Genomic DNA, 57,671 nt, shown 5'->3' on the forward strand with positions numbered 1-57,671 from the left:
ATCTAGCTCACGTTTAAGAGGTCGATGGCACCCCCGCGGACCAGGTAGTATTTTCTTCGTCGCCGGCCGCGAAAGCGGGAAGGCGACGGAGTCTGCGCCGCTAGCTCAGTTGGTTAGAGCAGCTGACTCTTAATCAGCGGGTCCGGGGTTCGAGTCCCTGGCGGCGCACAGAACAGAAGGTCCCCCGTTTCGGCGGGGGGCCTTCTTTCATTCACCCCCGGAGATACGCGAGCACCGCCAGCACCCGCCGATGCGTGTCCTGCGCCGGCGGCAGATCCAGCTTTCCCAGGATGTTGCCGATGTGCTTGCCGACGGCCGCCTCGGTGACGACCAGCGCGCGGGCGATCGCCCCGTTCGACTTCCCCTCGGCGACCAGAGCGAGCACCTCCCGTTCGCGCGGGGTCAGCGCCGCCAGCGGATCACGGCGACGCCGCAGCAGCTGCCGTACGACCTCGGGGTCGACGACCGTGCCGCCGGCCGCGACGCGTTCCACGGCCTCCGCGAACTGTTCGACCTGGCCGATGCGGTCCTTGAGGAGATAGCCGACGCCGGTGCCGTCGCCGGTGTCCAACAGCTCGGCGGCGTAGGCCCGTTGGACGTACTGACTGAGGACGAGGACGGGCAGCGCCGGGTTCGCGGCACGCAGTTCGAGGGCGGCGCGCAGCCCTTCGTCGGTGAGGCCGGGCGGCATGCGGACGTCGGTGACGACGAGAGACGGGCCGCAGGAGGCCACGGCCGCCTTCAGCGACTCCGCGTCCCCGACCGCCGCGACGACCTCGTGCCCGAACCGGGTCAGTACCCCGACGAGGCCTTCCCGCAGCAGCACGCTGTCCTCGGCGAGGACGATCTTCAGCGCTCGGTGCACGGGATCTCCAGGGACAGGACGGTCGGGCCGCCGGCCGGGCTGTGGACGGACAGTGTCCCATCGAGCACGGCGAGCCGGTCGGTGAGCCCGGTCAGGCCCGTGCCGCGCGCGGGGTCGGCGCCGCCCGTCCCGTCGTCCCGCACCTCCACCCGCAGCCGCCCGCCCGTGTACCGCCCGCCGATCCACGCCCGCTCCGCCCCGCTGTGCCGGCCGATGTTGGCGAGCGCCTCCCGGACCGCGAAGTACGCGGCGGACTCCACCGACTCGGCGAACCGGGGAAGGTCCACATCGACCTCCACGGGTACGGCGGACCGGTCGGCCGCGTCGGCGAGGGCGTCCGGGAGGCCGTAGTCGGCGAGCACCTGGGGGTGGATGCCGTGGATCAACTCCCGCAGCTCGCCAAGGACTTGGTCGGCCTCGTGGTGGGCGGCGGCGAGCCGGCCGGCCAGTTCGGGCAGTTCGGGCGGGGCGTCGAGACGGGCCAGGCCCAGGGTCATGCTCAGGGAGACGAGCCGCTGCTGGGCACCGTCGTGCAGATCGCGCTCGATCCGGCGCCGCTCGGCCTCGAAGGCCGCCACCAGCCGGGCCCGCGACCGTGTCACCTCGGCCAGCCGCCGCTCCGCCTCCGCCTCGCTCGGCGCGAGCAGCAGCCGGGCGAGAGCGGCCCGGACACATGTGTACAGGACCAGCGGCCGGAGGAGCACGAGGAGGAGCACGACGCCCGCGGCCGTGCACAGCAGGGCCTGGCCGTAGGAGTCGATCAGCCAGAGCTTGGCGATCCGCGTGTCGCCACTGGCACTGCTCGTCGCCGCGAGCTGTGCCGGCGCCCCGATCATCGCCCCGGGCACACCCAGCGCCCCGAACAGCACCAGCACATCGAGCGGCCACAGCACGAACCCGAGCAGGAGCGTGTACGCCAACTCCCGCCAGGTCGCCGCCTCGGCCAGCCGCAGCCGGGCCCACGCGGCGAGCCCCGGTTCGGCCGGGGTGGCGTGCGGGTCGGGCGGGGCGGGGAGGCCCGGGGCGGCGAGCCGCAACCGCCGGCGTTCCAGCGCGCCGACGGGTCCGCCGGAGAGGACGGCCAGGGCGAGCAGCGGCAGACCCACGAGGATCGGGGTCAGGGCGAGGCCGAGAACGCCCAGCACCAGCAGCGCCACCAGCAGGGGCACGCCCACCAGCACACCGCTCAGCAGATACGCCACCGCGCGCGGCACACCTCGTACGACCGTTCGGATCATGGGGTCACGGTAGGCGGGGGCGGCGGGCGGGGGCCATATGCGTAGGGGGTGTTGTGGGGGTGGGGCCGGCACTACCTACGTGTCGGCCGGTGCCTACCTCGTCAGGAGTTCCTCCCGCCCCCGCGCCCGGTACTCGATCACCAGCCTCGCCAGGTCCACGGCGGAGAACTTCCGGTACGCCCACTTGCCCGGCGGGCGCCACCAGACCGGGTCGGGGCAGCGGAAGCCCTCGCGGCGGAGGGTGGCTCGCTGGATCTTGTTGGTGGCGGTGACGGGCATGGACGGTACGACGCGGATGAAGCGGGGGGCCATCTTGGTGCCCAGGTCGGGCTGGTCCAGCAGGAAGCGGGCGAAGTCGCAGGGGTCGAAGGTGCCGGCGACGGTCGCCATGACCTGGTCGCCGGCGACCGGGTCGGGGACCGCGTAGACGGCGACGGCCTCGGCGCCCTCGTAGCGGGCGAGGATGTTCTCGATGACGGCGGCGGCGAGGTTCTCGCTGTCGACGCGGAGGCTGTCGTCGGTGCGGCCGGCGAAGTAGAGGAAGCCGCCGGTGTCGCGGTAGAAGAGGTCGCCGGTCCAGTACCAGCCGTCGTGGCGGCGGGCCGCGTCCGCCGCCGGGTTGCGCCAGTAGCCCTCGAAGGGGTTGGGCCCTCGGTTGACCAACTCCCCTATCGCCTCGGTGCCGTTGAGCAGGCGGCCGTCCTCGCCGAGCAGGGCCGGCGGGCACTCCTTCCGGGTCTCCGGGTCGACCACCGCGAGGTCGTCGCCGGGTGCCGCCCGCCCGATCGCACCCGGCGGCGCCCCGGGCGTCCGCTGGATCGCCGCCCCGCCCTCGGACGACCCGTACCCCTCCACCAGCCGCACCCCGAACCGCTCCTCGAACGCCGCCGCGTCCACCGCCCCCGCCTCCGTGCCGAAGCCCATGCGCAGCGGGTTGTCGCGGTCGTCGGGGCGAGGCTCGGTGGCGAGGACGTACTGCACGGCCCGGCCGACATAGGTGAAGTACGTGGCCCCGTACGCCCGTACGTCGTCCAGGAAGGCGGAGGCGGAGAAGCGGCGCCGCAGGGCGATGCCGGCGCCGGCGGTCAGCGCGGGGGCCCAGTCGGCGATGACCGCGTTGCCGTGGAACATCGGCATGCAGATGTAGTGGACGTCGTCCGGCCGCACCCCGAAGCGGTCCACCAGTGCCCGCCCGGCCGCCGCGAGCCGCCCCTGGGAGCAGATCGCGGCCTTGGGGGCGCCGGTGGAACCGGAGGTGAAGTAGAGCAGGAGGCGGTCGGCGGGGGTGGCGCGGGCCGGGTCGGGCTCGGCGCCGGCGTACGGGGCGAGGAGGTCGGCGTACGCCTGAGTGCCCGTCACCAGGATGCGGACGCCGGGGAGTTCGAGGCCGTCGAGGAGCGGCAGGTGGGTCTGTTCCGTGATCAGCGACCGGCACTCGGCGTGCAGGATGTCGCGGGCCAGTTCGGGGCCCCGGCGGGTGGGGTTGATCCCGGCGACGGCGGCGCCCGCGAGGGCGGCCGCGCTCAGCCAGAGCGGGAATTCGGGGGTGTTGTCGAGGAGGACGCCGAGGTGGGGTGCGGCGTCCGGTGGCAGCAGGTCGGCCAACAGTGCCGCGCGGGCGGCGGCTCCGGCCGCGACCTCGTGATGGGTCAGGGCCTGTTCCTCGAACCACAGCCCGGGTCGGTGGTCGTCCCACCGGTCGGCGAGGAGCTGTGCGATCGTGCGCCTCGTGGACTCCATACGGGCGCACGGTAGTTGACGTACCGTCAGTTGAGGAGGGTCACGGCGTCGGGAACGTGGGGTCGTTGCTGAACTGGTGGACCATGACCATGAAGCCGACGCAGAACGCGAAGGCCACCCCGAGGAAGGCGAGGATGCCGAGACTGGCCGCCGCCTGCTTGACCTGGCCGGGCTCGTGGGCCGTGGCCACCACGTTCGGGCCGTCGGTGTAGTGGACGGTGACGAAGTCACCCTCGACCGTCGTCATCGGGCCGTCCTCCTCCTCGAAGCGGATGGCGCGGCCGTCGTGCGTGTTGAACTCGTACACGTGGTGGATCGTGGTGCTCACGCGGCTGTGTTCGCCCATGCCCTCGCTCACCGTCGCGAACGTCTTCAGACAGCGCCCCTCGGCCGTCAGCCCGCTGTTCCAGGCGCTCCGCATCCGGAGCCAGCGGCGCAGCACGCCGTAGCCCATGAAGGCGATGACGGTCATCATGACCACGGGAATGGCGTACAAGAAGAAGTCCATCGGTGTTCCCCCGAGTTTCGGCGACCGCCCTGGTCGGCGGGCGTGTGGGGAACCTACCCGCGCGGGAGGCCCGGGCAGCTCAAGGGATGCTCAGAACTCTCGGGGGAACCCGGCGGCGCCGGGCGAATCCGTGTGCGTCACATGTCTCGTGTGACGCACACGGAAGCTGCCCGAGGGCGATCAGCTGGTTCGGAAGGCTCAGAAGGTGACGTCCGAGCAGGCGTAGAACGCGTTCGTGGTGTCGGCGACCGTCCACACCGCGAGGATGAGGTGGTGGCCGCTCAGGCCGGACGGCAGGCGTCCGGTGTGGGAGAGGGTGGCCGGCGGGCGCCGGCCGTTGTAGGGGACGGTGAAGAACGGGGTGAGGTTGAGGTCGGAGCGGGCCAGGGCGTGGTTCTGGTTCCAGCCCGTCTTGGTGACGTAGTACTTGAAGTCGGTGGTGGCGTGCATGGCGGTGAACTGCCAGCGGAACGTGTAGTTCTGACCAGCCGTCACCTTGGTGGTGGGCCAGGCGCCGCCGCCCGGCCTGGTGGACGCGTTGAGCTGGCCGAACCGGCTGTTGCCGCCGGAGCAGAGTTGACCGTCAGCCGGCCCTGAGCCCGGGAAGCCCTTCAGCCCCTCGACGCTCTGCGGCTCCCACTGGATGTCGCCGCAGTTCGTGACGGTGCCGTTCTGACAGAGCTTCTGCCGGCTGACGGGGAGGTCGGTGTAGCCGTGGCCGGTGGCCCCGCCACTGGAGAGCACGAGTGCTCCGGTGGTGGCGAGGCCGACCGCGGCCGCGTACCACTTGGTCTTCTTACGCATGCTGCCGCTCCCTGGAGTACGTGGGGGTGTTTCCAGGTCTAGACCAAGTCCCAGATTATGAGCGGCAGTTGAACATGTCCATACCCATCGCAGACAGTTCAGGAAGAGTGCTCGCGGCGCCCCGTGTAGAACGCCACCGTCAGGTCCTTCACCAGCGCCTTGCGCTCGTAGTCGTCCAGTTCGACCAGGCCCCGCAGGGTCAGCCGGGTCACCGTGTCCTCGACCGAGTCGACGACGGAGGTGAGCACGGTGTCGCGGTGCTGCGCGTCGAGCGCGGCGATCCGGCGGCGCTGCATCACGGCGGCCACCTCGGGCGCGTACTCGATCCGGGTCGGCTGGGCGGAGAACACCTCAAGGCCGACCGGCGCCGCGTCCGCGACCACCAGCCGGGTCAGCGCCTCGCCCACCGCCTCCGTGTTGCGCAGGGTGGCGTCCCTGACCAGGGCATTGGGCGCCACGTCGGCCGGGAACTGCGACAGCACCCGGGAGAGCGCCGCCTCCACGCACTCGCGCAGATACCGCTCGTGGTCCTCGATCCCGAGCACCGCCCGCGCGGTGTCCCTGACCCGCCATGCCACGAGGACGACCACCCGCAGCGCGACCCCGTTCGCGTCCACGGCCGCCATCGACTCGCTCCGCCAGTGCCGCAGCCGTACGTCGACCCGGCGGCGCAGCACGAGCGGGTTCACCCAGAGGAGTCCGGTACGGCGGACGGTTCCCCGGTAGCGCCCGAACAGCCCGAGCACCCAGGCCCGCCCGGTCCGCCCCCGCGCCAATCCGCCGAACCCGAACAGCGACAGCGCCCCGGCCCCCGCGTACGCCGCCCACTGAACCGGCCCGAGTCCGGCACCCGCGTCTACGGCCGGCAGCCCCAGCGCCCGCACCGCGAGGCCCGGCAACGTCCCGGCCCACCAGGAGATGAGTACACATCCGGCCACCCCGCACGCCCCGCCCAGCACACCCACCCCTCCGGGCAGCACCCGTGCCGGCCGCTCGACCAGCTCCGGGTCCACCTCCACGGCCGGCCGCGCCTTCACCGCCCCCGGCCCCCGCCGCACCCGCGGTTGCTCGCCGGTCCCCCGCCGCCGGCCCACGACGGCGGGCGTGACCGGCACGGACACCGGGGCCGGGTCGTCCCGGAACAGCAGATGTACGGGGATCTCTGTCGTCGCCTCGTTCTGGATGAGCCGGATGGGGCGCGCGGCCCCTTCGGGCTCCGGTGTGTGTGAGGTGGTCGTACTCATACGTGCCTCCATGCCTCCGCGCAGGAAGAACCGTGGTGAGGGGTCGATGGTGAGAACGTCGGTCGTGAGGATGTCGATCACGAGGATGTCGATCACGAGGATCGTCAGGAGAACAGGCGCCGCCAGGTCTCCGGTCCCGGATAGCCGTCCGCCGCGCCGCCGCGCCACCCCTGGGCCCGCTGGAACGCCTCCACGTTCCGCCGGTCCGACTCGCCCCAACGCGGCCCCGGACCCGAGGTGTAGTACTTGCCGAACCCCTTCCTGACCAGCTGCTTCCCCAGCTGGGTGACATGGGCGCTGTTCGCGCCCGGCCGGAACATGCCCCGGCCCGGATAGCCGGGGACGCCGTGCGAGGCGGGCGTCCCGGACGTGGCGGGCGTGGTGGGCGTCCCGGACGTGGCGGACGTGGCGGGCATCCTGGACGTGGCGGACGTGGTGGGTTTGTCGGATGCGGACGCCGGCTTCGGCTTCGGACGGGGCTGGGGCTTGACCGCCGCGGGCTTGACCGCCGCGGGGGTGACCGCCGCGGGGGTGACCGCAGGCTTCCCCGCCGGCTTGCCCACCGGCCCCGGATTCCCTGCCGGTGGGATGTCCCGGCCCTTCCCGCTCACCAGATACGACCAGGTCAGCGGCCCCGGCAGCCCGTCCGCGTCCCGGCCGGACCAGCCCTGCGCCCGCTGGAACGCCTGGGTCGCCCTGCGGTCGGCGTCCGACCAGCGTGGCCCCGGCCCGTCGGTGTAGAAGCGGGCCCCACCGCGCTTCACCAGCAGTTGCCCCAGCCGGGTGACGTACTTGTTGTTCGCGCCGGGCCCGAAGGAGGAGGCGCCCGGGTAGCGGTCGGCGCCGGACGGCCCGGCGGACCCCTTCGCACCCAGGGTGTCGGGCGAGGCCTCGGGGGCGTCCGAGTCACCGGCGGAGTCCGTGCCGCCGTCCGGCGAACCCGTGCCGTCGTCGGCCAGCCCCTTGTAGCGGTACGGCACATAACGGATCGAGTTGTTCCAGTACGCGTACGGGGTGGCCTGCCGGCGGGCGTGCGGGCGGGTCGACTCGTAGGCGATGTAGTGGGTCCGCGCGTAGTCCGTCCAGCCGCCGAAAATGACGACGTGCGAGCCTCTTTGTGGGTCCTTCGGATTATGGAAGAGCAGCATGTCACCCGATTGCAGCCCGTCCTTCGAAATGCGCTCGGCGAACTTGTCGAGACTGCCCGTCCATTCGTTGCCGGGCAGGTTCCAGGCCATCGAGACGAACCCCGAGCAGTCCTGCCGATAACCGTCCGACCAGTATTCGGTCATGCTGTACGGCACCTCGGCCGCGATCCATGTCCTGGCCCGGTCGATGATCTCCGCGCGTGTGGTGGGCGGTGTCCTCACCTCGTCCGGCGGCTGCTCCCCGTCCGCCGGCCGACCACCGGGGCCGTGCAGCGGAGCCTTCTTGCCCTGCGGGGTATCTGGCTCCTCACCTGCGGGAACACCGCCGGGTTGGGCCGGTCCATGGGCCGCCGCGACCGCCGGAACGGCATGCCCCGCGCCGAGCGCCGCGCCCGCCGCCGTGGCCACGACGAGCGCGCCCCTGGCCGTCCTGGCCGCCGGGTGACCCGGTTGGGCGTACCGGGCGGAGTACGGCATGACCCGTCGCCAGTGAACGCACCCGGGGCATTCGCAATCACCCCCCGGATCGATCTCCTCGAACAGCGGAGTCTCCAGCGTCTCCATGCGATTCCCCTCGCGGACCGGGCGGCGAATTCCACGCTTCTGCACGGTCGCCAGTTTCTCAACTGTCATCCCATGTCGCATGCTGACGGTCCAAATGATGTACACCGCCCCGCCGCCCGCCGGGTCCCTGAGCCCCCGGACCCCGCGACCCCGAACCTCCCCCGCTCACCCCGCTCACCCCGCCGAGTCGGCTGACGACCTCGGCGAGCCTCCGGGGCCGAGGCCGGACCGTTCCAGTCGGGCCGGCTTCACGGTTACCGGGCGGTTTAGTCAATTCTCCAAAAGTGACTCCTCGGTAGAGTTTCGTTCATTGAGTCCATTCGGGAAACATCCTTGACGCCCACGCCCGCCGACTGGATGATCATCCCTGACCAAAACTGTGAAACCTCAAAGAAGCCACATGGGACTTGACCAGCCCCACACAACTTCTTCACTTTCGGTGTGCATTTGTTCGCGAGATGTGCTGAGCCGCATTGCCTCGCACCCCCCACTCCTCCCCATAACTGAAGCACCTCCAAAGACCCCCCACCCTCTTTGGGAGCCGCTCATTCATCCCGTTCCCCCCCCCAAACCCCCACGTAACGCCTTCACGTAATCATTCCCCTTTCCCGTAACCCCTTTCGTGGCGCCTTCTGTCATCATTTGCGAAGCGCGAAAGGGGTGCTTCGGCATGCCAGAAAGAGAATCCCCTCTGCGCTCCATAAAGTCGCCAAAGGAATCCTCTTTAAGTCTTGACTTCACATCCGGACAGACCCATATTGATCCCGCCGGACGACGCGTTCACCGAACGAGTCGCCCGCCACTCGGGCCCATCACGGGCCCTGAACACTCCATTGAATGACCACCCCCTGAATTCGACCTCGACCGAGGTCCGTTTGTGTGGAGACCAAGGAGAAAAAGTGGCGATCGCACTCCCCTTCAAGCGCAAGGCGGTTCTGGCCGCTCTCGTGATCACGGCCGCGGCGGCCACGACGGTCACGCTGCCCGGAACCGCCGAGGCCCAGTCCGGCTCCCGTATCTGCGGGAACTACTGGGAGGCCAGGGCCAACGGAAAGACGGTCGGCATCATGGCCAAGGTCCTGGAAGTACCCAAGGTGGACTTCGGCATCTGCCTGCGCGTCATCGACAAGACGAACAGCATCAACGGCCGTAGCCTGCCCGGCTACAACGGCACGGTGACGTGGAACCCGCGCCAGCCCATCCGGTCCTGGACCTGTGAGGACGCCGGCGACCTGTTCAACGACAAGTACGGGAACGACCCCTGCCTCAACATGAACCGGGTGGACCTCATCGGCCAGGTGGCCAACCGCACGCCCGTCGAGTGGTCGCAGGTGTACTGAAAACACCCGGAAACCGTCTGTGGCATTGCGCTCCGATGTGGTGCCCTCGTCCACGCCGGACCCCGCCGCCGGTGAGCGGATCGAGGACGGACACCACGGGCTGAGCCGTCGACGGCGGGACCACCACAGGTGGCATCGATTCACCCTCGGAACCGGTCCAGGCGCATTCCCGAAAGGGAACCGTTCCCATTCCCCGCGAATGACTTCAACACCCCTTCACCCACCCCCGGCCAAAATTCCCCCCAGGAAGGGATACGAAAATGGTCACAAAAATCTGGTGGAATCGCGCACTGATGTCCTCTGCCCTACTCCTCGCATCACTGATGAGTACGGTCGGCACAGCGGAGGCCGCGACGCAGTGCTTCTCCCAAAGCTATTCGGACGGCGCGAAGATCGTTCCCGGTACGGGCGGCGGCAATGTGACGCGCTCAATCGCCCGACAGAAGGCGGCGTCGGACTGGTACGACGTGGTGTGGAGGGGCGACCTCTTCCTGTGCCCCGGCGGCACCACCTGCAGCTACGCGTGGCAGAAGTCGAAGACCTCGACCGCCAGCTGGAATCTCGGCGGAAGCACCGACGCAGGCAACGCCAGCTCGCCCAACAAGAAGTGGTACAACATCGTGCTCACACTGGTCGGCGGCTACAACAGCACCACGGAGGTCAACACCACCTTCACCTTCACCGTCAACATGAAGGGCGGAGAGAAGGCAGCGCCCGTCAACGTGGCGGTCCGCCGCTGGACCGAGGGCGACTTCGTCGGCGGTTGGGTCAGGTCGAACCGAGGCTGCAAGGGCGGAACGTCGTACGACTGGGACGGGAACGTCAGGTTCGGCAAATGGAACAGGAACGTATTCCAGCGCTGGATGGCCACGTACGAGATCAACGGCCAGGTCCGGCCCCGCTGAACATCCACGCACTGACCGGTGCCGTGCCCGCGCGCACCGGTGAGGCCGACCAAGCTCAGGGAGCGATGATGAAGGTTCAGCGTGTGAAGCGACGCACGGCGACTCTGGCGGCCGCCGGCATGGCGGCCGGGGCACTGTTCGCGATGGCGGTCCCCGGCACGGCCGAGGCCCAGTCGGGTTCCCGTATCTGCGGGAACTACTGGAAGGGCTACTACAACAACGGCCAGGAAGAAGTCACCTGGTCCCGGGTGATCGAGGTTCCCAAGACCGATGACAGCGCCTGTGCGCGTGCCATCGACCGGACCGACAAGGTCGGGAACCCGCCGAGCGAGATCACGAAGCTCGGCGTGACGTGGGGCGATCGGCAGCGGCTGTCGAAAAAGACCTGCGAGTGGTACTCCCAGGACCTCCTGAACGCCAAGTACGGCGACGACGTCTGCCTGACCATGCAGCGGGCGGACAACGTGTTCCAGGTCAACGGCCGCACGATCAGTCAGTACTGGCTGAAGTAGCCGTTCCGGCGGGGGTGCTCCCCGGTCAGGAGCACCCCCACCCCTCCGCTAGACTTTTCCTCGCGCGCCGCTAGCTCAGTTGGTTAGAGCAGCTGACTCTTAATCAGCGGGTCCGGGGTTCGAGTCCCTGGCGGCGCACCACCGGAGAGGCCCTCGCGAGACCGACATCGCGAGGGCCTCTCCGTGTGCGCGTGCACATGGGCGCGTACATGCGCATGTCACCCGCCGCGCGTGAGCATGCGCATGTCACCTGCCCGCCACACCCGCCACGCCCATCGCGCCCGCCCCGCCGCCCCCTCGCCGCACCCTCACTCCCCTCTCGCTCCCCACAGATCCTCCACCGATGCCCCAATAACCGCGTATGACCGGTAAACACCTCGTTTCGCATCTTGCGATCAAGAGGAGCGGCGTAGAACCCTGGGCCGTAAGAGACTGCGGATACATGGCAGTTGGGGGGCTGTGGGCGGTTTGCGCCCGGGGATGGGGATCGTCGGCCCCCGTTCGACGCACGCGACGCACACGCGCTTTCGAACAGATGCCGAGGGGGGCATCAATGCAACCGGATGGCCGTCGCCCCATGTCTCCATGGTGTAGATCACATGGTGACGATGGCCCATTGATGCGCCCGTAACGGTCGAGGGGGACCGAAGCGGGCGGAAGACCGACTAACACACACGAACATGTGTGCGGGGGGAATGACTCATGACGTCGACGCCGACGGGCGCCCGGCATAACCACGACCCGTCCGAAACGACCCAGCTCAAGGTGCCGTCGCACCGCACCGGAGCCTTTCGGAAGCTCCGCAAGACACTTCCCAGATACGACTACGAGCACTACAGCCGGCTCGCCGGACCACTCACCCAGCCCGATCCGACCAAGCCCTACACGGTGCAGTACCGGTCCCTGATCTCCCAGGAACCGCACCGTCTGAGGGTCGCCCTGATGCTGGCCGCGGCGCCCCTGCTCTCCCTGGTCCTGCTGGGCTGGCTGCTGCAGGAGGAGCACTGGACCAAGCGGGACTACGTCGAGTACGACTTCCTGCCGACCCTCGACCTCGTGATGCTGATCTCGATCGGCCTGATCGAGTTCTTCCGCTGCATGAACGTCCTGTCGAACGCGCACGCCACCCTGGTCGCCCGCGACCCGGTCCCGGTGGTGCCCGAGACCGGCACCAGAGTCGCCTTCCTCACCTCTTTCGTGCCCGGCAAGGAGCCGCTGGAGATGGTGACGAAGACCCTTCAGGCCGCGGTCAAGCTCCGTCACCGCGGGCTTCTGCACGTCTGGCTCCTCGACGAGGGCGACGACGCGGATGTGAAGGCGGTCTGCGCGCGCCTGGGCGTGCACCACTTCTCCCGCAAGGGCATCGAGAAGTGGAACCAGCCCAAGGGCCCGCACCGCGCCAAGACCAAGCACGGCAACTACAACGCCTGGCTGGACGCGCACGGCGACAACTACGACTTCTTCGCCTCGGTCGACACCGACCACGTACCGCTGCCCAACTACCTGGAGCGGATGCTCGGTTTCTTCCGCGACCCGAACATCGGCTTCGTCATCGGCCCGCAGGTGTACGGCAACTACGACAACGTCGTCACCAAGGCGGCCGAGTCCCAGCAGTTCCTGTTCCACGCGCTGATCCAGCGCGCCGGCAACAAGTACGGCTCCCCCATGTTCGTCGGCACCTCCAACGCCGTACGGATCAGGGCGCTCAAGCAGATCGGCGGGCTGTACGACTCGATCACCGAGGACATGGCCACCGGCTTCGAGATCCACCGCCACAAGAACCCGGCGACGGGAAAGCGGTGGCGCTCGGTGTACACCCCGGACGTACTCGCGGTGGGCGAGGGACCCAGCGCCTGGACGGACTTCTTCACCCAGCAGATGCGCTGGTCGCGCGGCACGTACGAGACGATCCTGAAGCAGTACTGGAAGGGCTGGTACTCACTGCCGCCGAGCAAGCTTTTCAACTACACGATGATGATCATCTTCTACCCGATGTCCGCCCTCAACTGGATCCTCGCGGCGATGAGTTGCGCGCTGTTCCTGGGTCTGGGCGCCTCGGGTGTGAACATCGACCCGACCGTGTGGCTGATGCTCTACGGCAACGCCTCGGCGCTCCAGATAGGCCTGTACGTCTGGAACCGCCGGCACAACGTCTCCCCGCACGAGCCGGAGGGTTCCGGCGGTGTGGCCGGCATGGTGATGTCCGCGCTGTCCGCGCCGCTCTACGCGAAGGCCCTGGTCGACTCGGCGCTGCGCCGCAAGAGCAAGTTCGTGGTCACGCCCAAGGGCGACTCGGCGAGCCCGGACAGGTGGTTCGGCACCTTCCGGTACCACTGGTACTTCATCGGCATCTTCGGTGCCTCGATCACCGCCGGTTTCGTCCTCGGCAACGCGCACCCCGCGATGATCATCTGGGCCACGTTCGCCATGACGATCACCGCCCTTCCCATCTTCGCCTGGCGCTACATGCTGCGGCAGGACAGGAAGAAGGCCGCCGCCGCGGCCGAACTGCGAGGGTCCATGGTGGCGCCGCCCGAGGCGGCACCCGCGCCGTTCGCGCCGCCACCCACACCGCACGCCCCACACGCACCCCACTCTCCCCAGCACAAGCCGAGCTGGGCGGCGTCCGGGTCGGGCAGCGGGGGTAGCGACCAGACCGTGCAGATCGCCCTGGGCGGACTTGGGGGACGTAAGGAATGAAGGACCGTGCAGGCCGCCGCCGTGCCCGTCGCCTCGCGATCGGCGCGGCGGTGGTCCTCGCGCTCGCCGGGATGAACGGGCCGTGGGTGTACCGCTTCAGTACCGAGAAGTACCACGACTACAAGATCAACAGACCCGAGTACAAGGCCGACAACGGGCATTGGCAGATCGTGGAGTTCCCGGAGAAATACCGGCAGAACACGATCCACGCCGCGCTCCTGCACACCGGCAAGGTCCTGTTGATCGCGGGCTCCGGCAACGACGCCGACAACTTCGACGCGAAGAAGTTCGACACCCGCATCTGGGACCCCGTCGAGCAGACGATCAAACGCGTGCCGACCCCGGCCGACCTGTTCTGCACGGGGCACACCCAGCTGTCCAACGGCAATCTGCTGATCGCGGGCGGCACCAAGCGCTACGAGAAGCTGAAGGGGGACGTCACCAAGGCCGGCGGCCTGATGATCATCCACAACGAGAACCCCGACAAGGGGATGGAGCTGAAGGCGGGGACCAAGTTCGTCGGCAAGGCGAACGGCAGGACGTTCGTCCTGAAGGACACGGTCACCATCAAGAAGGCCACGAAGACCTTCGACCCGGACACCGGGAAGTTCACCGGCAACAAGCCGGGCATCGCACGCGCCTATGTCGAGGCCGAGCGGCGCGGCAAGAGGTACGAGACGGGCACCGAGGACAACTACCGCATCGCCGGGCTGACGGGCACCGACGCCCGCAACACCTACGGCATCGCGCAGAAGCTCGCCCTCGACAAGAAGGACTTCCAAGGCATCAAGGACGCCTACGAGTTCGACCCGGTCGCCGAGAAGTACATCAAGGTCGACCCGATGAACGAGGCGCGCTGGTACCCGACGCTCACGACGTTGTCGGACGGCACGGTCCTGTCGTTGTCCGGCCTCGACGAGATCGGCCAGCTGGTGCCGGGCAAGAACGAGGTCTACGACCCCGGGACCAAGGCGTGGACGTACACCAAGGGCGTCCAGCAGTTCCCGACGTACCCGGCGATCTCCCTGATGCAGAACGGCAAGCTGTTCTACTCGGGCGCGAACGCCGGGTACGGCCCCGACGACATCGGCCGCGACCCCGGCATCTGGGACCTGAAGACCAACAAGTTCGCCAAGCTCCCCGGTATGAGCGACGGCAAGCTCCTCGAAACCGCCGGCACGGTGCTGTTGCCTCCGGCGCAGGACGAGAAGTACATGGTCATCGGCGGCGGCGGGGTCGGTGAGTCGGAGCGGTCCAGCAAGAAGACCCGGGTCATCGATCTGCTGGCCGACGAGCCGCGGTTCATGGACGGGCCCTCGATGGAGAAGGGCACGCGCTATCCGCAGGCCTCGATCCTGCCCGACGACACCGTCCTCATCTCCGGCGGCTCGCAGGACTACCGGGGGCGCGGCGACTCCAACATCCTCCAGGCCCGGATCTACGACGCGAAGACCGGGCAGCTGCGGCGGGTCGCCGATCCGCTGGTCGGCCGCAACTACCACTCGGGGTCGATCCTGCTGCCGGACGGGCGGGTCGTCTTCTTCGGGTCGGACTCGCTGTACTCCGACAAGGCCAACACCAAGCCGGGGGAGTTCGAGCAGCGCATCGAGATCTATACGCCGCCGTATCTGTACGGGGACGCGCAGCCGTCGCTGTCGGGCGGGCCCAAGACGGTCGCGCGCGGCGGGACGGCGACGTTCGGTACGCGGCACGGCTCGTCGATCAAGTCGGCGCGGCTGATTCGGCCGAGTGCGTCCACGCATGTGACGGATGTGGACCAGAAGTCCATCGAGGTGGACTTCAAGACGTCCGGCGACAAGATCACGGTGACCGTGCCGAAGAACCGGAATCTGGTGCAGTCGGGGTGGTACATGCTGTTCGTCACGGATGACGCGGGGACGCCGAGCAAGGCGCGGTGGGTGAAGGTGCCGTAGCGGCGGCGCGACGGGTCGTGGTCGGGTGCGGGTGCGGGTGCGTGGGGGCTGGTCGCGCAGTTCCCCGCGCCCCTTGAGAGCATGGGGCGCGCCCGGGAGCTTTCAGGGGCGCGGGGAACTGCGCGACCAGCCACGAACCCACCCGCGGCCGCCCGACAAACCCCACGCGCCCCACCCCCCTACGCGCTCAACCGCTCAGCCAGACGCCTTCGCCAGCTTCAACGCGTACTCCGGCCACCACTCCCCCGCCTTCGGCCCCCCCTTGCACTCGCCGTCGGACTCACCGGGTCGCTTGACCCAGAGATACGCGTCGACCAGCGGATCCGCCGTCTTCGTCGTCGGGGTCTCCCCCAACGCCCGCCCCGGCGGATTGCACCACAGCTCGTCCTTGTCGCCCTCGGTCCAGGGCCCGTTGCCATTACGGCTGGTGTCGATCACGAACGGCTTGTCCCCCACCTTCGCGGAGAGCCGCTTGCCGTACTCGACGGAGTCCGCCGTGGTGTAGAAGTTCGAGACGTTGACGGCGAAGCCGTCGGCCTGCTCGACGCCGGCCCACTTGAGCGGGTCGTAGATCTGGTCGGGGTCGCCCCAGCCGGCGTTGCCCGCGTCGAGGTACACCTTGGTGTTCTTCAGCGCGCCGAGCTTCTCGATCGCGCCCTTGAGCAGGTCGTACCGCTCCTCGTGGAACTCGCCCGGTGTGCAGCCGTCCACCACGTGGAGCACCGCGTCGGGCTCCAGGACGACCGTGGCCGGACGGTCCCCGATGCCCTTGGCCACGCCGTCGATCCACGCCCGGTACGCGTCGCCGTCGGCCGCGCCGCCGCCGGAGTACTGGCCGCAGTCGCGGTGCGGGATGTTGTAGAGGACGAGGATGGCGTCCCGGTCGGCCTTCTCGGCGGCCTGGGTGAAGCCCTTGGCCTCCTGCTCCGGGTTCTCCGGGCCGATCCACTCGCCGGTGGGCTGCTCGGCGATCCTGCGGATCAGCTTGGCGTCCTCGTCCTTGCCGGCCTTCTCGTAGGCGGCGACCTGGGCCGCCGCGTTCCCCTTCGGATTGACCCAGAACGGGTCCGTGCCGCTTGGCTGTTGGGTGATGTCGGAACCGGTGGCCCGGTCGTCCTTCCCGTCGCCGCCGTCTCCCCCCTCTCCCCCGAAACAGCCGGCGAGTAACAACGTCACCCCCGCCACCGCCACGGACGCCCGAACCCCGGCCCCCTTGCTGCCGTACATCCAACTCCCCCTTGGGTGCACCGTGTCGTAAGTGTCAATCCTGGCATAAGTCACGCCTTGCCCACGAGGTCGTCGCCGCCTTGTCCGAGAACCTGTTACCTGCCGACCACGCCGACCACGCCGGGTACGCGTCGCGGGGGTGCGGCGGCCGGTCGAGGTCGTTCAGGCTCCCGTTCCGCTGAGATACGCGGAGACGACGACGTTGGCCGTATAGGTGCGGCTCGTCTTGTCGAAGGTGCCGCCGCAGGTGACGAGGCGGAGTTCGGCGCGGCCCGACTGCCGTACGCCGTACGCCTGTTGGGCGTCGAAGTCGTCGCGGCCGAGGACCTGGACGTCGTCCACGGTGAACTCGGCGACCGTGCCGTCGGCGCGGGCCACCCGGATCGTCTCGCCGATCCGCAGCGCGCTCAGCTTGTAGAAGACGGCGGGCCGGGACTCGGTGTCGACGTGCCCGACGAACAGCGCGGTCCCGGTCGCCCCGGGCCTGGCCCCGCCCGCGTACCAGCCGACGACTCCCGGCTGATCGTAGGCGGGCGGGTCGATCGCTCCGTCCCGGTCGAGGCCGCGCGCCACGACCGGCGCCCGCACCCCCATCGAGGGGATGTCCAGCCGCTGCGGCCGCGCACCCCTCAACGGCTGGACCGCGGGCGGCAGTTCGGCCTGCGCGGGCCGCCCGACCGCCGCCACGTCGCCCGTGGTCGGCGCGGATATGCCGTGCCGTACGTCGGTGACCTCTCGGCCCCACAGCCACAGGCCGAGCAGCAGCACGGCCCAGGCGACACCCATGGTGACCCGACCGGTTCCGCCACCGTTCGCGGTCGCGGTCGCGCCCGCCTCGGAATAGTCCCTGCTGGACACGATGCTCCTTACTTCGTACTACGGCCCCGGCGCGCGCCCCGCGCCACCACCGCCACCGCCGCGACCCCGGCCAGGATCAGGCCGATCACCGTGTGACGGGTCCCGGGTCCGGTGTGCCGGGTGTCCGTGGAATCCGGGGAATCGGCCTCCCGATGGGCCGAGTTGGCCGGGTCGGCGGCCGCGAGCCGGGCCGCCGCTCCGCCGCCGCCCGCGCGTACGGGGGCGACCGGGGAGGCGGGGGCCGACGGCCTCGGGGAGGCGCCGGGCTTGGTGCTGTCAGGCTCGGTGCCGTCAGGCTCGGTGCCGTCAGGCTCGGTGCCGTCAGGTTTGGTGCCGTCAGGTTTGGTGCCGTCAGGCTCGGTGCCGTCAGGCTCGGTGCTGTCAGGCTCGGTGCCATCGGGCTTGGTGCCGTCAGGTTTGGTGCTGTCGGGCTCGGTGCCATCGGGCTTGGTGCCGTCAGGTTTGGTGCTGTCGGGCTTCGTCCCGCCGGGCTCGGTGGCCTTGGGCTTGGTCGCGTCGGGCTTTCCGTCGCCGACCGTGATCGTGCCCGTGACCTTGTCCTCCCTGCCGTCGCAGGTGACCCGTACGGCGTACTTCCCCGGTTCGACGGAGGACCGTACGCGGGTCTCGCCGGACAGCGTGCCGACGCTCTTGCCGGAGCCGGAGAGCACGGTGAGCTGCGCGTCCGCGACGAACGCCTCCGACGCTGCCGATCCCCTCTCCCCGCCGCAGCCCTCGGCACGCACCTGGATGTCGCTGCCGGGTTTCGGCGAGGCCGGCACCACCGAGACATCCCCGGAGCCGGCCGCGTGGACCGAGGGTGCCGACGCGGTCAGCGCGGCCGTGACCACCGCCCCGGCACAGAGTGTGAGTCGCAGTGAGCCCATGGTGAACCTCCAGACACCTGAGACTCCCCCGCCGGAGACCGGGGCGCATCCGGGGAGGGGGCAGCACTGCTCCGTACGGGTGGCGGAGGGTTTACGGGGCGTGCGGCTTCCTGCCACGGCTCGCCCCTACGGCTTCCCGCGGCTCAGATGCGGTCGACCAGGTCCGCGATCGAGTTCACGACCTTCGAGGGGCGGTACGGGAACTTCTCGATCTGCGCGGGGGTCGTCAGGCCGGTGAGGACGAGGAAGGTCTCCATCCCGGCCTCGATGCCGGCGAGGACATCCGTGTCCATGCGGTCGCCGATCATCGCACTGGTCTCGGAGTGCGCGCCGATCGCGTTCAGGCCGGTCCGCATCATCAACGGGTTCGGCTTGCCCGCGAAGTACGGCTTCTGCCCGGTCGCCTTGGTGATCAGCGCGGCCACGGCTCCGGTCGCGGGCAGCGCGCCCTCGGTGGAGGGGCCGGTCTCGTCGGGGTTGGTGGCGATGAAACGGGCGCCGTCGTTGATCAGCCGTACCGCCTTCGTCATGGCCTCGAAGGAGTACGTGCGGGTCTCGCCGAGGACGACGTAGTCGGGCTCGTGGTCGGTGAGCACGTACCCGATGTCATGCAGGGCGGTGGTCAGTCCCGCCTCCCCGATGACATACGCCGTGCCGCCGGGCCGCTGGTCGTCCAGGAACTGGGCGGTGGCCAGGGCGGAGGTCCAGATGTTCTCGACGGGCACGTCCAGGCCCATGCGGGAGAGGCGGGCGTGCAGGTCGCGGGCGGTGTAGATCGAGTTGTTGGTGAGCACCAGGAAGGGGCGCTCGGACTCCCGCAGCTTCTTTATGAAGGCCTCGGCGCCGGGGATCGGCACGCCCTCGTGGATGAGCACACCGTCCATGTCGGTGAGCCACGACTCGATGGGCTTGCGCTCTGCCATGTGCGATCTCCTGCCGACCTCTGCCGATTCCTGCCGTCCACGTCCGTCCGCACATCCGTCATCCGCACATCCGTCATCCGTGCATCCGCACATCCGTGCATCCGCACATCCGTGCATCCGCGCATCCGTCATCCGTGCATCCGTCATCCGTACGTCCGGGTTCGCCCCAACCCTAGTGAGGCGTGGCCGAAAAGAGGAGGCCGATCTTGGCCGCTGAGACCGTCCCCATCAGGTCACGTCGCCCCGGCCCCGGACGTCACCTCGCCCGTCTGCGGGCAGCCGTCAGCACGAGCCCGCCGACGGAGAGAACCAGGAGCCCGATCACATACGGCAGCGCGTTACGGACGCCCGTTTCGGCCAGCTCATCGGCGTACGGCCGCCGCCAGTCAGGTACGGCAGTGCCGTCGCCGTCCGGGGCGTCCGCCGCCGCGCTCTCGCTCTCCCCCTCCCCCTCCTCGGCCTTCTCGCCGTCCCCTCTTGCTTCGCCGTCCTCGCCGTCCCCTCTTGCTTCGCCGTCCTCGCCGTCCTCGCCGTCCTCGCCGTCGGTGATCCGGAAGCGGTAGTCGTTCGACTCCCCCACCCACTCGCTGTCGTCGCCGCGCCGCTCGACCACGGCCGCGTTCGCCACGACCTCGTTGGGTACGGCGGCGTCGGAGGTGAGGGAGAGGCGGACCTTGACGGTGAGGGTGCGGCCGGGGGGCACGGTGAAGCCGCTGCCGAGGATTCCGACGAGTTCGTCGGAGTCGGTCTGCTCGAAGGTCACCGGGCGGGAGACGGTGCCCTCGGCGTCCTCGAAGTACTCCAGCTGCGGCTGGGTCCGCTTCAGAGTCCGCCCGGCGTCGACCAGGACGACCACCGGGTGGATGTTCCCGCAGGTCCGGGAGGTGGTGTTGGTGAGGTCCAGCGACCAGGTGCGGAAGCCGCCGCCGGCGATGTAGTCGGCGGGGCCGCCACGGATGCGGGTCCGGATGGGGAAGCCGCCGCTGTCGGTACCGGCACAGATGGGAGGGCGGTCGTCCACCGCCGGGAGCGCGGCAGCTCTGCCGAGCGCCGCCGCGGGACCACTGACCAGGGTGGCTGCGGCGGTGAGGGCGAGGGTCAGGCACGTACACAGTCGCATGAACACATGACCATGCCAGTCACTCCCCGGGCCGGCGCACGCCACGCCTGGAGGGGCCGAAAAGCGAGCCGGAACTCCGCTCGATCAGCGCAGCGAGGGGGACTTCACAGACACCGGCCGAGGGGAGCACCGCTCCTTTCAGGGGCGCGGGGAACTGCGCGAGCAACCACGAACAACCCGCACCCGCCCACCGACGACAACCCCGACGGCGCCAAGTCCCGGCCCCCCTCACCTCACCTCACCTCACCTCACCCCTCCGCCCGCCCGAACAGCGGCGCGAGCAACAACTGAGCCGCCCCCTCCGCAACCCCCAGCGCTCCCCCACCGACCACCCGAACCGGCACCGCGGGGTCCTCCCCCTGCCGCCGGGCCCACTCGTCGAGCACCATCCCGACCCCCCGCACGAACGCTTCAGGATGAGCCTCGACCGTGCGCCCGCCCAACAGCACCAGCTCGATGTCGAGCAGCCCCACCAGATTCGCCGCCCCCGCGCCGAGCACTCGCGCGGCCTCCTCCACATCCCCCCGAGCCACCGCCGCCAGGCACAGCGCCTCGATGCACCCCCGGTTCCCGCACTCGCACGGCGGCCCGTCCAGCTGTACGACCTGATGCCCGAACTCACCGGCCCGCGTCCGGGCCCCCCGATGCACCGCCCCGCCGATCACCAGGCCGGCCCCCAGCCCCGTACCGAGGTGGAGGTACGCGAAGGAGCCGTGCGCCCCCGCGAGGGCCGCCAGCCCCAGGGCCGCCGCGTTCGTGTCCTTGTCCACCACCACCGGCATCCCCAGCCGCCGCGCCAGCGCCGCCCGCAGCGGAAACCCCTCCCACTGCGGAAACCCGGTGACCCGGTGCAGCACACCGTGCAGATGATCGAGGGGGCCGGGGAGGGCCACGCCGACACCGAGGACGGGGACGGGGAGGGGGAGGGGGAGGGGGAGGGGGAGGAGGGAGGGGGAGCTGCCGGGCGCGAGGCCGGCCGAGGGGGCAGCCGCCGCGTCGGACATCGCCTCGGGCGTGGGACGGCCCTCGCCGGCCTCCGCGAGCAGCGCCTCCACCTCCCGCGCCGCCCCCTCGATCACGGCGTCCGCCCCGGCGCCCAGGTTCAGCGGCGCGCGCCGCTGCGCGACCACCGCGCCGGTCAGATCGCAGAGCACGGCCGTCAGCTCGTCGCGGTCGAGGTGGAGGCCGACGGCGTGACCGGCGTCGGGCACGAGCCGCAGCACGGTGCGCGGCTTGCCACCGGTGGACGCCCGGTACCCCGCCTCCGTCACGAGCCCGTCCGCGCGCAGCCGAGCGGTGATCTTGCTGACGGCCTGCGGGGTGAGCCCCGTCCGGTCGGCCAGCTCAAGACGGCTTATGCCGGGCGCCCCGGCACTCCGCACCAGGTCCAGCACGAGCGCGCCGTTGTGGCTGCGCAGCGCGAGCAGATTCACGCCGCTCACTCCCGCGCCACGCCCATTGCCGTTCCCCATGCCGTTGATGCTGTTGCCGTTGCCGTTGCCGTTGCCGTTCACACTCCCATTGTCCCCCGTGCTTGCACTTTGGCAACAGCGTTGCTTAAGTGGACGCCATGACAGGCACGAGTACTGGTACGGGCAAGGACTCCCCCTCCCCCCTCCGCGTCGCCCTGGTCGGCTACGGCCTCGCGGGCTCCGTCTTCCACGCCCCGCTGATCGCCGCGACGCGGGGCCTGGCCCTCGACACGGTCGTCACGTCGAACCCGGAGCGGCAGGCGCAGGCGCGCGCCGAGTTCCCGGAGGTGCGGTTCGCGGCCACGGCGGACGAGTTGTGGGCCCGGGCGGACGAGTTGGACCTGGTCGTCGTCGCCTCCCCGAACAGGACGCACGTACCGATCGCGACCGCCGCCCTGGAGGCGGGCCTCGCGGTCGTCGTGGACAAGCCCGTCGCCGGTACGGCGGCCGAGGCGCGCGAGCTGGCCGCCCTCGCGGACGCCCGCGGCCTGCTCCTCTCCGTCTTCCAGAACCGCCGCTGGGACAACGACTTCCTGACCCTCCGCAAGCTGCTCGCCGACGGCGAACTGGGCGAGGTCCGCCGCTTCGAGTCCCGCTTCGAACGCTGGCGGCCCCGGACCAAGGGCGGCTGGCGCGAGTCCGGCGACCCCGCGGAGATCGGCGGTCTGCTCTACGACCTGGGCAGCCACGTCGTCGACCAGGCCCTCTCCCTCTTCGGCCCCGCCACCCTCGTCTACGCCGAGTCCGACCTCCGCCGCCCCGGCGCCGAGACGGACGACGACACGTTCATCGCCGTCACGCACGCGAGCGGCGTCCGCACCCACCTCTACGCCTCCGCCGTCACCCCCCAACTCGGCCCGCGCTTCCGGGTGCTGGGCTCCGAGGCGGGCTACGTGAAGTACGGCCTCGACCCCCAGGAGGCGGCCCTCCGCGAAGGCGAACGCCCCGGGCCCGGCGGCGCCGACTGGGGCCTGGAGCCCGAGGACCTCTGGGGCCGTATCGGCGCCGACGAGTCCCCCCTGACCGACGGCGGCCGCCCGGTCCCGACCCTCCCCGGCGACTACCCCGCGTACTACGCGGCCGTATCCGCCGCCCTGCACGGCACCGGCGAGAACCCGGTGACGGCGTACGAGGCGGCCGCCGCCCTGGAGGTACTGGAGGCGGCGCGGAAGTCGGCACGCGAGGGAGTGGCGGTGAAGCTGTCATGACCGACACCCCGACCATCGACACCCCGACCATCGACACCCCGGTCGTCGACGCCCCCGGCGCCACCGCCCCGACCATCGAGGAACTCGAAGCCCAGGAACGCCGCCTGGTGTTCCCCCGGTTCACCTACGAGGACGCCTGGGCGTTGGGCTCCCTGCTGGTGGAGCTGGCCCGCGAGCGGCACGCCCCGGTCGCCATCGACATCCGCCGCGGCCCCCAGCAGCTCTTCCACGCCGCCCTCCCCGGCTCGACCCCGGACAACGACGCCTGGATCGACCGCAAACGCCGAGTCGTGGAACGCTACGCCGGCTCCTCGTACCTCGTCGGCGCCCGCTTCCGTGCCAAGGGCACGACCTTCGAGGACTCCTCCCGCCTGGACCCGGACCTCTACGCGGCACACGGCGGTTCGTTCCCGCTGACGGTGGAGGGCGCGGGCGTGATCGGCACGGTGACGGTCTCGGGCCTGCCCCAGCTGGAGGACCACGCGATGGTGGTGGAGGCCCTGGAGCGCTTCAGAGGCAAGTAACGACTGCCGGGCACAGCCGCGCCCGGCAAGGGGCGCGGGGAACCGCGCGACAAGCCCCGACGAACCCGCGGCCGCCGAAGAACCGTCAGTGGGCGGCAGCCGTCGACGTGCCGGCGGCGGTCCCGGCCGAAGGCAGGGGATAGAGCGCCGCCCGCTCCACCGCACTCCACGTCGTACTGGTCACCACGTACAACGCGGCCGCCAGCGGCATCACCGCCACGGTGACCAGTGTGAAGAAGGACATGAACGGCATGAACTTGCTGACCGCCCCCATGCTCGCCGCCATCCCGGGCACCTGCTCGTCCGACACCGCCGGCACACCGGCGGCGTTCGCGGCCATCATCAACTTCATACGCCGGAAGTTGAAGGCCGCGACCCCGGCGACGATCACGAACAGCCCCACGTAGACGAGCCCCTGCGCCCCGAACGCGCCGCCCGCGCCCAGCGCGTCGGCCCAGCGGTCGCCGAGCGGAGCCGCGAAGAGCCGGTGGGTGAGCAGTTCGTTGGCCTCGCCGCCGATCGTCCTGTTGGAGAACAGGTGGTAGAGGAGGAAGAAGGCCGGCAGCTGGCAGAGGCTGGGCAGGCAGCCGGACAGCGGCGACACCTCCTCCCGGGTGTGCAGTTCCTGCATCGCCTTGCGCAGCTTCTCCGGGTTCTTCGCGTGCTTCTTCCGCAGCTCCGCGATCTTCGGCTGCAACGCGATCCGCGCCCGCTGTCCCCGCGCCGCCGCCCGGGACAGGGGATGCACGAGCAGTCGTACGAACGCGGTGAACAGGACGATCGCGACGGCCGTCGCGGAGGCGTGGAACAGCGGCTGGAGCAGATCGGCGAGGCGCGCGACAAGGTCGGCGAAAACGGACATGGGTGGGAGCCCTCCAGGGGGTCTCGTCGTGCCAGGAAGTCGTCCGGAGCGGTCCGAAATGACCGGGGACTTGGCGCGACGGCCCGCGGAAAGGGCACGTGCAGTCAGGTGGCTGGGAGCGTGCCCTACGCGGTGGCCGTCAGGAGGGCACGTCCGGGCGCCCGGGGCCGCGTACGGCCGCGTGCGTCGGGATCACGTTGGGGCAGGAACGCGGTACGGCGCTCACGGTCCCGGATGGCCGTCCGCACCTGCGTACGCGGTACGACGGGCGCGCAGCGCGAGGCGATCAACGCGCAGGCGGCGAACGCGGAGCCGGCCGCGGCCGTCGCGGCGAAGGCGACGGCTGCGGAGAGCGTGCCGGCGTCCAGCACCGAGAGTTCGAAGAGGACGAGGAACAGCACGGCGACAGGACGCGGATTGGCCCAGGCCCGGAACATGATTCACTCCCCCCTTCTGGTCTTCCGGCCTTCTGGCTTTCCGGCCTTCTGGCTTTCTGTGGCTTCGGCCTCACTCGTACCGTGGTGACACAACTTTCGGCGGTACGGCCGGTCACCCTTTTCGTTTATACAGGACGCCGCTGACGACCGGGGCGGGCGGTGGGCCACGAGCGGGCCGGCCGTCGTCGGCCGACGACGGCCGGAAGACGGCCGGAAGACGCCCCGGACGAAAGGCCCGGGGCGCTTCTCCGGACTCCGGCTCCGGACTCCGGCTCCGGACTCCGGCTCCGGACTCCGGCTCACTGGATCGGCGAGTCGGGCGGGGGGAGCTGGATGGTGCGCTCCCGGTCGAGGGATTCGACGCCGTCGATCGCCTCCAGGGCCGGGATCCGTTCCTCCGCGACAGTTCCGGAGAGCGTGCCGACGATCGGCTGCTCGCCGGTGACCGTCAGTCCGGCCCGCCGCAGGGCCTCGACGACTTCCGCGAACCGGTCGGGGTCGACCGCGAGGACGACCCCGACCGGCTCGGACCGGGACGACTCGCTCACGGGGCCTGGAGCAGGCCCGAGCCGACGTCCCTGACGGGCTGCGCCAGCGGGAACGCGCCGGCCTTCAGACGGGCCACGAGATCGGCCGCCGAGGCGTGGGGGTGCGCCTCCGCGAGCAGGGCGAGGACACCCGCGACGTGCGGTGTGGCCATGCTCGTGCCGCTCAGGTTCTCGTACTTGCCACCAGGGGCAGCCGAGCGCACGTCCCTGCCGGGCGCGGCGATGTTGATCTCGCCGCCTTGGGCGTTGATGCCGCCGTTGGAGAAGGACGACGGTGTGAGTGACCTGTCGAGGGCGGCCACCGCGAGGATGGAGGGACAGTTGGCGGGTCGGCTGACAGGGTGAATGACCGGGGGCCGCTCACTGTCGTTGCCCGCGGCGGCGACGATGACCGTCCCGCGCTCGAGCGCGCGCTTGGCCAGAATCTCGTACGTCTGCGGGAAGAGCTCACCAGGTCGGACCAGCGCGCCGAGCGACATGGAGATCACCCGTGCGCCGCGGGCGACGGCCCAGGCCATGCCCGCCAGGATCTGGCCGTCGGCGCCGCTGCCCCTGTTGCTGAGGACCTTTCCGGCGAGGATCCGGGCGTCGCAGGCGACGCCGTAGCGGGGTCCCTGCTGGGGTTTGGCCGGGCCGGCGACGGTGCCGATGCAGTGGGTGCCGTGGCCGTTACGGTCCTCGACCGCCTCGCCGACCACGAAGGACATCGTCTCCTCGATGCACCCGACCAGGTCCGGGTGGTCGGTGTCCACGCCGGTGTCGAGGACGGCGACCTTCACACCGCGTCCGGTCAGATGGGACAGGTTGGCCCGGATCGCCTGCAGGCCCCAGGTGAAGCTCTGCTCGTCCGAGGCCGGGCCCTGGGAGGCGGCGATCTCGGCCCTGGTGTGGCGGTCGACGACCTCCTCGTCACTGCGGTAGGCCGGGAAGAAGTCGGTCGGCGCCTGCGTAGGGGCGGTGATCGGCATGGCGTACACCATGCGCTCCGGCTCCGCCGCGATGATCGACGGGTCGGCCTCGGCCGTGGTCACCAGCGCGTGGCGCTGCTCGGGGCGCACCTCGACGACGGCGGCGGCGAGCTCCTCGAAGTGCACCGAGACGTCGGGGCGCTCCAGCAGTTCGGAGACGTTGCCCACCTCGCCTCCGCGGACACGTTCGACGGACGCGATGTCGGCGTTCGAACGCAGTGCGTTCAGCCCGCTTTCCTGGTTGCCCGGGTCGAGCAGGACCACGTACCGACCGGTGTACTCCGCACCTTGGCCGGTGGGGGCGCCATTGGGCCGGTTGGGCTGCCCGTCGAAGGCGCGCCTGTCCATGGGGCCGTTCGCCATTGAATTTCCCGCTTTCTGTGCGCTATCCCCGAGGATTCGTGGACGCGCGTCGACTCACAGGGCGCTGGACGCTGAGGAGGCGCCGAGGTTGGTGGCGCGGCCGAGCCGCGCCCGCCAACCTTGGCGGCGCGGCCGAGCCGCGCGTCGACACGCGGCGCCATCGCCTCCGACACGGCGGTTCCATGCTGGACCGTGGCCGATGCGAGGCGCCTCGAACACCGTCGCATCGGGCCCGAAGGTCGGCAACACAGCGCCGCCGACCGTGGCGGGCGAGCGCCCCGGCGGCCCTGCGAACCGGACCGAGGGTGACGCCCCCTCTGTCCGCCGGCTGTGCGACCCCCTTTCATCTCCCCTTCTCACAACCCTTGGAAGAAATCGAAGAAAGCGCTGTCACACATCTCGACAACCCCACCGTTCACCCCTGACTCTTCCGATGTCCCTACTGAGCAGTGCGGAAGGTGGCGGCTTCCCCTCCCCACCTTTCCTTCCCTTCGGTACCCGCATCCCCGGAGCTGACATGACTGCATCCCCCGAACCCGGCGACGACCAGATGAGACCGACAGCGGACACCGCGGACGCCGTGGCGGCCTCAGGTGTAGGCGGCCGCCCCGCCGCCTTCGGCCGCAGAGCCCTGCTGGCCGCGGCCGGCGGCGCGGTCGCGGGCACCGCCCTCGGCGCGGGCACCGCCCACGCGGACGCGACCGTCGCGATCAACCCCGGCACGAAGTACGGCACGTGGGAGGGCTGGGGCACCTCGCTCGCCTGGTGGGCCAACGTCTTCGGCGCCCGGGACGACTTCGCCGACCTCTGGTTCACCACCAAGACGACGACGTACAACGGCACGGCCCTGCCAGGCCTCGGCATGAACATCGCCCGCTACAACCTCGGCGCGTCCAGCTGGAACACGGTGGAGGGCTCGACCATGGTCGAGTCCGCGAACATCCCCGCCTTCAAGCAGATAGAGGGCTTCTGGCAGGACTGGAACAACGAGGACCCGACCTCCTCCGCCTGGGACTGGTCGGCGGACGCGAACCAGCGCGCGGCCCTGACGAAGGCCGTGGCGCGCGGCGCGACCACCGAGCTCTTCGCGAACTCCCCCATGTGGTGGATGTGCTCGAACCACAACCCCTCGGGCGCCTCCGGCGGCGGCAACAACCTCCAGACCTGGAACTACCGCCAGCACGCCTCCCACCTCGCGGCGGTGGCCCTCCGCGCGAAGAACAACTGGGGCGTGAACTTCGCGACGGTCGACCCCTTCAACGAGCCGGCCGCGACATGGTGGACGGCGACCGGCACCCAGGAGGGCTGCCACATGGACCCGGCCGTCCAGGCGGCCGTACTCCCGTACATGCGCAGCGAGTTGGACGCGCGTGGCCTGACGTCGGTCCGTATCGCGGCCTCGGACGAGACGAACTACGACACGGCCCGCTCGACCTGGAACTCCTTCGGCTCCTCCACGAAATCCCTGGTCAGCCAGGTGAACGTACACGGCTACCAGGGTGCGAACGGCCGCCGCGACCTCCTCTACACGGACGTGGTCACCACCTCCGGCAAGAAGCTCTGGAACTCGGAGACGGGCGACAGCGACGGCACGGGCTGGACCCTCGCCCGCAACCTCTGTTACGACTTCCGCTGGCTGCACCCCACCGCCTGGGTCTACTGGCAGGTGATGGACCCGACGGCCGGCTGGGCGATGATCGCCTATGACGCGAACACCCTCCAACCCACCACGGTCCAGACCAAGTACTACGTAATGGCGCAATTCAGCCGCCACATCCGCCCCGGCATGACCATCCTCGACGCGGGTTCGAGCTACACGGCGGCGGCATACGACGCGGCGGCCCGCCGCCTGGTGATAGTCGCGATCAACACCTCCACCGCCGCCCAGACCTTCACCTTCAACCTCTCGGGCTTCACCACGGTGACCGGCGGCACAGGCGGCCTGGTCCCCCGTTGGAACACCCACACCTCGGGCGGCAGCGACCGCTACCGCGCGTACTCGGACACATACCTGAGCGGCAAGTCGGTCGCGGTCCCGTTCGCGGCGGGCGCGGTGCAGACGCTGCAGATCGACGGGGTGACGATCTAACGCAGGCTCCGGGCGGGGTGAGGTGCCCTCGCGGGCCGGGGCGCGCGCCGGGGCGCCCCGGATCGAGGTCGGGACCGGGCCGGGGGCGAGCCGAAGCCAAGGGCGCCCCCGGCCTGCGGCCTGCCGCTACCCGCACCTCACCTCGAGCCCCCCTTCGGCAGTACGGTGTCGTCCATGCGCCCCGACACGCCTGCCGAGAACGTCGACCACAACGCCGAAGCGGCACGCCTGGAGCGGACCGCCGACCTCTACCCCGAGGACGCCGAGCACCTCCTCCTCCAGGCCGCCGCCCACCGCGAACTCTCCGGCGACCGCCCCACGGCCACCGCCCTCTACGACCGCCTGCTGTCGTCGTCCGCCCCTCTCGACAACCCCCACCTCGTACGAGCGCTGAAGGCCTCCAACCTCTGGGAGTACGGCCACGAGGCCGAAGCCCGGGCGATCATCGAGGGAGTCCGGGTAGCCGCCCCCCGTGACCCGGCCCCCTGGGTGATCATCGCCGAGGCCCTGGAGTCCCACGACGAACTGGAAGCGGCCCAGGACACCTTCACCGCAGCCGCGATCTTGCTGCTGACAGACGTAACGGAGCCCCCGTACGCGACGCGCGCCCTGCTGTTCGGCCGCCACCGCGTCCGCCGCATGCTCGGCGCGGTCCACGACGACTGGGACGCCCTGGCAGACACCCTCCACTCGTCCTCGGTATCCCTCGACGAACTCCACGACCCGAAGCGGGTGTGGTCCCTCGGCTCGGACAACCCAGCAGAACTCCAGGCCGAAATCTCCCGCCTACGAGCGGAGTTGGGCACATACCGAGAGGCCCTGTCCCGCCCGTTCCCGGTAGCGGTCCTGCACTGGCCGTCCCCCGAGCTGTCGGAACTCGTGGGGGCGTACCCGTCCCTGACCGACGAATACCCCTCCCAAGACCAACACCTCGCGACCATAGAGTCCTCGCTGCGGGAACTGGCCTCCTCGGGCACCCCGAACCTGGGCATCGTGACGGGGACGGTCCCGTCGTACGAGGCGTTCGCGGCGTCGGAGGGCTCGTCCCCGGCGGACGCGGCACTGCTACCGCAGTACGCGACGACGCTGGCGGCGCGGGGGCTGGCGGTGGCTTGGCCGCCGCAGCGGGGGGCGGCCTGTTGGTGTGGGACAGGACAACCGTACGAGGCATGCCACGGCGCGTAGCCCCAGGCAGGCACCGAACCCCCGACCCACTCGCAAGCCGCCAAGCAAACCCGGCGTGCTTGCGAGACGAGCACGCGCCCCACACCCCGGCCAACAACCCAGCCGACCTCACCGCCAGCCCACCTGGGCACCCACCCCTCCGGGCCGCCCGCTCGCTTCTCCCCCGTGCTGGAGCGGCCCGGGTCAAGGGTGGCCCGCAGGGCCATCGCCGCAGGCGACGCGGAGCGCCCTTGACGCGGGCCGCGGAGGCACGACACTGCAAAGAAGCGGGCGGCCCTTCGGCAACCTGGCAACGCTGGTGTCCATCAGCAGTGCAGCCCCAGCTCCCGGGCCCAGTGCAACCGACCTCGCCCCTGTGATGGAATCGAGTGAACTCGGAGTTCAACCGTCCGGACCGAGTCACGATCGTGAGGCACAGCCGCCTTGAGCACGATGAAGCCGTTGTCGCCTGCCGTGTCGGCACGTATGAGCAGGCAAGCCAGCAAGGACACAGCCGCCGAGCTGGCGGTCCGTCGTCTGCTTCATGCCGGCGGGCTGCGTTACCGCGTCGAGTACCCGGTGCCGGGCATGGCCCGACGCCGGATCGACGTGGCCTTCACCTCGGTCAAGCTGGCTGTCCTGATCGACGGCTGCTTCTGGCACGGCTGCCCCGAACACGCGACGCAGCCGAAGTCGAACGCCGAGTGGTGGCGACAGAAGCTCGACCGCAACATGGCTCGCGACGCGGAGACCACCGAGCACCTCGTGGCCGCAGGGTGGGAGGTTCTCCGGTTCTGGGAGCATGAGGCTCCTGAGGCGGTGGCGGAGAGCATCGTAGGGGCGGTGCAACGACGACGTGCGGCCATTGCAAGAAGACGACTCGGGGGGAAGGTTCAGTGAACGGGCTGACGTTCGTCGATGTGTGCTCGGGGGCGGGCGGCTTGGCATTGGGCCTGGAGCAGGCGGGATTCGCGCCTCAGCTCCTCCTGGACGTCGAGCGGTACGCCTGCGACACGCTCAAGGCCAACCGGCCGCAGTGGAACGTGTTGGAGGCTGATCTCCTCGACTTCGATCCAGTGGACCACCCGGAGGTGTACGACGTCGACCTCCTGACGGCCGGCCTCCCCAGGGTGAAATCCAGCGCGACAGTGACGCGCCGATCGTCGGACACCGAGCTCCGCCTCATCGAGGCGACCGCCTATCTGCTCCACGCCGTCCAACCACGTGCGTTGATCATCGAAAACGTGCCCACCCTGGTCGACGAAGAGTCCTTCGCGCCGATACGTGACTTCCTCCACAAAGAATTGGAGCACCTCGGCTACGAACTGACCTGGTTCATCCTGAACGCCTCCGACTTCGGAGTCCCCCAGGACCGCAGACAAGGCGTACTTGTGGCCCTCAAGCAGCAGTGGGCGAGCGCTTTCCGTCCTCCTCGGCCCACCGTCCTCGAGCACATGTCGGTCGGCGAAGCACTCGCGCAGTCGATGCGCTCCCGCGGCTGGCAAGGCGCCGACCAATGGGCGGCCCAGGCGACAAGCGTGGCGCCGACCTTGGTAGGCGGGTCCAAGACACACGGGGGCCCGGACTTCGGCCCCAGCGGAACGAAGGCCAAGTGGCAGCGAATGGGGGTCTACACGAAGTCGTTCGGGAACGAACCTCCCGGTCCCGACTTCGAATGGGATCCGTCGCTCGGAGACGACGGGCTGGTACGGATCACTGTGGACCAGACCGCCCTCCTCCAGGGCTTTCCCGAGGACTGGCACTTCGCCGGTGGCAAGACCGGCCGTTACCGGCAGGTGGGCAACGCCGCACCACCCGCCGTGGGCGAAGCACTGGGCCGAGCGGTGGCCGAGGCATTGCTGGAACCACTACCCTCGAAGGCCGGCTACACTTCCAACCCATGAGTCACATCGAAGGGGAACTCTCCTCACCTGCGCGTTTCCGCATTTTGGACCTATTTGCGGGGCCGGGCGGGCTGGATGTGGCAGCAGATGTTCTCGGGCATCAGATCACCGGCATCGAATGGGACGCGGGAGCATGCGCCACCCGTAGCGTGGCGGGGATGGACACTTTCCGGGGCGATGTTCGGCAGTACCGCGCAGCCTTCTTCCCTCATGCTCAGGTCCTGACCGGTGGGCCCCCTTGTCAGACCTTCACCGTCGCCGGGCACGGGGCGGGCCGCAGGGCGCTGGACCAAGTGGTGCGGTACATCGATCAGTTGCACAAAGTCGTGCGTCGCGAGAACCCGGACTGGATGGAGATCTTCCGAACCTGGCGAAAGATCACGGAGGAACTCCGGCGTAAGGAGATCGAGGCCAAGGAGGTCAGGGCGGCGAAGCGTGAGGTCGAGGAACTCAGGACCACGAAGCGCAAGGCCCTGAGGACCAGGCTGGAACAGCTCGGGCACTCGACGAACGAGGTCAAGAGCCTCCTGAAGCAGCTCAAGACGCCGCAGATCCTCGATTTTTCGGATGCCGAACTCAAGGGCATGCTCAAGGAGTTCAGTGATCTGAGCGAAGAGATCAAGAAGCTGAGGCTCCAACTCGAGGAGTTGGGCGACGAGCGTACCGGCCTGGTCCTGCAACCTCTGTGGTGGGTGATCGAGCGGAGCAGGCGACCCGGTCTGGTTCCCTACGAAGCCGTCGTCCTGGAGCAGGTGCCCGCGGTGATGCCGGTGTGGAAGGAGTACGCCAAGGTACTGGCGTCCCTCGGATACAGGACCGGGAGGCAACTGATGCACACCGAGGAGTTCGGCGTACCGCAGACTCGACGGCGCGCGGTGCTGATGGCCCGTTTCGATCCGACCGCTGCCCCGAACACGCTCGCCACCGACCTCCTCCCCAAAGCGCCCACGACCCACGAGCGCTACCGGCCGGGGGGCCTCTCCGTCCAGTCGCCGAAGACCGGCCACGCGGACACCCTCCCCTTGGGCGATGTGAAGGATTCTTGTGTCTCCATGGAGAATGCCCTGGAGGTGGCGCGAGGCATCAAGACGGATCTGCCGGCACGCCCCGCATTCACCGTCGTCTCGAACTACGGGACCGGCGGGGACCCCGAGGCACGTGGCCGACGCGACCACGACGTCCCCTCAGCCACGATCACCGGGAAGGTGTCCCGCAACCGCCTGGTCCACAAGGGAACCGACGACGACCTCGCCGAGTTCGACCGTTTCACCCATGCCGAAGCAGGGGTGCTCCAGACGTTCCCCGCTCGGTACCCCTGGCAGGGCAACGACGTGCCACAGCAGATCGGCAACGCAGTGCCGCCCAGGCTCGCCCTGCACGTCCTCCGCCATGTGCTAGAACCCGAACTCAGCCCTGACGAGATCAAGGACAGGATGAAGCGGGCCGTCGAAAACCTCCTGGCCTGGAAACGACCCGCCGAACCAGTGGAAATCCGCCGGCACCGTGGTCTGAAGGGTCACCCGCTCACAGGCATGTGACCCCTCCCGCTCAGCCCTGTGGCGTCCGGCCTCTGATTGGGGCCGTCTCGAAAAGATCGGCGAAGTAGCTGGTTAGCGCGGCCACGGACTCCTCCGGGACGGGATCCTCGTCAGGTCCCATCGGGAGTTCGTACCGCCCGACCGGCAGCGCCGATCCCGCCTCCGCGATCCACTCTCGCAATCGGGCGGGGTCTCTGGGCTCGTCCGGAGCGAGGACGTCGTAGACCAGCGTCGCTCCGGCCGCATTGATCGCGGTGCTGAGGCCGTTGATCTCCCGCCCGCCAGTGACCTGTCCGTTCTGCAGGAGTCGCACCAGGGCCTGGGCTGTGGGGCGGTGGTCGATCAGCTCCATCCGGAGAACCGTGTGGATGAGGTCCTGGTTCCCGCAGGCGGCCACGACCGGCTCGTAGTCCGGCCCGTTCCGGAAGAGCTCAGCTGCCCACCAGAGGCGGGAGAAGCACTGACGGTCCGCAGGGCCTCGGAAGCGCTCCGCAGCGATGCGCCTGTCCGGCCTGTTCGCTGTCGCCTCCGAAAGGTGACGCCAAGCGACATACTCGGGGGCCACCGCCAGAGCGAGGTGGTTCCACAGACGCTTGTCCGCCGCCTCCCGCCGCGTCAGGCGAAGCGTGGCATGGAGCCGTGGCGCCAGCCACGCGTCGGCTCGGGTACGGTCCTCCCGAAATTCGAACATGGCGTCTTCCACCAGACTCCGGATCGGTTCGACCGACCACCTGGCGTCGTCTTCGGGCAGCGGCTCGACGACCTTGGCGAGATCGATGCCGCCGTGCACCTGTTCGCTTCTGAGCAGTTCCTCGGTGAGGAACGGATCGACGGCCGAGGTGGCGAGCAGCGCCAAGCGCTCCGGTACGTGGCTCGGTTGGGTGATCACGTCTCGCTCTCCCGGTTCATCTGTTCCAGACTTCGGATGGCATAGGCAAGCGCCTTGGAGGCATCGGCGCGGCGGACCGCCGCGTAGTGGATGCGGGTCTGGAGCTCCACCCAGCCCGATTCGCCCGTGCGTCGGCGATGCACCTGGCGTAGGGCCTCTTCGACATGCACACCAGGAATCACGTCCGGGAGCATCTCCCGCAGAACCTCGCCCTGCCAGTCGGTCGGGAAGACCGGGCCGCCACCGGGTTCCACCTCCAGATCACCGATGGCCCCGTGAAACACCGCGATCCAGACATCGGTGGCCATCTGAGCGACCAGGAGGTCACGCACCTTGCTGTCCACACCGGAGCCACTGCTGTCCAACAGCCCGATGACACCCTCGACATCGGTGTTCACGAACACGGTGGGGACCCGGGCCGAGGTGTCCACTATCCAGGGCGCGTCGGCGTATGCCAGCAGCCACTCCCGGGAACTCCTCTTGAACGAGGCTTTCTGTACGTCCAGTTGGAACCCGCGGACCGGCTCGTCGGAGACCGTGTCGACGACCCAGTTCCGGTCGGTCTCGGCGATCGACCGTCCCTGTACTCCCTCCACCGTGCCGACGGCGTGCACGGAGAGGGAAGCCCGCCCCAAGTGATCGTCGCGGAACACCTCCAGGGAGCCCGACCAGTCGCGGCCGTCCTCGGCGTCACGCGTCAGCGCCGCAGAGGTCCGGACATTGGTTTCGCCGTCCGTCAGTACGGCGAGGACGCACAGGTCGGACCAGGCCGCGTCCGACGCTGTCGCCCCTGGCGGCAGCGTCGCCGAGAGGCCGATCGTGGCGCTCACCCAGTCGGTGTGGCCCGCGATACCGAGTGCGACGGCCTGCTGCTGCGTCGAGTACGCGGTGGTCTCCAGCTGATCGCGGGTGCCATCAGAAAGTTTGAGAGAGACGGAGCTGACTCTGAGAACGACGGGCCGGTTGAGGCGCTTGTACGGGTAGATCTTCACGCGTCACTCCCCCTTGCCGGCGCGGAGTTCGAGGACGAGGCGGGTGAGCGTGGTCCTGACCGGGTGGCTGGTGACGTCGGTGGATCCTCGGAACTTCGCGCGACGTGTGCCGGGCGCGAATCGCAAAATCCCGTCCGCCACCTCACAGCCCTCGACGGCCACCAGCTCTGCCCAGTCCAGCTTCGGACGGCCGCCCGAGCGCACGTCGAGCTGAGCGACCGGCGCCATCGGGACAATCTCGTCCCCGCGCGGGATGCTCACCTCCGCGGTGATCCGCCACTCCCCGTCGTCGCCGACCGTCGCGTCGAGCCCGTCCAGGACTGGAACGACCGGCCCGGAGGGTGCCTTGGCCTTGGGTCTCGTCTTCACGGTCAACGCCTTGCGCAGGGCCTCACCGCCTTCGCGGCTACCGCGCTTCGGACGCGCGACGAGTTCTCTCACCGCGCCGTTGACCTCGGCGGTCAGCGCATTGATCCGCCGGTATGCGGAAGGCGACCAGCGCAGGCTCAGCTCCTCCGTCTGCCCCCAGCGGTCGTGCTCGGGTGGCTCCGCCGCACGCAGGAACTCCTCGGCCTCCTTCGCGAAGGGGGCCGATTCGCCGGCGGCCTCGCCCACCAGGAGAACGGCCTGGAACGGGTTCGTGCCGAGCGGGAGATTGGGGACCCCGGCCGTCTTGACGGTCATGCGGTTGCCCCGTAGCGAATGCACCTGGTTCTTCGCTCCGTCCCGGCTCTCGGCGTCGGTGGCCAGGTCGGTGACCAACAGGACCGCTTGGTGTGTCCCGAGGGTCCCCCGGGCTCCTCCGGACAGCGGCAGCTTCAGCGGAACACTGCGCGCCGCCACCTGGCCGGCTTCGAGGAGCCGGTCCACAGTGGTGCCCTCGTAGTGTGCCCGCAGGGCACGAGTCCGGGCGGGCTGCTCGGCGGACGGGTCCACCTGCTTCTCCGGTACGACCACTTCGCCGTTGCGAAGGGCACGGACGGAGACCTCCAGGAGGGGAAGTCTGGTACCCCCGCCTGTCATCGCGGCCCAGAAGTCGCGCCCCAGCGCCTCAACCAGACGCCGGTGCATCCGGCGGATGTCGCGCGTGTCCTCGGCGCCCTCGTCATCGATGGTCTCGTCGTCGAGATCGGACCCGTTCTCCTCAAGGCTGGCCACGTCGTGCGCGCCGACGATGAGGAAGGAGGTGCCGGGTTCGTCGCTCTCCCGGGCGAGATGCAGACGAGCGACGGTCTCCTCGTCCGCCCACCAGGAACGCGCGACCCTCGCGCCGGGAGAGTCAGGATCCGGGCGCCCGAACCAGGCGGGGCCCGCGTACGGCTCGCCGTCGACCTCGCGCCATGGCAGTTCGAGGCGTCCGATGACCCGTCGCTCCGTACGTCCCTCGTGGGACACGGACAGAGTGGAGTTGATGAGTACGAGCCCCAAGGCGCTTGTGGCCCACAGGGTCGCCTTGCCCAGGCCGTACGAACCGCCCGCACCGTGCCCCGACTTGAGACTTTCCAGTTGCCGCCTGACCACGGCGGCGAACTTGCCGTCCGCGTAGTCGTCTCCGACGAGCCCTGACGCGTTGTAGTCGTCGACCCGCAGCAGGACCAGTCGGCCCTTCTCGTACATGTCGCGCACTCCGGCGTCCACGACCCGGCCGACCTTCTGACTTCCCGCACCCTCCGAGACGGCGGAGTAGTGGGGAAAGAGGTCGTTCCAGAGGATCGCCTCGCGGAAGGTGTCGAGCGTCTCCCCGGTCAGCTCATGCAGGGTGTAGCGGACCCTGACAGGTCGACCGTTCTCGGTGAGGCGTTCGTCGAGACTGTTCTGACAGGTCTCTCGGGCCAGCACCTGCACATCGGCGTCGAAGGCGAAGGCCGCGGCGTTGCCCAGGTCACGACCGCCGTCGGGGTAGCCGGGGCGGTGGTACCAGGTGATCGGCAGACCGGCCTGGGTGTCGGTGGTACGGGTGTGCACCGTGCCGACGTCCGTGCCGAGCGCCTTGGCGATGTCCACCATGACGGTCGGGCGGGGGGTCGATCTCCCTGTGATCCACGCGGAGATGGCCGCCCTGGTCAGGTCGAGCTCCAGGGCCAGTTCGGCCTGTGTCTTCCCCGCGAGCTTGAGCTGACGGGCCAACCAGGGCCCGAACTCCTCACCTGTGTCCACGTGCCACCTGTTCTTCTCCTCGGAGCCGCGTGCGGCTCGCAGGCGACTACCCAGGAGGCTAATTTGACACCGAGAGCACTGTCAACCAAAAGTTGATCGAACTCGTACACCAGGAATCACCTAGACCAGTAGGTCGAGTTGCCCGATTTTGAGACTATTTACGCCGAACTCCACACATGAGGCGAGCAACTCCCCGCTCCCGATAGGGAGTTGAAGTTGCCCCCCATTGACCCCATGCTCGATGTTCGGTAATCTGTGCGGTGGCGGAAAATTTCGCCTCGCTTGCGAACCCGAATTCAAGACGGGAGGATCAGGCGGCCTGGACGGAAGTGTGTCCATATTCGGTATCAAGGGCCAAAAGCCTGTAACCGCAGCTCAAACTCGCACGAGTATCTCCTCGCTAAATTAAGCGCTGTCTACACCAGAGCCACACCTGCTAACCTAATCACGGGGAAACGTTTCACCCAAGATTTTGGACACCTTATTGCCCACGGGGGTCAGTTGTGCCTGGATGGGCACCCCTGTGACGACACGACAGGGGGACCATCATGGACGAACCGTCCTACAACTATGACCTGGACTCGAACCGGGGACGGGGTGCGCTCGAAATGGACATTAGGACAGGAAAGGTGGAGATGAAGTCGGCTGCGGACATTTTGAAGGGCCACCCCTGCGAAAATGAATTTGTCGACATGTTCCCTTGCCTGGCGCACGGGATTCAGGAACCGCCCGACGACAGCACCTCCCCTACGACCTGACCTCCGCCACGCCACGAGAGGTCGGAGACCCCTTCAGGGCACACTGAATCAGCGCCTTCACCAGCACAAACGCTCGAAGGCGTTGATGCGCCACCCCTCCGGCACCAGTCGAACGCTTATGGGCCGGCCGCGCAAAGTCAGCAGCTGGCCCATCACGCGCACTTTCGCCCGAATCCTTGACACCTCAGGAGTGCAGGACCCGTGTCATCTTCATTGTCTCCGGTAATTCAAACCGTCGTCGAGCAGTCTTCCCGTGTCTTGCAAACGTACGCCGTAGACCCCGGTCTCGTGGCTGAGCACGCAAATGGAGAGCGCCGTATCACCCAGGGCGGATACGGTGATCGTCAGCTCTTCGAACTCGTCCAGAACGCGGCCGACGAAATCGCTGACGAGCCCGGCGGGAGAGTTCACGTCGTCCTCACAGAAACCCATCTGTACTGCGCGAACGAAGGAAATCCTGTCACCCCTGAGGGTGCGGAAACTATTCTTCGAATGAGCATGTCGAAGAAGCGCGGAGGACAGATCGGAAGGTTCGGTGTGGGCGTAAAATCTGTCCTCGTCGTGACCGACGCACCAGAATTCTTCAGCAGCACCGGAAGTTTCGGATTCGACCGCGCCTGGTCGTACGAGCAAATCAAGAACGTGCCCGGCGTGGCTGCCAGGAACGGTCCAGAATTCGACGCCCCTGTTCTCCGGATGGCGCGTCCCCTCGACGTGCAGGCCGAGCGTGCTGCCGACCCTGTCCTGCACGAGCTGCTGACCTGGGCAACCACCGTCGTACGCCTGCCCTTGCTGCCGAAGGCGGACCGCCGGCTGGGTCTGGACATGCACGGCGGGCGTGCCAAGGAGCACGGCGAACCCCGCGACGAGTTCCCCGTGGGTTTCCAGCTCTTCTCACCGCACGTGGCGAAGGTCGTGCTTGAAGACCGTCGTCCCCGCCCTGTTGCTCGCCGAATCCTGGCCACGAAGCAGGCCGGTGACCTGCACACCGTGATCGAGGAAAGGACCGGGAAAACCGCCACCACCATCCGCTGGCGCGTGTTCACCACCACGCACACGCCCGGTCCTGCGGCCCGCGCGGACGCCGGCGAACTCCATGACCGCGTCTCCCTCGACCTCTCCTGGGGTGTTCCCGCCCTGGAGAAAGACCCGGCCTCCGGCCTCTACGTCAACTCGCGGACCCGTGGACGCGGTAGGTTCTGGTCCTTCTTCCCGACCAAGTACGAGATGTCGTTGAGCGGCATCCTCAACGGAGCGTGGAAGACCAACGAAGACCGGCAGAACCTGCTCGACTCCTCCCCCTTCAACCAGGAGATGATCAGGGCCTCGGCGGCGTTGGTCGTCGACTCGCTTCCCGCTCTGTCGCCCGCAGAGGACCCGGCCGCCTACCTCCCCTTGCTTCCCGGGCGAGTCAAGGAGGCGATCAGCTGGGCCGACGAGTTCCTGACCCGGGAAGTCTGGGCCCGCGCCGCGACCCGTCCGTCGCTGCCCGACCAGGACGGTGTGCTGCGCGCCCCCGCCGAACTGCGCGTCCACCCCCGGTTCGACAAGAAGGACCTGAAGAGGTTGGCCGGGTGGCTGCGGATGTGGCACGAGTGCCCCGGTCGCCCCTCGAACTGGCTGCACCCGAGCGTCGAAGCCGATTCCCTGCGCTCGGGAAAGGTCGAGCACATCCTCGACGCGGCCAGGCACGAGCGGGCGAATGTTCGCGCATGGCTGGAGGCCCTGGTCGGGAGCGGTACCGCCGAGGCCTCGGCCGTGGCGGTCCGGATCCTCGCAGACATGATCGAGGTTGGCTCACCCTTCGTGGAGGAGGCCCGCAAGGCACGCATCGTGCTCACCGAGGAGCACGGACTCGTCTCCCCCGTGCGCGGCCGGGTGTTCCGCCGTGCGGACCAGGGTGGGCTGCGTGAGTCCCTCGTCTACGTGGACGACGCACTCGCCCAGGACCCGTCGTTGGCCCATGCGCTCAACGTCCTCGGCATCCGCGAGGCGGACGTCGAGGGGCGCTTCGTCAGCGTCCTCGACCAGGGCTTCGACGGCTACCGGGACGCCGAGTGGCAGCGATTCTGGGAACTGTTCCGTAAGGCCGGGATCCGCCAGTTGACGCACAAGGTGTTGGAGCGGGTTGCAACGCCCGCCTCCACGCTGCGCGTGCGGACCGCCGACGGAAAGTTCCAGCCGATCCAGGACTGCATGCTTCCGGGCAGGGTGGTCGACGCGCAGCGTGACCCGACCGTCGCCGTCGACATGGCGTTCCACTCCGACGACGTCGCCTTCTTCGCCCAGGTCGGTCTACGGGACCGGCCCACCACCGGAGTGCGCCCGATAGAGGGCGAGGCCTGGTTCGAGGAGTACAGGGAAGCCATGCATTCTGCCTATCTGCGCACTTTGGACAGCCACGCGCAGCGCCCTGCCCTGAGCCGAATGAGGGTCGAGGGAGCCGCCATCGGGGGCCCGCTCCACCTGTTCCGCGTGCTCTCCGAAGAGTCCCGGGCCGCCTTCCTCAAGGCACTTCCCGACGACGCCGTGGTGGACAACTGGACCCGTCAGATCGGTGCGCAGGGCAGCACCCGACAGGCTGTGCCGTCCCCTATCCGCTGGATGTTGTGGAATTACGGCACGATCGCCAGCTCCCAGGGAATCAAACCGCTGAAGGAAGCCGTCGGCCCCCAGCTCACCGCCTATCGCGATGTGCTGCCGGTCGCCGACCTGTCGGCCGAGAAGGCCCGCAAACTGCGGCTTCCGTCCACCGTCGACGAGGTTCCTGCAGACCGTTGGGACGCGCTCGTCGACGAGGTGTCCCGGAGCGAGGACGACTCCTTCGTGGGCGCCACCTACGTGATGCTGACCCGGTTCGGCGCGGACTTCCCCGAGGACGCTCTCACCCGCTGCCGTATCGGCGACAGTTGGGGAACCCGTCCCGACGACGAGATCACGCTCGCCGTCGGAGCCGCCGAGTATCAGGTACTCCGCGCCGAGCAGCTCCCCGCGCTGCTTGTGCCGACTGTCGGGGACGCCGAGCTGATGGTCAAGAAGTGGGGCATGCACCGCTACGCCGACGTGATCAGTCTGGAGACCCGTGAGGTGGTCGAGGGCGATCCGGTGCCACTTGTCGAGCTGTATCCCGGCCTGCGCCGACACCTCAACAGCTCCAACCGGAACAGCGCGGTGCAGCGGTGCACCGAGCTGGAGGAGGTCACTCGCACGCCCAACGGCACCCAGGCCACAGCCCTGGACGCCGTCCGTCAGGACGGCACCGTCAAGGTCCGTGTCCCGCTGGAGCCCGAACCGATGCTCCGCCTGATCGACCGCGAACTCGGGTTGGGCCTGGGCGCCTCCGGCTGCCGGGCGGTGCTCGAACACCAGGACCGCATGGCTCGGGACAGTGCGACGCAGGCAGCCCGAAAGGCCGTTCGCGACACCGCGGACGTGGTCACCAAGATCGAGCTGTTGGTCGGGGCGGAGGCGCTCCGAATCGGCCTCCCCGAAGGGCTGATGGAGGCAGAACTACAGGCGGCCGACGGCGTCCAACCATCGGGGCGGCGGATCGCGCAGATGGCTTTCAACGCCCACGGCGACGGTGTCCTCCATCAACACGCCCGCGACATCCAGGCGCGGTTCCCCGACGCCCCCGTCTCCTACACCGGCTCCTCGTCCGCCGTCGCCTTCGTGTCGGACCTGAAACTGCCGCTGTCCTTCGCGGGCTCGCGGACGCCGCCCCGGCCGGCGTTCGAGATTGTCGAGGGTCCTCGGGACTTCCCGAGCCTCCACGCGTACCAGGAGGATCTGGTCCGCAACATCACCACCATGCTCGACCGCCTCGCTCCCCAGCGCGGCATGCTGTCGCTGCCGACCGGCGCGGGCAAGACCCGGATCACCGCCGAGGCTGTGATCCGCTGGGTCAAGCGCGTCGGTGACCTTGACGGACCACTGCTGTGGATCGCGCAGAGCGACGAACTGTGCGAACAAGCCGTACAAAGCTGGAAGTTCGTCTGGAGCAAGGTCGGCGCGGAGCGCCCTCTGACCATCAGCCGGCTCTGGAGCGGTAACGAGGTCGGGAACGTCGTCGACCATCCCCACCTGGTGGTCGCCACCGACGCCAAACTGGAGCGCTGTCTGGACACCGAACCGTACACATGGCTGCGCCAGGCCGCGCTGGTGATCGTGGATGAGGCCCACACCGCGATCTCCAAGCGGTACACCGAGATCCTGCGGCAGTTGGGGCTCACCCAGTACGAGACCGGTCGGCACCTGCTCGGCCTGACGGCCACGCCCTTCCGCAACACCAACGAGGAGGAGACTCGCCGCTTGGTCGGGCGCTTCGGGAACCGTCGGCTCGACGAGGGTGTCTTCCCGTCCGGTGATCCGTACCGGGACCTCCAGGAGTGGGGGATGCTCGCGCAGGTGGAGCACCACACCCTGGAAGGCGGTCGGATCGAACTGACGCGTGACGAGAAGGCGCAGGCCGAACGGATGGCGATGCTGTCCCGTGCCGCCGAGCAACGGCTCGCCGACGACCACGCGCGCAGCAGGCGCATCGTCGACTCGGTGGCCGACCTGCCTGACAACTGGCCGACGCTGATCTTCGCCACCTCCGTCGACCATGCCAAGTACCTGTCAGCCATGCTCAACGACCGGGGAATCCGGTCCGCAGCCGTGGACGCGACGACCAGCGACCAGGACCGTAAATCGCGCGTCGAGAAGTTCCGCGACGGACGCATCCGGGTGCTCACCAACTACGGCGTGCTCGCCCAGGGATTCGACGCTCCGGCCACCCGTGCCGTGGTCGTGGCCCGACCCGTCTACAGCACCAACGTCTACCAACAGATGATCGGTCGCGGTCTGCGCGGTCCACTCAACGGTGGCAAGGACACCTGCCTGATCCTGAACGTCAGCGACAACATCGCCAACTTCGACACCCGACTCGCCTTCACCCAGTTCGAGCACCTGTGGAGCAGAAAGTGACCGATGCCTACCTCGACAGCCCACCGCTCACCGATGAGCAGCGGGCCGTGGTCGAGCAGCCCTGGGACGCGCGCGTCCTGGTCACCGCGGGCGCCGGGGCGGGAAAGACACACACGTTGGTGCGTCGGCTCGACGCGCTGTGCGGTCACGAGGACCCCGAGGAGGCGTTGGAGGCCGCAGAGATCCTGGTGCTCACCTTCTCCCGGGCCGCCGCCCGCGAGTTGCGCGAGCGCATCGCCCGGCACGGGGAGCGGGCCCGCCGGGTGCGTGCCCAGACCTTCGACGCCTGGGCGTACCAGGTGCTCCATCAGGCGCACCCGGACGGCGAGTGGGGTGCGGTCGGCTTCGACGAGCGGATCAGCGCCGCGACCCGCGCGGTCGAGGAGGGGGCACTGGAGGCCGGCGATGCCGTCCCGCCCGCTCATGTCGTGATCGACGAGGTACAGGATCTGGTGGGCGGGCGTCGAGAGCTGGTGGAGACGCTGCTCGACCGGTACCAGGAGAGCTGCGGCTTCACCGTCGTCGGCGACGCCGCCCAGTCCGTCTACGGCTTCCAGATCGAGGACCCGGCCGAACGTGCCGACGAGACCGGGCGGTTCTTCGACTGGCTGCGCGGCTCGTACCCCGACGAACTCGTGGAACTGCACCTCACGCGGAACTTCCGAGCCATCACCCCAGAGGCCCGGATCGCGTTGGCGCACGGTCCCCGGCTCCAGCAGGTCACCGACGCGGACGAGGCGGCGACGCTCTACGACGAACTGCGCGAACTGCTCCTGGATCCGGCGAACGGCATGGGTGACCTCACTGATCCGTTCACCTTGGACGGGTTGCGGACCTTTCCCGACACCTGTGCGATCCTCGCCCGCGACAACCGCCAGGCCCTAATGGTCTCCGGCCTGCTCCACGAGCACGGCGTCGAGCACCGGCTGCGGCGCCCCCTCGAAGAGCGGCCGGTGCCGTACTGGGTGGCCGAGCTGTTGCGCCGCACCGAGGCGACCGGCCTCACCGAGGACCGGTTCCGCTCGCTGCTCGCGGAGATCCCTCTGCCGTACGAGCCGAACGTGACCGGCCTGTGGACGGTGCTGCGCCGGACCGCGCGCTCGGCCGGACGCGGTGTGCTCGATCTGGAGCGGCTGCGCCGCTCGGTCGTCGACAGCAGGTTCCCCGACGAGGCGGCTGACCCGGAGACCGCGCGCATCGTCGTCTCCACCGTGCACCGGGCCAAGGGCCTCGAGTTCGACCGGGTGATCGTTCTGACCCCACCGACCGTCGCAGAACTGCACAAACAGCACAAGGACGAGTTGGACCTCCCTGCCGAGGCCCGGGCCTTGTACGTGGCGATGACTCGCGCCCGCGAGGACCTGTACCACGCGCGGTCCCCCGAGTTGCCGATCCTCAAGAGAGCGGGCGGCCGAAAGAACGGCCGTCGCTACGTCGGCGGATGGCGGTCGTACGACAGATACGGCGTCGTGACCGAGGCGGGGGACGTCTGCCGGGACAACCCGCCCGGCCACGAGACCGACGCCGTGGCGACCCAGGCCTACCTCTTGGCGCGGGTCGACCCCGGACAGGAAGTCGCGCTGCGCAAGCGCCACGATCTGCCGATGGGCGAGTACCAGAGCCCGCCGTACGCTCTGGTGCACGACGGCCGGGAGATCGGTGAGGCGTCGGAGCGGTTCCGGGAGGAGCTGTTCCAGGTGCAGAAGGTGAACAGCACGTGGGACCCCTGGTGGCCCGACGAGATCCACGGCGCGCGGGTCGACACCCTGGAGACGGTGACGGGCAGCACCGCCGCCGGCGCCAACGCCGGTCTCGGTGACCGTGGGGCGTGGATCGTCCCCCGGATCACCGGCATCGGAAGGTATCGACGGGCCGACGACGAGGAGAAGCGCGCATGACACAGGTGTCAGACCGGCACTCCGAGCACTATCGGGTCCGGGACGAGGAACTGCTGACGGGACTCCGCCGCGAGCTTCTCGGTCCCGCTGCGGACGCCGCGCCGGAGGACCGGGACGAGGTCCTCACCGAGGACGCTCCGATCGACCGCTATCTGACCGGTGTCCTCTACCCGCGATCCGCCAACCCCACCGCGGAGCGGCGGATCCGTGAGGACGAGGCCGAACACGACGGCCTGGACATCGCTCCGCTGCGCACGGGTGACAGCGTCGAGGAGTCGGGTACCGCTCAGGAGGTGGGCGCCGCGGGCTCCCGCCGTCCCTCGTCCATGGGTCTCACCTTCGCGATCGACCCAGCCATAAGCGACTCGATCGTGGTCTCGGCGCGCGCGGCCGTCTACGAACCCACCGATCCGGACGGCCAGCCGATCCCGGCCCGGCGGGCCGAGGCTCGCACCACCTCCGAACAGCGGGAACGGTGGCAACGCAAGGAACTCCTCCTTCCGGACACCCCCGTCGAAGTGACCACTCCTGCTCCCGACTTGAGATTCGACCTCGGTGCGGGGGCCGCCCTGCGCGTCAACGTCCGGCGTCCCCACCCGACGACCGGCACGGTCACGATCACGGTCACGGTCGTCAACACCCACCAGGTCGGCGAGCGCGAACTCCAGGACGTGTTCTCCCTGTTCCAGTGCGGTCTCACCATTCGCGCGGTCGACGGGTCCGCCGCCTTCGTCGAGCGCGCCGCCCCGACTTCCTCCCATGACGACGATGTCGCCACCAGCAGGCTGCTGCATCGCCACGCCCCGACCTTCGCCGTCGGCCACGGCTGCGCCGCCGAATGGGACTGGACTCCGCCCCCGATCGGCATGACCGACGCCCGAAGGGCCGCCGTCGCCGAGGTGCGGAGCGAGTTCGTACCCACCGTGGAGGTGCTGCTCACCGACTCCAATCCGGAGATCGACAGCTCGGCGCTGTCCATGCTGGGGCTGGCGGAGAAGTCCGACATCGAGGTGCTGGCCGCTCTGGAGGATCTCGCCACCGGGTACGAGCGCTGGGTCGACCGCAAGGCGGCGGAAGCGGAGGCATTGACGGGCGACACCCACGCGAAGCCCGCGCGGGAGCAGGTGAAGGCCTGTCGTGAGGCACTCGACCGGATCCGCGAGGGCATCGAGCTGCTGCGGACCAAGCCCGATCTGATGAGTGCGTTCCGCCTCGCCAACCGCGCCATGGCTGACCAGCGCGCCCGCAGCGCCTGGGTGAAGAACGGACGCGTCGGGGCCCCCGCCCCGGCCGCCGGTCGCTGGCGCCCCTTCCAGATCGCGTTCGTGCTGCTCTGCCTGGCCGGCATCGACGACCCCGACCACCACGACCGGAAGACCTCCGATCTGCTGTGGTTCCCCACGGGTGGTGGCAAGACGGAGGCCTACCTCGGGCTCATCGCCCTCACGTCGTTCCTGCGTCGTATCCGCAAGGGCGCCGACGGCGGTGGTGTCACCGTCCTCATGCGCTACACGCTGCGGCTGCTCACCCTCCAGCAGTTCGAGCGCGCGGCGATCCTGCTCTGTGCCATGGAAAACATGCGGCGCCACACACCCGAGTTGGGACACGAGGAGTTCTCCATCGGCATGTGGGTGGGACGCTCGGCCACCCCCAACACGCTGGCCGTGGCCGGCCAGAAGCTGGACGAGCTGCGCAGGAGCCTCGACAAGCGCCTGGCCACCGAGAACCCCGTCCAGCTGCACGCCTGCCCCTGGTGCGGGACCCGCCTCGACGCCCGGAACTACGAGGCCGACGAGGACGCCAGGCGGATGCACGTCCGATGTCCCGGCACGGACTGCGAGTTCGCCGACGGCCTGCCCGTCCACCTGATCGACGAGGCGGTGTACGACGCGCGGCCGACACTGGTGATCGCCACCGTCGACAAGTTCGCGTCGATGCCGTGGCGTCCGGCGACCTCGGCGCTCTTCAACCTTGATGACCTGGATGAGGGCACTCCACCCCCGGAGCTGATCATTCAGGACGAACTGCACCTGATCTCCGGCCCGTTGGGCACCCTGACCGGCCTCTACGAGACCGCTGTGGACGCGCTCGCGAACCGACCCAAGGTGATCGCCTCCACGGCGACCATCCGTCGCGCCGCCGACCAGGGCCGCCACCTCTTCGCGCGCGGCGTTCGGCAGTTCCCGCCCGCCGGCCTGGACGCCCGCGACTCGTGGTTCGCCGTGGAGACACCGCGTGAGGAGAAGGCGAGCAGGCGTTACGTCGGCCTCCTTGCACCCGGCACCAGTCAGTCCACCCTCCTGATCCGCACGTACGCCACCCTGCTGCACCGGGCCAAGCACGCAAAGACCGCCGACAAGGTGCGCGACGCGTACTGGAGTCTCGTCGGCTACTTCAACAGCCTCCGGCTGCTCTCCGCGGCCGAACTCCAGGTCCACGACGACGTGGTGGCCTATCTGGACCTGCTCGCCGGCCGCGAGGGGGTGACGGCCCGCTCGGTCGCCAACTACTCGGAGCTGACCAGTCGTGTCGACGCCAGCGAGATCCCGACCCGCCTCAAGGGCATCGAGAGGAGGCTCCCCGACGAGGACACGGTGGACGTCCTCCTGGCCACCAACATGATCGCGGTGGGTGTGGACGTGGACCGCCTCGGCCTCATGGCCGTGATGGGCCAGCCACAGACGACCGCCGAGTACATCCAGGCGACGAGCCGTGTCGGCCGCGCGCACCCCGGCCTGGTCACGGTCATGCTCAACTCGACCCGATCTCGGGACCGCTCCCACTACGAGAGCTTCCAGCACTTCCACTCGGCCCTCTACCGTGAGGTCGAGTCCACCTCCGTGACACCGTTCTCCACCCGAGCCCGCGAACGGGGCCTGCACGCGGTGATCGTCGCTCTCGCCCGCATCCTGATCCCGGCCGCCCGGCCCAACGAGGGCGCAGGCAAGGTCGAGTCCTACGAACACGTTCTCCGGGGCCGTATCAGGGCTGTGCTCCTAGAGCGTGTGGAAGCGGTCTCCCCTGAGGAGGTCGGGGCCACTTCCCATGCCTTCGACGAGTTTGTCGAGTGGTGGTGCGACGAGGCCGACATCCACAGTGGCCTGCTCTTCGAACCTCTCAGGGGCAGCCGGGCACCTTCACTCCTGAAGGCGTACGACGACGAGTCCGAGGACGCCGGGGCGCGGGCCACTCTGTGGAGCCTGCGCGACGTCGACGCCGAGTCCGCTCTGTTCATGGAGGCAACCCGATGACCCCACCCCCCGCACGCCGCCGCCGGACAGGTGCGAAGGGTTCCACACCCGCCCACAACTTTCCGCGGCGCGGTGCCGTCCGCCGCGCCCAGGCGATCACCACGTACGGCATCGGATCGCTCATCGCCGTCGACGCCGAGTCCTTCGTCGTCTCCGGCCTGGACGAGGCCGACCAGAGTTGGAGCGTCGACGAATCCCCGCGGATCCACGAGCGGCGCCTGGCCCGCCTGCTCGAGGTCGACTACTTCCGGCTGCCGCCAGCATCCGACGACACCAGCAAGGACGGCCTCAGGGTTCGACGCTTCCCCTTGATGTACTCCTGCCCCGAGTGCACCGACCTGCAGCGACACCGCGATTTCAACCCGCCGGCCGGTCGCAGCGTCTGCGGCACGTGTGAGGTCGACCTCGTCCCCTCCCGTTTCGTCGTCGCCTGCGAGGCCGGGCACCTCGGCGAGTTCCCGTACTGGCAGTGGGTGCACCGTTCCACCGACCGCGGTGCCGCGACGGCCGGACAGTGCGGGGGAAGGCTCAAACTGCGCACGTCCGGGCGTACGTCCTCCCTCCGCTCGATCCTCGTCTCATGTACCTGTGGAAGGGCTCCCGAGGTCTCGATGGAAGGCTCCTTCCGTAGGAACGCGCTCAAGGACCTGGGCCTCAAGTGCCGCGGCCCCCGCCCGTGGCTCGGCACGTCCGCCCCCGCTCAGGAGTGCGGGCTCTCCCTACGCACGCTCCAGCGCGGTTCTTCGGCTGTGTGGCAGCCGGTGCTGAAGTCCGCTCTCTCCATTCCGCCGTGGAGCGACGGTCGCGCGGATCCGCTCGCCGAGCACTGGGAAAGACTGAGGAAATACGACGACCGAGTAGCCGTCGCCGCTCATCTCGATGCCGTCTTCGAAGAGGGATGTCCAGTTTCTCTGGACGAGGTGATGGCGTTGCTCGACGCGGAGCGCGAGGAGGACTCCGACGGCGCGGCGGGCCCCACTTTCGACCACCGCTACCGCGCCCTGCGCAACAAGGAGTACGAGCGTCTCCGCTCGGGCAACGACGAGAGCGAGCACTCCTACAAGGAACAGTTCGTCTGCGAGACCCCGCTGGGCGACGAAAACGTACTCGGTCCGCTCGGCGTCACCGGTCCGATGCTGGTCAAGAAACTCCGCGAGGTACGAGCCCTCAAAGCGTTCACCCGGCTCGCCGACCCCGACTCGACGACCGAGTCGAAGGAGATGCCTCTCTGGGACTCCAACTCCCCCTTGCGCTGGCTCCCGGCCATGGAGGTACGCGGCGAGGGGGTCTTCCTCCGCCTGGACGAGGACCGACTGGGAACCTGGGAGAAGGCCGCGACGGTGGCCGCGCGGGTCGAGCGGATGCGCACCGCTCACCAGCGGGTGCTGGAGCAGCGGGCCGGAGACCCGAGCCGTGTCGTCCCCTCTCCGGCCACCCCTCGCATGGTGCTTTTGCACACCCTGGCCCACGTCCTCATCAACGAGTGGAGTCTGGACGCGGGCTACCCGGCCGCCTCCCTGCGCGAGCGCCTGTACGCCGCCGACGACATGGCAGGAGTGCTCGTCTACACCGCGACGAGCGACTCGGCGGGCAGCCTCGGCGGCCTCGTCGCCCAGGGCGAGCCGGAGCGTCTCGACCATGCGATCCGTTCGGCCGTCCACCGTGCCGAGTGGTGCTCCTCCGACCCGCTCTGTGTCGAATCCGAGGCGTCCGGCACGGGCGGCACCAATCTCGCCGCGTGCCACGCCTGCGTGATGCTCCCCGAGACGAGCTGCGAGCAGAACAACATCCTGCTCGACCGCGCGCTGCTCGTCGGCACACCGGACGATCCCGGTCTGGGCTTCTTCGCGCACCTTTTGAACCAGTGATATCGGACCATCACAAGGACACCGACACAGATCTGCGTCTTGCACTGCGGTCGTCGGCAGCGGGGCGTTCCGTCGGCTGCGGCAGACAGCCGACGGAACGCCCCGCTCCCGCTCGGTGGAAGGGGTGGATATCAGGGCATCAGATCGGCCGGCTCCACCGAATTGCCGGGGCGGTTCCGGGCCATGCACGACGCCTCTTCGGCGTCGGGGATCTGCGCCTCGAAGCGCGTCTGGGCACGGTCCAGAACTTCGTCGGGGTCCCTGCCATGCGCATGAAGCCAGTGGAGGAAGTCCGTGATCATGCCGATCACCGCCTCTTCGGCCACGGTCGTGCTCAGCCGGCTGTGGGTGCTCGGGGTGAGACGCGGCTCGGTCGTGGCATAGACGTCGAGCAGCGCCTCGGCCCGTGACACACCGGGGCCAGCGACATGACCGGTCGGCCCCGTGGCCGCCGTGGCCAGCTCGCACCAGGTGACCTTCCGGCCACGACGGAGCTGAACGCCCCAGCGGTCGGCGATGGCATCGACGAGGGCCATCCCGCGCCCGCTCTCCGAGTCGGAATCCGCGGCCACGAGCGTGGGAAGTGCCCGCGTATCGGGGTCGTGCACCTCAAGGCGCAGGCGCGTACCGCTCATCGAGACCGCGAGCGTGGCCGGAGTGCCGTGACCGACGTGCGTGATGACGTTCGACACGAGTTCACTGACGCAGAGTTGAGCCCCGTCGACGACTTCGTGCAGTCCCCAGAGCCCCAGGTGGAGCCGCATGATGCGCCGCAGGGCAGCCACTCCCTCAGGGTCGGCCGTGAAGGCCAAGTCCCACGGTTTCCGAGACATACACGGTTTCTGGCTCACTGAGACCTCTCTCGTCGCATGTCGCCTCCTCGCCCACCCTCACGCAATCAGCGGAGTGTCACACCTGCTCACGGTGGGTGGCGATGCCATCAGAATGGCGCCTGCTCATCCCGATATGCAATGTGCACAGCGGGATTCCCACTTCCGAGTGATTGGCAGGCGTACCCCCTTGGCGCGAGACTGAACGCCCGTTATCCGGCGGATGGTTGACAAGGGGTGTAGATGGCCGGTTCACCGACGGCGCGACGTCGCCGTCTCTCGATCGAGCTGAAGAAGCTGCGCGAGACGAGCGGGTCCACCTGTGCCCAGGTCGGCGAGGCGCTGGACTGGAGCGGCTCCAAGGTCAACCGGATGGAGACCGGCAGCGGCCGGGTCCAACCGTCCGACATCGACGCCTTGTGCCGGTTCTACGACACGAGTGATGAGCTGCGGGAATTCCTCAAGTCCTTGGCCCGGCAGGCCAAGACACGCGGTTGGTGGCAGGTGCACGGAGCGGGTGTCCCCGAGTGGTTCAACATCTACATCGGCCTGGAACAGGACGCCTCCACGCTCCGCCAGTACCAGTGCGAGTTGCTGCCCGGTCTCATGCAGACCGAGGGGTACGCCCGCGAGCTCCACACGACCGGTGCGTACATGTCCGCCCAGGACATCGACAGGGCAGTGCACGTTCGCATGGAGCGGCAGGCCATGTTGACTCGCCCCGACGCCCCGGACGCCTGGTTCATCGTGAACGAAGGGTCTGTGCGCAACGTCATCGGGGATCGTGCAGTGATGCGCGAGCAGCTTGAACGCGTCCTGGAGTCGTCCGAGTTGCCGACCGTAACCTTGCAGGTCCTTCCCTTCGACTCGGGTACCTGTCCTGCCACGGGCTCGTTCACAATGCTCGGCTTCCCGGCCCCCGAAGATCCGGACCTGGTGTACCGGGATGGCATCACTGATGCCGTTTACCTGGAAGGCGAGCATCATGTTCGTGAGTACACAAAGGCGTTCGACGGCTTGCGAGCCGCAGCCCTGAGTCCTCAGCGTTCCGCCCAGTTGATCAAGTCCGTCCTGAAGGAATCCGCCAGGTGAGCATTGCCCAGTCCGACGGCGACGGCCGTCTCGTGTGGTTCACGTCGTCGTACAGCAACGGCGCCGGAGGCGAGTGCGTCAAGTGCGCGATATCCGATGACCGCACTCTTGTACGCGACTCCAAGATCGCGGGAGGGCCTGTGTTCATCGTTCGAAGTGATACTTGGCGTTCCTTTGTACGGGCCTTGACCGGCACAGGGCTGGTGCACTGATTCGGCCGCTTCGACACCTTCACAGACGTGGTCTTGGAGGAAGCGCGCGCACGCTGATACGGCACCGTGACCGGTTTTGCGGGGTGCTGTTGAGATCGTCCCCCACGCCACCGATGATGTTCACATGCGTCGGTGGGCCGGCGCCTGGTGACCGGTAGTGGCAGAGCGGGGGCATGGAGTGCTGCGGCGGCAAAGGGGCGGCGTACTGACGGCTGATGCGTCATGAGGAACCGCTTACAGCTGTTGCTTCAGGTCATGCTGGTGTTGGTCGCGAGTCTGCTGGGGATCGTCACCAACTACGCCACCAGTGAGAACGACGTTCCCTGGCTCCTGGCACTGCTCCAGCAGGTTGCGATTCCGGCGATCGGCTTACTGATCGTCACGATGGTGGTGATGCAGGTTGTCGTCCACCGGTTGGAGAATCCTTCGCCTCCGCCGACGGACTGGCCCCGCGACCGGGTTCCGTACCCGGGGCTGGATGCCTTCGTGGAGGACGAGGCTGCGGTCTTCTTCGGCAGGGAGGCGCAGAGCGAGGATCTGACGCGTCGGCTTCATGTACCTCAGGACCGGCCGGCCGACAGGTTCGTTGTGCTCGTCGGAGCCTCGGGGAGCGGAAAGTCGTCGCTGGTCAGAGCGGGAGTGATGCCGAGGCTGCGCGGTCGCCGGTGGTTGGTCCTCCCCGCCTTCTCGCCGGGCCCCAACCCCCTCGCGGCCTTGGCCTCGGCCATCTGCGCAGCTGAGGGGGAGCGCGAAACCGTAAGCGCTGTGTTACGGCGCCTTCGGCATGAGCCTGCCTCCTTGCTCGCGGAGCTGGACCGGCTGCGGGGAAGCAGGTTCCGCCACATGCTCCTCGTGGTCGACCAGTTCGAGGAAGTCGTCACCCTCGCCGGCGAGCGGGAACGTACCCAGTTTCTCGATGCCCTCCGTGCTTGCGTGGCACAAGATGCGAGGATCCGGGTGCTCGCCACGCTACGTGTGGAGTTCCTGGGGCAGTTCCTCGGCACGAGTCACGCCGAGCTCTTTCAGCATCCGGTCGCCATCGGTGCGCTGGGCAGAAACCAGCTCTCCCAGGTGGTGGAGCGGCCTGGCGCGTTGGTCGGTCTGACCTTCGCACCCGCCGTCGTCGAGGCCATAGTCAATGACGTGGGCACAGACGACGCGCTGCCGCTGCTCAGCTATCTGCTGCAGGAGCTGTACTTCTCCTCCGGCCCGGGTGAAACGGTGTCGGAGGAGCTCTATCGCAGTCTCGGCGGAGTGGCCGGCGCCCTCGCACGACAGGCTGACCACACCGTGGCGGAGCTTGGCTGTGGAGACGATGGGATCGGCTTCGTCCTGAAGGTGCTACTCGGATTCGTCACCGTCCAAGGTCAAGAGGTGGCCAGGCGCCCGGTGCTGCTCGCCGAGCTGACCGCGCAGGAACGACGTGTCGTGGACGCCTTCGTTGACGCCCGTCTGTTGATGTCCGACGTAGGCACAGGTCAAGAGCCGTACGCCCAGGTGACGCACGAGGCTCTGTTCCGCCAGTGGGCCCCCTTGCGGCAGGAGGTCGAGGCCCGCGCCGAGCAGCTGCGCCAACGCGCGGAACTCGAACGATGGGCACAGGACTGGGATCGCTCCGGACGCAGCCCCGACTACCTGCTCACCGGCGAGCGGCTCACCCTGGCCCGACAGTGGCTGCACACATTGCAAGAAACCGGCCAGGCCTCGCACACCGCGCAGTCACTTGTCGAGTCCTCGCAGCGGCGAGATCTCGCCTTCCTGCGCCGGGTCTCCGACAGCATCGGCAAGTACGCGCTCGGTGCCGCAGAACAGCAGCCGGAGCACTCCCTTCTGCTGACACTTGCCGCACTGGGCGAATGCACTCCGACCCCGTCCGCCCGACGCGGCCTGATGACGGCTCTGGCATCCAGTCATTTGCGTACCTCACTCGACGGACACACCGACACCGTCAGGCATATCGCCTGGTCTCCGGACGGCCTCCGCCTGGCCACCGCCTCGCGAGACGGCACAGCTCGCGTCTTCGACGCACGGTCAGGCCGTTCACTGCACGTCCTGCCGTCCGGCGGCACGATGGTCGAGGGCGTGGCCTGGTCGCCGGACTCGACCCGAATCGCCACCACGGGCCGCGATCGTGTCGTACGCATCTGGAATGCCGCGTCCGGAGAGCCACTGCGGTTACTCACGGGCGCCACCGACATCGGGCGCCAGGTTGCCTGGTCCCCCGACGGACGCTGGGTGGCCGCGACTTCACGCGACTGGACGGTACGCGTGTGGGACGCCGAGACAGGGGACCTCTTCCAGGAGCTGCGGGGACACCGTGGCGACGTTTGGGGCCTGGCATGGGCCCCGGACAGCGCTCGCCTGGCCTCCGTCTCGCACGACCTGACCGCCCTCGTCTGGGACTTGGCGTCGGGCAGCTCGGTGACGGTACTGAGCGGCCACTCCGACTTCGTGGAAGGCATCGCCTGGTCCCCGGACGGACGCCTCATAGCCACGGGTTCCGGTGACCACACAGTGCGGATCTTCGACGCCGAGAGCGGCGAACTACGGCTCCTGCTACGCGGCCACACCGACTACGTCTGGAACATCGCCTGGTCGCCCGACGGACGGACGCTCGCCTCCGCTTCTTCCGACCGAACCGTACGGATCGTCGACGCTCACGACGCCAAGGTCGTCGCTGTCCTGCGCGGGCACACCGACACGGTCTGGGGCGTGACGTGGTCCCCGTCGGGCGACCAGCTCGCCACCAGCTCCACCGACGGAACCGGACGCATATGGGACCTGCGGCCTCGCGGCGCCGAGAGCCTGCTCCTCGATGGACACCGCAGGCCCGTGAACCAGGCGGCCTGGTCTCACGACGACACGCGCATCGCCACCGCGTCGGACGATGGGACGGTCCGGGGATGGGACGCCGCCACCGGCACCTCCCTCAGCCAAGTGATCGAGCAGACGGAAGACCGAGTGTGGAGCACGGCGTGGTCACCGCTCGACGACCGTCTGGCCATCAGCACCAATGATGGGCTCTTCCGTGTCCTCAGTCCGGGCCAGGATGGCACGAACGGGATGAACAGCGCGTTCGAGCACCGGGGAGCTGTGGTCGAATGCGTCGCCTGGGCCCCTGACGGCAACCGCATCGCGACCGGAGACCATGACGGCACAGTGAAGGTCTGGTCGGCCCAAGAGTACGTAGAACTCAGCGCTCTGACGGGTCATCAGGACTGGATCAACCGCATCGCCTGGTCCTCCAGCGGCCGCTACCTGGCCAGCGCCTCGGACGACCGTACGTGCCGACTCTGGGACGTCGCCGAATGCAGGCAGCTCACGGTGCTGCGCGGCCACGACAACTACGTTGACGACGTCACCTGGTCCCCGGACGAAGAACGCGTCGCCACCGCCTCGGGCGACTGGACCGTCGGCATCTGGGACACCGCAACGGGCCGCCGCATCGAGACCCTCAAGGGTCACGAGGGCCGTGTCCGCGCCGTCGCGTGGTCGCCGGACGGCCGACTCATCGCCACCGGGTCCGATGACCGCACCGTACGCATCTGGTCGTCCGCCACCCTTGAGGAGATCGGCATGGTCGGGGTGCACCAGGACAAGGTGTCCTCGGTCGCCTGGTCCCGGAACGGCACACGCCTGCTCACCGCCTCCTCCGACGGCACCGCCCGCGTGTGGCCCGCCGAGCCCGACTTCGACCGCCTCGAAGCGGAAGCCCGCAACCGGGTCTCCCGTGTTCTCAGCGATGAGGAACGGCGCCACCACATGCTGCCGCTGGACCCGTGATCACAACTGGGGTCATAGCCGGGGCTCGACCGTCCTGTCATCGGTATGCAGCAAGTAATCGTCCGGGGCCAAGTTCATCGCCTTCCGCTCCGGCGAAGCCCAGTAGAGCGCGTTGCGTTCGGCGAACGTCTCCGGGCCGTCGTAGGAGATGAGCCAAACGAACTGGTTGCGCTCACGGTCGGCCCAGGCTCCGTCGACGGTGAAGCCCAACTCCAGGCGCAACGGCACGATTTCCGCGCGCCACCGCTCCACCCACTCATCGAGCATGCCCTCCCGGACGGTGTAGGTGCGTAGCTGAGTGGTCTTGGGCATGCGGGTCCTCCCGAGGTGAGCTCTCGAGGCGCAGAGTATGCGTCGGTGAGGGGTCGGCAACAGAAGGCGGGGTCGCGGACTGTGTCCGCCTGGTCTTGCACGGTTTCCGGCCTTCGGTGGGTCACGAACAAGACGCGCGAGCAGGAGTTCCACGACCTGACGCGTGGAAGCTGTCACTTGTGAGGGAGAACCGTGGCGCAGAACGAGTACGAGGCGAAGTTCCTGGAGATCGACGTGCAGACCGCTGTCGGCGCGCTGCGTGCCGTCGGGGCCGAACAGGTCTTTCCCAAGACCATGTTCACCCGCCTGATCTTCGAGAACGACGCCGTGCAGGGCGAACAGTGGCTGCGGCTGCGGGACGAGGGCGGCAAGACCACGCTCACCCTGAAACAGGTCACCGATGCCACACACATCAACGGGACCACCGAGATCGAGGTCGAGGTCGACGACCTGGCCAAGACCGCGGAGCTGCTCACGGCGCTCGGTCTGCGGCAGGTCCGCTATCAGCAGAACTACCGCGAGGAGTGGCGGCTGGACGGCGTCACCTACGACTTCGACACCTGGCCGGAGCTCGACACCTTCCTGGAGATCGAGAGCTCTTCCGAGGCGGCGGTGCGGGACGCGGTGGCAGCCCTGGGCCTGGACTACGCCCACGCCCGCTTCGGCAGCATCGATCTGATCTACAAGAGCGAACTGGGGCGTGACATTCTCGCTGAGCCGACCCTTCTCTTCGCGTGACGGCGTACGGTCCGGTCCGACGAAGACCCAAAGCGCCTCAAACCGGACGGACAGAGGTACAAGAACCGCAACAGCACCTTTTCACGGACTGCCGGACAGCTCGGGCAGTTCAGGCGGTTCATCCGGGGGCTCGTCCGGCGGGGACACCAGGGATATCTGCTGCCACACCCGCCGGCGCTGACGGGGTGCCATCTCCCAGCCTGAAACAAAGACGCCTCCAGCCGATCGCCGACCCCGAGCGCCTCGACGAACGACCCACGGCCGCGGGCCTGGAGCCCCACTCCGAGTTCGACCGGCGCATGCGGAGGGAGTGACCCCACGTACGTCGC

43 protein-coding genes and 2 tRNA genes are annotated in these 57,671 nt (G+C 68.9%); 23 read left to right on the forward strand and 22 right to left on the reverse strand.

All coding sequences use genetic code 11. The features are described from left to right. Nucleotides 1-94 precede the first annotated feature (94 nt). Nucleotides 95-168, forward strand: a tRNA-Lys gene (locus I8N67_RS26765). A 43-nt stretch (nt 169-211) separates the two neighbouring features. On the opposite strand, the gene I8N67_RS26770 is transcribed toward I8N67_RS26765, so the two are convergent. From I8N67_RS26770 to I8N67_RS26800, 7 genes are all read right to left on the reverse strand, one after another. After that, nucleotides 212-865 carry a LuxR C-terminal-related transcriptional regulator gene (locus tag I8N67_RS26770; RefSeq protein WP_200306383.1) on the reverse strand — a complete coding sequence of 218 codons (654 nt, stop codon included), beginning with the start codon at nt 863-865 and terminating at the stop codon, nt 212-214. Further along, nucleotides 850-2,103 carry a sensor histidine kinase gene (locus I8N67_RS26775; RefSeq protein WP_200306384.1) on the reverse strand — a complete coding sequence of 418 codons (1,254 nt, stop codon included), beginning with the start codon at nt 2,101-2,103 and terminating at the stop codon, nt 850-852. Before I8N67_RS26775 ends, I8N67_RS26770 begins: the two co-directional genes overlap by 16 nt. 93 nt (nt 2,104-2,196) lie before the next feature. Beyond that, nucleotides 2,197-3,843 carry a long-chain-fatty-acid--CoA ligase gene (locus I8N67_RS26780; RefSeq protein ID WP_200306386.1) on the reverse strand — a complete coding sequence of 549 codons (1,647 nt, stop codon included), beginning with the start codon at nt 3,841-3,843 and terminating at the stop codon, nt 2,197-2,199. A gap of 40 nt (nt 3,844-3,883) precedes the next feature. Next, nucleotides 3,884-4,351 (reverse strand): DUF3592 domain-containing protein, encoded by a 468-nt coding sequence (locus tag I8N67_RS26785; RefSeq protein WP_200306388.1) that lies wholly within the window; start codon nt 4,349-4,351, stop codon nt 3,884-3,886. Nucleotides 4,352-4,549: 198 nt separating this feature from the next. Then, nucleotides 4,550-5,155, reverse strand: coding sequence for a lytic polysaccharide monooxygenase auxiliary activity family 9 protein (locus I8N67_RS26790; protein WP_200306389.1), 606 nt, complete (start codon nt 5,153-5,155; stop codon nt 4,550-4,552). Between the two features lie 98 nt (nt 5,156-5,253). Then, the gene (locus I8N67_RS26795) at nt 5,254-6,399 is read right to left on the reverse strand and encodes an SPFH domain-containing protein (RefSeq protein ID WP_200306436.1); all 1,146 of its coding nucleotides are present in this window, start codon (nt 6,397-6,399) and stop codon (nt 5,254-5,256) included. A gap of 104 nt (nt 6,400-6,503) precedes the next feature. Continuing rightward, entirely contained in the window at nt 6,504-8,102 is a 1,599-nt protein-coding gene (locus I8N67_RS26800; protein WP_200306438.1) for a peptidoglycan-binding protein, read from the reverse strand. A 908-nt stretch (nt 8,103-9,010) separates the two neighbouring features. Here I8N67_RS26800 and I8N67_RS26805 point away from each other — a divergent pair. From I8N67_RS26805 to glxA, 6 genes are all read left to right on the forward strand, one after another. Continuing rightward, nucleotides 9,011-9,451 carry a hypothetical protein gene (locus tag I8N67_RS26805; protein ID WP_200306390.1) on the forward strand — a complete coding sequence of 147 codons (441 nt, stop codon included), beginning with the start codon at nt 9,011-9,013 and terminating at the stop codon, nt 9,449-9,451. Nucleotides 9,452-9,744: 293 nt separating this feature from the next. Then, entirely contained in the window at nt 9,745-10,356 is a 612-nt protein-coding gene (locus I8N67_RS26810) for a hypothetical protein (protein WP_234046339.1), read from the forward strand. An 83-nt stretch (nt 10,357-10,439) separates the two neighbouring features. Next, on the forward strand, nt 10,440-10,868 hold the full coding sequence (locus tag I8N67_RS26815) for a hypothetical protein (RefSeq protein ID WP_307835376.1): 429 nt from the start codon (nt 10,440-10,442) through the stop codon (nt 10,866-10,868). A 64-nt stretch (nt 10,869-10,932) separates the two neighbouring features. Next, a tRNA-Lys gene (locus I8N67_RS26820) sits at nt 10,933-11,009 on the forward strand. Nucleotides 11,010-11,570: 561 nt separating this feature from the next. After that, nucleotides 11,571-13,568, forward strand: a complete 1,998-nt coding sequence (locus I8N67_RS26825) for a glycosyltransferase family 2 protein (RefSeq protein ID WP_200306393.1) — start codon at nt 11,571-11,573, stop codon at nt 13,566-13,568. Beyond that, on the forward strand, nt 13,565-15,502 hold the full coding sequence (gene glxA, locus I8N67_RS26830; protein ID WP_200306394.1) for a radical copper oxidase GlxA: 1,938 nt from the start codon (nt 13,565-13,567) through the stop codon (nt 15,500-15,502). The genes I8N67_RS26825 and glxA overlap by 4 nt, the downstream gene beginning before the upstream one ends. A gap of 195 nt (nt 15,503-15,697) precedes the next feature. Here the strand turns inward: glxA and I8N67_RS26835 are convergent, their stop codons facing one another. The 6 genes from I8N67_RS26835 to I8N67_RS26860 all read right to left on the reverse strand — a co-directional run bounded on the left by I8N67_RS26835 (nt 15,698) and on the right by I8N67_RS26860 (nt 21,989). Continuing rightward, nucleotides 15,698-16,729, reverse strand: coding sequence for a glycoside hydrolase family 6 protein (locus tag I8N67_RS26835; RefSeq protein WP_200306395.1), 1,032 nt, complete (start codon nt 16,727-16,729; stop codon nt 15,698-15,700). Between the two features lie 162 nt (nt 16,730-16,891). After that, nucleotides 16,892-17,587, reverse strand: a complete 696-nt coding sequence (locus I8N67_RS26840) for a class F sortase (RefSeq protein ID WP_200306396.1) — start codon at nt 17,585-17,587, stop codon at nt 16,892-16,894. 8 nt (nt 17,588-17,595) lie between these two features. Next, nucleotides 17,596-18,474: a prolipoprotein diacylglyceryl transferase gene (locus I8N67_RS26845; protein ID WP_372443810.1), complete on the reverse strand. Its 879-nt coding sequence runs from the start codon at nt 18,472-18,474 to the stop codon at nt 17,596-17,598. A gap of 143 nt (nt 18,475-18,617) precedes the next feature. Continuing rightward, nucleotides 18,618-19,397: an HAD-IIA family hydrolase gene (locus I8N67_RS26850; protein WP_200306397.1), complete on the reverse strand. Its 780-nt coding sequence runs from the start codon at nt 19,395-19,397 to the stop codon at nt 18,618-18,620. A gap of 256 nt (nt 19,398-19,653) precedes the next feature. Continuing rightward, entirely contained in the window at nt 19,654-20,517 is an 864-nt protein-coding gene (locus tag I8N67_RS26855; RefSeq protein WP_200306398.1) for a cell wall protein, read from the reverse strand. 248 nt (nt 20,518-20,765) lie between these two features. Further along, on the reverse strand, nt 20,766-21,989 hold the full coding sequence (locus I8N67_RS26860; protein WP_200306442.1) for an ROK family transcriptional regulator: 1,224 nt from the start codon (nt 21,987-21,989) through the stop codon (nt 20,766-20,768). Nucleotides 21,990-22,087: 98 nt separating this feature from the next. Between I8N67_RS26860 and I8N67_RS26865 the strand changes: the two genes are divergently transcribed. Together I8N67_RS26865 and I8N67_RS26870 are read left to right on the forward strand one after the other, a co-directional pair. After that, nucleotides 22,088-23,197 carry a Gfo/Idh/MocA family oxidoreductase gene (locus I8N67_RS26865; protein WP_200306399.1) on the forward strand — a complete coding sequence of 370 codons (1,110 nt, stop codon included), beginning with the start codon at nt 22,088-22,090 and terminating at the stop codon, nt 23,195-23,197. Beyond that, nucleotides 23,194-23,721, forward strand: coding sequence for a heme-degrading domain-containing protein (locus I8N67_RS26870; RefSeq protein WP_234046340.1), 528 nt, complete (start codon nt 23,194-23,196; stop codon nt 23,719-23,721). The genes I8N67_RS26865 and I8N67_RS26870 overlap by 4 nt, the downstream gene beginning before the upstream one ends. A gap of 85 nt (nt 23,722-23,806) precedes the next feature. On the opposite strand, the gene I8N67_RS26875 is transcribed toward I8N67_RS26870, so the two are convergent. The 4 genes from I8N67_RS26875 to I8N67_RS26890 form a co-directional block, all read right to left on the reverse strand. Beyond that, entirely contained in the window at nt 23,807-24,583 is a 777-nt protein-coding gene (locus I8N67_RS26875; RefSeq protein ID WP_200306401.1) for a YidC/Oxa1 family membrane protein insertase, read from the reverse strand. Between the two features lie 125 nt (nt 24,584-24,708). Beyond that, entirely contained in the window at nt 24,709-25,020 is a 312-nt protein-coding gene (locus I8N67_RS26880) for a DUF6412 domain-containing protein (RefSeq protein WP_200306403.1), read from the reverse strand. A gap of 299 nt (nt 25,021-25,319) precedes the next feature. Next, complete coding sequence (locus tag I8N67_RS26885) at nt 25,320-25,568, reverse strand: hypothetical protein (RefSeq protein ID WP_200306405.1); 249 nt, start codon at nt 25,566-25,568, stop codon at nt 25,320-25,322. Continuing rightward, the gene (locus I8N67_RS26890; protein WP_200306407.1) at nt 25,565-26,899 is read right to left on the reverse strand and encodes a S8 family peptidase; all 1,335 of its coding nucleotides are present in this window, start codon (nt 26,897-26,899) and stop codon (nt 25,565-25,567) included. The genes I8N67_RS26885 and I8N67_RS26890 overlap by 4 nt, the downstream gene beginning before the upstream one ends. 517 nt (nt 26,900-27,416) lie before the next feature. Between I8N67_RS26890 and I8N67_RS26895 the strand changes: the two genes are divergently transcribed. The 5 genes from I8N67_RS26895 (at nt 27,417) to I8N67_RS26915 (ending at nt 33,594) form a co-directional block, all read left to right on the forward strand. Continuing rightward, nucleotides 27,417-28,988, forward strand: a complete 1,572-nt coding sequence (locus tag I8N67_RS26895) for a glycoside hydrolase (protein WP_234046341.1) — start codon at nt 27,417-27,419, stop codon at nt 28,986-28,988. A 174-nt stretch (nt 28,989-29,162) separates the two neighbouring features. Then, nucleotides 29,163-30,173, forward strand: a complete 1,011-nt coding sequence (locus tag I8N67_RS26900; protein WP_200306409.1) for an SEC-C domain-containing protein — start codon at nt 29,163-29,165, stop codon at nt 30,171-30,173. A gap of 465 nt (nt 30,174-30,638) precedes the next feature. Next, nucleotides 30,639-31,052: a very short patch repair endonuclease gene (locus I8N67_RS26905; RefSeq protein ID WP_200306448.1), complete on the forward strand. Its 414-nt coding sequence runs from the start codon at nt 30,639-30,641 to the stop codon at nt 31,050-31,052. Further along, a complete protein-coding gene (locus I8N67_RS26910) occupies nt 31,049-32,056 on the forward strand; it encodes a DNA cytosine methyltransferase (protein WP_200306411.1) in 1,008 nt (335 codons plus the stop codon). Before I8N67_RS26905 ends, I8N67_RS26910 begins: the two co-directional genes overlap by 4 nt. Then, on the forward strand, nt 32,053-33,594 hold the full coding sequence (locus tag I8N67_RS26915; protein ID WP_200306413.1) for a DNA cytosine methyltransferase: 1,542 nt from the start codon (nt 32,053-32,055) through the stop codon (nt 33,592-33,594). The genes I8N67_RS26910 and I8N67_RS26915 overlap by 4 nt, the downstream gene beginning before the upstream one ends. 10 nt (nt 33,595-33,604) lie before the next feature. Here I8N67_RS26915 and I8N67_RS26920 read toward each other — a convergent pair whose 3' ends face one another. From I8N67_RS26920 to I8N67_RS26930, 3 genes are read right to left on the reverse strand one after another with little or no spacing between them, the layout of a single operon-like run. Beyond that, nucleotides 33,605-34,483, reverse strand: a complete 879-nt coding sequence (locus I8N67_RS26920) for a DUF6339 family protein (protein ID WP_200306415.1) — start codon at nt 34,481-34,483, stop codon at nt 33,605-33,607. Then, complete coding sequence (locus tag I8N67_RS26925; RefSeq protein ID WP_200306416.1) at nt 34,480-35,475, reverse strand: hypothetical protein; 996 nt, start codon at nt 35,473-35,475, stop codon at nt 34,480-34,482. Before I8N67_RS26925 ends, I8N67_RS26920 begins: the two co-directional genes overlap by 4 nt. A gap of 3 nt (nt 35,476-35,478) precedes the next feature. Then, nucleotides 35,479-37,674, reverse strand: a complete 2,196-nt coding sequence (locus tag I8N67_RS26930; protein WP_200306450.1) for a helix-turn-helix transcriptional regulator — start codon at nt 37,672-37,674, stop codon at nt 35,479-35,481. Between the two features lie 506 nt (nt 37,675-38,180). On the opposite strand from I8N67_RS26930, the gene I8N67_RS26935 reads away from it, so the two are divergent. The 5 genes from I8N67_RS26935 to drmB all read left to right on the forward strand — a co-directional run bounded on the left by I8N67_RS26935 (nt 38,181) and on the right by drmB (nt 50,375). Then, nucleotides 38,181-38,390 (forward strand): hypothetical protein, encoded by a 210-nt coding sequence (locus I8N67_RS26935; protein ID WP_200306417.1) that lies wholly within the window; start codon nt 38,181-38,183, stop codon nt 38,388-38,390. Between the two features lie 201 nt (nt 38,391-38,591). Next, nucleotides 38,592-43,358, forward strand: a complete 4,767-nt coding sequence (locus I8N67_RS26940; RefSeq protein ID WP_200306418.1) for a DEAD/DEAH box helicase — start codon at nt 38,592-38,594, stop codon at nt 43,356-43,358. Then, nucleotides 43,355-45,256 carry a UvrD-helicase domain-containing protein gene (locus I8N67_RS26945; RefSeq protein ID WP_200306419.1) on the forward strand — a complete coding sequence of 634 codons (1,902 nt, stop codon included), beginning with the start codon at nt 43,355-43,357 and terminating at the stop codon, nt 45,254-45,256. The genes I8N67_RS26940 and I8N67_RS26945 overlap by 4 nt, the downstream gene beginning before the upstream one ends. Beyond that, nucleotides 45,253-48,507, forward strand: a complete 3,255-nt coding sequence (locus I8N67_RS26950; protein ID WP_200306420.1) for a helicase-related protein — start codon at nt 45,253-45,255, stop codon at nt 48,505-48,507. The genes I8N67_RS26945 and I8N67_RS26950 overlap by 4 nt, the downstream gene beginning before the upstream one ends. Next, a complete protein-coding gene (gene drmB, locus I8N67_RS26955) occupies nt 48,504-50,375 on the forward strand; it encodes an MrfA Zn-binding domain-containing protein (RefSeq protein ID WP_200306421.1) in 1,872 nt (623 codons plus the stop codon). Before I8N67_RS26950 ends, drmB begins: the two co-directional genes overlap by 4 nt. Nucleotides 50,376-50,506: 131 nt before the next feature. Here drmB and I8N67_RS26960 read toward each other — a convergent pair whose 3' ends face one another. Continuing rightward, entirely contained in the window at nt 50,507-51,208 is a 702-nt protein-coding gene (locus I8N67_RS26960) for an ATP-binding protein (protein ID WP_200306422.1), read from the reverse strand. A gap of 240 nt (nt 51,209-51,448) precedes the next feature. Between I8N67_RS26960 and I8N67_RS26965 the strand changes: the two genes are divergently transcribed. The 3 genes from I8N67_RS26965 (at nt 51,449) to I8N67_RS26975 (ending at nt 56,292) form a co-directional block, all read left to right on the forward strand. Beyond that, entirely contained in the window at nt 51,449-52,297 is an 849-nt protein-coding gene (locus tag I8N67_RS26965; RefSeq protein ID WP_200306424.1) for a helix-turn-helix domain-containing protein, read from the forward strand. A 32-nt stretch (nt 52,298-52,329) separates the two neighbouring features. After that, a complete protein-coding gene (locus I8N67_RS26970) occupies nt 52,330-52,509 on the forward strand; it encodes a DUF397 domain-containing protein (protein ID WP_307835379.1) in 180 nt (59 codons plus the stop codon). A 393-nt stretch (nt 52,510-52,902) separates the two neighbouring features. Continuing rightward, complete coding sequence (locus tag I8N67_RS26975) at nt 52,903-56,292, forward strand: nSTAND1 domain-containing NTPase (RefSeq protein WP_443729047.1); 3,390 nt, start codon at nt 52,903-52,905, stop codon at nt 56,290-56,292. Nucleotides 56,293-56,304: 12 nt separating this feature from the next. Here the strand turns inward: I8N67_RS26975 and I8N67_RS26980 are convergent, their stop codons facing one another. Continuing rightward, nucleotides 56,305-56,604, reverse strand: a complete 300-nt coding sequence (locus I8N67_RS26980; protein ID WP_200306430.1) for an NIPSNAP family protein — start codon at nt 56,602-56,604, stop codon at nt 56,305-56,307. A 192-nt stretch (nt 56,605-56,796) separates the two neighbouring features. On the opposite strand from I8N67_RS26980, the gene I8N67_RS26985 reads away from it, so the two are divergent. Beyond that, entirely contained in the window at nt 56,797-57,342 is a 546-nt protein-coding gene (locus I8N67_RS26985) for a class IV adenylate cyclase (protein ID WP_200306432.1), read from the forward strand. The last annotated feature ends 329 nt before the right edge of the window (nt 57,343-57,671 follow it).

It is taken from the genome of Streptomyces adelaidensis (assembly GCF_016598475.1).
Classification (GTDB): Bacteria; Actinomycetota; Actinomycetes; order Streptomycetales; family Streptomycetaceae; genus Streptomyces; species Streptomyces adelaidensis.

What these genes read in the sequence shown, in the direction of transcription:
- I8N67_RS26980 (WP_200306430.1), bottom strand. Translation starts at nt 56,604, where the DNA reads ATGCCCAAGACCACTCAGCTACGCACCTACACCGTCCGGGAGGGCATG.
- I8N67_RS26810 (WP_234046339.1), top strand. Translation starts at nt 9,745, where the DNA reads ATGTCCTCTGCCCTACTCCTCGCATCACTGATGAGTACGGTCGGCACA.
- I8N67_RS26965 (WP_200306424.1), top strand. Translation starts at nt 51,449, where the DNA reads ATGGCCGGTTCACCGACGGCGCGACGTCGCCGTCTCTCGATCGAGCTG.
- drmB (WP_200306421.1), top strand. Translation starts at nt 48,504, where the DNA reads ATGACCCCACCCCCCGCACGCCGCCGCCGGACAGGTGCGAAGGGTTCC.
- I8N67_RS26900 (WP_200306409.1), top strand. Translation starts at nt 29,163, where the DNA reads ATGCGCCCCGACACGCCTGCCGAGAACGTCGACCACAACGCCGAAGCG.
- I8N67_RS26890 (WP_200306407.1), bottom strand. Translation starts at nt 26,899, where the DNA reads ATGGCGAACGGCCCCATGGACAGGCGCGCCTTCGACGGGCAGCCCAAC.
- I8N67_RS26850 (WP_200306397.1), bottom strand. Translation starts at nt 19,397, where the DNA reads ATGGCAGAGCGCAAGCCCATCGAGTCGTGGCTCACCGACATGGACGGT.
- I8N67_RS26845 (WP_372443810.1), bottom strand. Translation starts at nt 18,474, where the DNA reads ATGGGCTCACTGCGACTCACACTCTGTGCCGGGGCGGTGGTCACGGCC.
- I8N67_RS26865 (WP_200306399.1), top strand. Translation starts at nt 22,088, where the DNA reads ATGACAGGCACGAGTACTGGTACGGGCAAGGACTCCCCCTCCCCCCTC.
- I8N67_RS26975 (WP_443729047.1), top strand. Translation starts at nt 52,903, where the DNA reads ATGCAGGTTGTCGTCCACCGGTTGGAGAATCCTTCGCCTCCGCCGACG.
- I8N67_RS26905 (WP_200306448.1), top strand. Translation starts at nt 30,639, where the DNA reads ATGAGCAGGCAAGCCAGCAAGGACACAGCCGCCGAGCTGGCGGTCCGT.
- I8N67_RS26855 (WP_200306398.1), bottom strand. Translation starts at nt 20,517, where the DNA reads ATGCGACTGTGTACGTGCCTGACCCTCGCCCTCACCGCCGCAGCCACC.
- I8N67_RS26825 (WP_200306393.1), top strand. Translation starts at nt 11,571, where the DNA reads ATGACGTCGACGCCGACGGGCGCCCGGCATAACCACGACCCGTCCGAA.
- I8N67_RS26790 (WP_200306389.1), bottom strand. Translation starts at nt 5,155, where the DNA reads ATGCGTAAGAAGACCAAGTGGTACGCGGCCGCGGTCGGCCTCGCCACC.
- I8N67_RS26895 (WP_234046341.1), top strand. Translation starts at nt 27,417, where the DNA reads ATGACTGCATCCCCCGAACCCGGCGACGACCAGATGAGACCGACAGCG.
- I8N67_RS26785 (WP_200306388.1), bottom strand. Translation starts at nt 4,351, where the DNA reads ATGGACTTCTTCTTGTACGCCATTCCCGTGGTCATGATGACCGTCATC.
- I8N67_RS26780 (WP_200306386.1), bottom strand. Translation starts at nt 3,843, where the DNA reads ATGGAGTCCACGAGGCGCACGATCGCACAGCTCCTCGCCGACCGGTGG.
- glxA (WP_200306394.1), top strand. Translation starts at nt 13,565, where the DNA reads ATGAAGGACCGTGCAGGCCGCCGCCGTGCCCGTCGCCTCGCGATCGGC.
- I8N67_RS26880 (WP_200306403.1), bottom strand. Translation starts at nt 25,020, where the DNA reads ATGTTCCGGGCCTGGGCCAATCCGCGTCCTGTCGCCGTGCTGTTCCTC.
- I8N67_RS26935 (WP_200306417.1), top strand. Translation starts at nt 38,181, where the DNA reads ATGGACGAACCGTCCTACAACTATGACCTGGACTCGAACCGGGGACGG.
- I8N67_RS26795 (WP_200306436.1), bottom strand. Translation starts at nt 6,399, where the DNA reads ATGAGTACGACCACCTCACACACACCGGAGCCCGAAGGGGCCGCGCGC.
- I8N67_RS26870 (WP_234046340.1), top strand. Translation starts at nt 23,194, where the DNA reads ATGACCGACACCCCGACCATCGACACCCCGACCATCGACACCCCGGTC.
- I8N67_RS26950 (WP_200306420.1), top strand. Translation starts at nt 45,253, where the DNA reads ATGACACAGGTGTCAGACCGGCACTCCGAGCACTATCGGGTCCGGGAC.
- I8N67_RS26960 (WP_200306422.1), bottom strand. Translation starts at nt 51,208, where the DNA reads ATGTCTCGGAAACCGTGGGACTTGGCCTTCACGGCCGACCCTGAGGGA.
- I8N67_RS26775 (WP_200306384.1), bottom strand. Translation starts at nt 2,103, where the DNA reads ATGATCCGAACGGTCGTACGAGGTGTGCCGCGCGCGGTGGCGTATCTG.
- I8N67_RS26915 (WP_200306413.1), top strand. Translation starts at nt 32,053, where the DNA reads ATGAGTCACATCGAAGGGGAACTCTCCTCACCTGCGCGTTTCCGCATT.
- I8N67_RS26835 (WP_200306395.1), bottom strand. Translation starts at nt 16,729, where the DNA reads ATGTACGGCAGCAAGGGGGCCGGGGTTCGGGCGTCCGTGGCGGTGGCG.
- I8N67_RS26860 (WP_200306442.1), bottom strand. Translation starts at nt 21,989, where the DNA reads ATGGGGAACGGCAATGGGCGTGGCGCGGGAGTGAGCGGCGTGAATCTG.
- I8N67_RS26875 (WP_200306401.1), bottom strand. Translation starts at nt 24,583, where the DNA reads ATGTCCGTTTTCGCCGACCTTGTCGCGCGCCTCGCCGATCTGCTCCAG.